The 57,671-nt window shown below is 42.6% G+C and carries 47 protein-coding genes and 1 tRNA gene (2 of these 48 only partly in view); 13 read left to right on the top strand and 35 right to left on the bottom strand.

What is annotated here, in order from left to right; translation table 11 throughout:
• Positions 1-1,373, bottom strand: the 5' portion of a protein-coding gene (locus tag LZG71_RS22065) for a glycogen synthase (protein ID WP_233824032.1). It extends 442 nt beyond the left edge of the window; 1,373 of the gene's 1,815 nt are visible here — the first part of the coding sequence; the start codon lies at positions 1,371-1,373; the stop codon falls past the left edge of the window.
• Positions 1,374-1,700: 327 nt separating this feature from the next.
• Here LZG71_RS22065 and LZG71_RS22060 point away from each other — a divergent pair, with 327 nt between their 5' ends.
• From LZG71_RS22060 to LZG71_RS22050, 3 genes are all read left to right on the top strand, one after another.
• Positions 1,701-3,269 (top strand): family 10 glycosylhydrolase, encoded by a 1,569-nt coding sequence (locus tag LZG71_RS22060; RefSeq protein ID WP_233824031.1) that lies wholly within the window; start codon positions 1,701-1,703, stop codon positions 3,267-3,269.
• A 32-nt stretch (positions 3,270-3,301) separates the two neighbouring features.
• Entirely contained in the window at positions 3,302-4,519 is a 1,218-nt protein-coding gene (locus tag LZG71_RS22055; protein ID WP_233824030.1) for an NADH-quinone oxidoreductase subunit D, read from the top strand.
• A 75-nt stretch (positions 4,520-4,594) separates the two neighbouring features.
• Positions 4,595-5,344, top strand: a complete 750-nt coding sequence (locus tag LZG71_RS22050) for a DUF4262 domain-containing protein (RefSeq protein ID WP_233824029.1) — start codon at positions 4,595-4,597, stop codon at positions 5,342-5,344.
• A gap of 200 nt (positions 5,345-5,544) precedes the next feature.
• Here the strand turns inward: LZG71_RS22050 and LZG71_RS22045 are convergent, their stop codons facing one another.
• From LZG71_RS22045 to LZG71_RS22015, 7 genes are all read right to left on the bottom strand, one after another.
• Positions 5,545-6,555 carry an aspartate-semialdehyde dehydrogenase gene (locus LZG71_RS22045; RefSeq protein WP_233824028.1) on the bottom strand — a complete coding sequence of 337 codons (1,011 nt, stop codon included), beginning with the start codon at positions 6,553-6,555 and terminating at the stop codon, positions 5,545-5,547.
• A gap of 198 nt (positions 6,556-6,753) precedes the next feature.
• Positions 6,754-7,137: a RidA family protein gene (locus LZG71_RS22040; RefSeq protein ID WP_233824027.1), complete on the bottom strand. Its 384-nt coding sequence runs from the start codon at positions 7,135-7,137 to the stop codon at positions 6,754-6,756.
• Between the two features lie 76 nt (positions 7,138-7,213).
• Positions 7,214-8,923: a GMC oxidoreductase gene (locus LZG71_RS22035; protein ID WP_233824026.1), complete on the bottom strand. Its 1,710-nt coding sequence runs from the start codon at positions 8,921-8,923 to the stop codon at positions 7,214-7,216.
• 121 nt (positions 8,924-9,044) lie between these two features.
• The gene (gene recQ / locus LZG71_RS22030) at positions 9,045-11,192 is read right to left on the bottom strand and encodes a DNA helicase RecQ (protein WP_233824025.1); all 2,148 of its coding nucleotides are present in this window, start codon (positions 11,190-11,192) and stop codon (positions 9,045-9,047) included.
• A 29-nt stretch (positions 11,193-11,221) separates the two neighbouring features.
• The gene (locus LZG71_RS22025; RefSeq protein WP_233824024.1) at positions 11,222-13,342 is read right to left on the bottom strand and encodes a helix-hairpin-helix domain-containing protein; all 2,121 of its coding nucleotides are present in this window, start codon (positions 13,340-13,342) and stop codon (positions 11,222-11,224) included.
• A gap of 23 nt (positions 13,343-13,365) precedes the next feature.
• On the bottom strand, positions 13,366-14,229 hold the full coding sequence (gene nadC / locus LZG71_RS22020; protein WP_233824023.1) for a carboxylating nicotinate-nucleotide diphosphorylase: 864 nt from the start codon (positions 14,227-14,229) through the stop codon (positions 13,366-13,368).
• 62 nt (positions 14,230-14,291) lie between these two features.
• Positions 14,292-16,043 carry a capsule assembly Wzi family protein gene (locus LZG71_RS22015; RefSeq protein WP_233824022.1) on the bottom strand — a complete coding sequence of 584 codons (1,752 nt, stop codon included), beginning with the start codon at positions 16,041-16,043 and terminating at the stop codon, positions 14,292-14,294.
• A gap of 126 nt (positions 16,044-16,169) precedes the next feature.
• Between LZG71_RS22015 and upp the strand changes: the two genes are divergently transcribed.
• Positions 16,170-16,814, top strand: coding sequence for a uracil phosphoribosyltransferase (upp, locus tag LZG71_RS22010; RefSeq protein WP_233824021.1), 645 nt, complete (start codon positions 16,170-16,172; stop codon positions 16,812-16,814).
• Between the two features lie 193 nt (positions 16,815-17,007).
• Here the strand turns inward: upp and LZG71_RS22005 are convergent, their stop codons facing one another.
• Positions 17,008-20,037: a carboxypeptidase-like regulatory domain-containing protein gene (locus tag LZG71_RS22005; RefSeq protein WP_233824020.1), complete on the bottom strand. Its 3,030-nt coding sequence runs from the start codon at positions 20,035-20,037 to the stop codon at positions 17,008-17,010.
• A 297-nt stretch (positions 20,038-20,334) separates the two neighbouring features.
• Between LZG71_RS22005 and LZG71_RS22000 the strand changes: the two genes are divergently transcribed.
• Positions 20,335-21,402, top strand: coding sequence for a mannose-1-phosphate guanylyltransferase (locus LZG71_RS22000; RefSeq protein ID WP_233824018.1), 1,068 nt, complete (start codon positions 20,335-20,337; stop codon positions 21,400-21,402).
• 106 nt (positions 21,403-21,508) lie between these two features.
• Here the strand turns inward: LZG71_RS22000 and recF are convergent, their stop codons facing one another.
• Positions 21,509-22,591 (bottom strand): DNA replication/repair protein RecF, encoded by a 1,083-nt coding sequence (recF, locus tag LZG71_RS21995; RefSeq protein ID WP_233824016.1) that lies wholly within the window; start codon positions 22,589-22,591, stop codon positions 21,509-21,511.
• Positions 22,592-22,718: 127 nt separating this feature from the next.
• On the opposite strand from recF, the gene pdhA reads away from it, so the two are divergent.
• Both pdhA and tatC read left to right on the top strand, forming a co-directional pair.
• A complete protein-coding gene (gene pdhA / locus LZG71_RS21990) occupies positions 22,719-23,750 on the top strand; it encodes a pyruvate dehydrogenase (acetyl-transferring) E1 component subunit alpha (protein ID WP_233824014.1) in 1,032 nt (343 codons plus the stop codon).
• A 217-nt stretch (positions 23,751-23,967) separates the two neighbouring features.
• Positions 23,968-24,846, top strand: a complete 879-nt coding sequence (gene tatC / locus LZG71_RS21985) for a twin-arginine translocase subunit TatC (RefSeq protein WP_233824012.1) — start codon at positions 23,968-23,970, stop codon at positions 24,844-24,846.
• Here tatC and LZG71_RS21980 read toward each other — a convergent pair.
• The 12 genes from LZG71_RS21980 to glpK all read right to left on the bottom strand — a co-directional run bounded on the left by LZG71_RS21980 (position 24,843) and on the right by glpK (position 39,147).
• The gene (locus LZG71_RS21980) at positions 24,843-25,949 is read right to left on the bottom strand and encodes an aminotransferase class I/II-fold pyridoxal phosphate-dependent enzyme (protein WP_233824011.1); all 1,107 of its coding nucleotides are present in this window, start codon (positions 25,947-25,949) and stop codon (positions 24,843-24,845) included. The two genes, tatC and LZG71_RS21980, sit on opposite strands and share 4 nt — an antisense overlap.
• A gap of 36 nt (positions 25,950-25,985) precedes the next feature.
• Positions 25,986-26,996 carry a dipeptide epimerase gene (locus LZG71_RS21975; protein WP_233824009.1) on the bottom strand — a complete coding sequence of 337 codons (1,011 nt, stop codon included), beginning with the start codon at positions 26,994-26,996 and terminating at the stop codon, positions 25,986-25,988.
• 27 nt (positions 26,997-27,023) lie between these two features.
• A complete protein-coding gene (locus LZG71_RS21970) occupies positions 27,024-27,893 on the bottom strand; it encodes an NAD kinase (protein WP_233824007.1) in 870 nt (289 codons plus the stop codon).
• Between the two features lie 89 nt (positions 27,894-27,982).
• Positions 27,983-28,654, bottom strand: a complete 672-nt coding sequence (locus LZG71_RS21965) for a CBS domain-containing protein (RefSeq protein ID WP_233824005.1) — start codon at positions 28,652-28,654, stop codon at positions 27,983-27,985.
• Between the two features lie 108 nt (positions 28,655-28,762).
• Complete coding sequence (locus LZG71_RS21960; protein ID WP_233824003.1) at positions 28,763-29,536, bottom strand: alpha/beta fold hydrolase; 774 nt, start codon at positions 29,534-29,536, stop codon at positions 28,763-28,765.
• Positions 29,537-30,025: 489 nt separating this feature from the next.
• Complete coding sequence (locus tag LZG71_RS21955; protein WP_233824001.1) at positions 30,026-31,069, bottom strand: polysaccharide biosynthesis protein; 1,044 nt, start codon at positions 31,067-31,069, stop codon at positions 30,026-30,028.
• A gap of 162 nt (positions 31,070-31,231) precedes the next feature.
• Positions 31,232-32,629: an NADH-quinone oxidoreductase subunit N gene (locus LZG71_RS21950; RefSeq protein WP_233823999.1), complete on the bottom strand. Its 1,398-nt coding sequence runs from the start codon at positions 32,627-32,629 to the stop codon at positions 31,232-31,234.
• Between the two features lie 85 nt (positions 32,630-32,714).
• Positions 32,715-34,160, bottom strand: coding sequence for a NuoM family protein (locus LZG71_RS21945; RefSeq protein ID WP_233823997.1), 1,446 nt, complete (start codon positions 34,158-34,160; stop codon positions 32,715-32,717).
• Between the two features lie 45 nt (positions 34,161-34,205).
• Positions 34,206-36,122: an NADH-quinone oxidoreductase subunit L gene (gene nuoL, locus LZG71_RS21940; RefSeq protein WP_233823995.1), complete on the bottom strand. Its 1,917-nt coding sequence runs from the start codon at positions 36,120-36,122 to the stop codon at positions 34,206-34,208.
• Positions 36,123-36,185: 63 nt separating this feature from the next.
• On the bottom strand, positions 36,186-36,524 hold the full coding sequence (gene nuoK / locus LZG71_RS21935; protein ID WP_409013651.1) for an NADH-quinone oxidoreductase subunit NuoK: 339 nt from the start codon (positions 36,522-36,524) through the stop codon (positions 36,186-36,188).
• Positions 36,525-36,628: 104 nt separating this feature from the next.
• The gene (locus tag LZG71_RS21930; RefSeq protein WP_233823993.1) at positions 36,629-37,438 is read right to left on the bottom strand and encodes a 3'-5' exonuclease; all 810 of its coding nucleotides are present in this window, start codon (positions 37,436-37,438) and stop codon (positions 36,629-36,631) included.
• Positions 37,439-37,647: 209 nt separating this feature from the next.
• The gene (glpK, locus tag LZG71_RS21925; protein WP_233823991.1) at positions 37,648-39,147 is read right to left on the bottom strand and encodes a glycerol kinase GlpK; all 1,500 of its coding nucleotides are present in this window, start codon (positions 39,145-39,147) and stop codon (positions 37,648-37,650) included.
• A gap of 193 nt (positions 39,148-39,340) precedes the next feature.
• Between glpK and pbpC the strand changes: the two genes are divergently transcribed.
• Positions 39,341-41,674, top strand: a complete 2,334-nt coding sequence (gene pbpC, locus LZG71_RS21920) for a penicillin-binding protein 1C (RefSeq protein WP_255713146.1) — start codon at positions 39,341-39,343, stop codon at positions 41,672-41,674.
• 2 nt (positions 41,675-41,676) lie between these two features.
• On the opposite strand, the gene LZG71_RS21915 is transcribed toward pbpC, so the two are convergent.
• From LZG71_RS21915 to LZG71_RS21890, 6 genes are all read right to left on the bottom strand, one after another.
• Positions 41,677-42,072 carry a hypothetical protein gene (locus LZG71_RS21915; RefSeq protein ID WP_233823990.1) on the bottom strand — a complete coding sequence of 132 codons (396 nt, stop codon included), beginning with the start codon at positions 42,070-42,072 and terminating at the stop codon, positions 41,677-41,679.
• An 83-nt stretch (positions 42,073-42,155) separates the two neighbouring features.
• Positions 42,156-42,557 carry a hypothetical protein gene (locus LZG71_RS21910; protein WP_233823989.1) on the bottom strand — a complete coding sequence of 134 codons (402 nt, stop codon included), beginning with the start codon at positions 42,555-42,557 and terminating at the stop codon, positions 42,156-42,158.
• 91 nt (positions 42,558-42,648) lie between these two features.
• The gene (locus LZG71_RS21905; RefSeq protein ID WP_233823988.1) at positions 42,649-43,674 is read right to left on the bottom strand and encodes a M28 family peptidase; all 1,026 of its coding nucleotides are present in this window, start codon (positions 43,672-43,674) and stop codon (positions 42,649-42,651) included.
• Complete coding sequence (locus LZG71_RS21900) at positions 43,658-44,176, bottom strand: DUF192 domain-containing protein (protein WP_233823987.1); 519 nt, start codon at positions 44,174-44,176, stop codon at positions 43,658-43,660. Before LZG71_RS21900 ends, LZG71_RS21905 begins: the two co-directional genes overlap by 17 nt.
• Before the next feature lie 2 nt (positions 44,177-44,178).
• Positions 44,179-45,681, bottom strand: a complete 1,503-nt coding sequence (gene cysS / locus LZG71_RS21895) for a cysteine--tRNA ligase (RefSeq protein ID WP_233823986.1) — start codon at positions 45,679-45,681, stop codon at positions 44,179-44,181.
• Between the two features lie 78 nt (positions 45,682-45,759).
• Entirely contained in the window at positions 45,760-46,146 is a 387-nt protein-coding gene (locus LZG71_RS21890) for a DUF5618 family protein (RefSeq protein ID WP_233823985.1), read from the bottom strand.
• Between the two features lie 242 nt (positions 46,147-46,388).
• On the opposite strand from LZG71_RS21890, the gene LZG71_RS21885 reads away from it, so the two are divergent.
• Positions 46,389-47,306, top strand: coding sequence for a PfkB family carbohydrate kinase (locus tag LZG71_RS21885; RefSeq protein ID WP_233823984.1), 918 nt, complete (start codon positions 46,389-46,391; stop codon positions 47,304-47,306).
• 298 nt (positions 47,307-47,604) lie between these two features.
• Positions 47,605-49,248, top strand: a complete 1,644-nt coding sequence (locus LZG71_RS21880; protein WP_233823983.1) for a glycerophosphodiester phosphodiesterase family protein — start codon at positions 47,605-47,607, stop codon at positions 49,246-49,248.
• Positions 49,249-49,275: 27 nt separating this feature from the next.
• Here the strand turns inward: LZG71_RS21880 and LZG71_RS21875 are convergent, their stop codons facing one another.
• The 4 genes from LZG71_RS21875 to kdsA all read right to left on the bottom strand — a co-directional run bounded on the left by LZG71_RS21875 (position 49,276) and on the right by kdsA (position 51,922).
• Entirely contained in the window at positions 49,276-49,806 is a 531-nt protein-coding gene (locus LZG71_RS21875; protein WP_233823982.1) for a DNA-3-methyladenine glycosylase I, read from the bottom strand.
• Between the two features lie 24 nt (positions 49,807-49,830).
• Entirely contained in the window at positions 49,831-50,289 is a 459-nt protein-coding gene (locus tag LZG71_RS21870) for a GyrI-like domain-containing protein (RefSeq protein ID WP_233823981.1), read from the bottom strand.
• Between the two features lie 92 nt (positions 50,290-50,381).
• Complete coding sequence (locus LZG71_RS21865; protein WP_233823980.1) at positions 50,382-50,939, bottom strand: phosphatase PAP2 family protein; 558 nt, start codon at positions 50,937-50,939, stop codon at positions 50,382-50,384.
• A 170-nt stretch (positions 50,940-51,109) separates the two neighbouring features.
• Positions 51,110-51,922 (bottom strand): 3-deoxy-8-phosphooctulonate synthase, encoded by an 813-nt coding sequence (gene kdsA, locus LZG71_RS21860; protein WP_233823979.1) that lies wholly within the window; start codon positions 51,920-51,922, stop codon positions 51,110-51,112.
• 230 nt (positions 51,923-52,152) lie between these two features.
• Here kdsA and LZG71_RS21855 point away from each other — a divergent pair, with 230 nt between their 5' ends.
• The 3 genes from LZG71_RS21855 to rnc are packed head-to-tail and all read left to right on the top strand — an operon-like array spanning position 52,153 to position 54,449.
• Complete coding sequence (locus LZG71_RS21855) at positions 52,153-52,389, top strand: acyl carrier protein (protein ID WP_233823978.1); 237 nt, start codon at positions 52,153-52,155, stop codon at positions 52,387-52,389.
• A gap of 45 nt (positions 52,390-52,434) precedes the next feature.
• Complete coding sequence (gene fabF / locus LZG71_RS21850; protein WP_233823977.1) at positions 52,435-53,688, top strand: beta-ketoacyl-ACP synthase II; 1,254 nt, start codon at positions 52,435-52,437, stop codon at positions 53,686-53,688.
• A gap of 14 nt (positions 53,689-53,702) precedes the next feature.
• A complete protein-coding gene (rnc, locus tag LZG71_RS21845) occupies positions 53,703-54,449 on the top strand; it encodes a ribonuclease III (RefSeq protein ID WP_233823976.1) in 747 nt (248 codons plus the stop codon).
• Positions 54,450-54,728: 279 nt separating this feature from the next.
• Here the strand turns inward: rnc and LZG71_RS21840 are convergent.
• From LZG71_RS21840 to LZG71_RS21830, 3 genes are all read right to left on the bottom strand, one after another.
• Positions 54,729-54,799: transfer RNA gene (locus LZG71_RS21840), tRNA-Gln, on the bottom strand.
• A gap of 67 nt (positions 54,800-54,866) precedes the next feature.
• On the bottom strand, positions 54,867-55,745 hold the full coding sequence (gene fabD / locus LZG71_RS21835) for an ACP S-malonyltransferase (protein WP_233823975.1): 879 nt from the start codon (positions 55,743-55,745) through the stop codon (positions 54,867-54,869).
• Positions 55,746-55,868: 123 nt separating this feature from the next.
• On the bottom strand, positions 55,869-57,671 hold the 3' portion of the coding sequence (locus LZG71_RS21830) for a gliding motility-associated C-terminal domain-containing protein (RefSeq protein ID WP_233823974.1). It continues 1,095 nt past the right edge of the window; only the last 1,803 of its 2,898 coding nucleotides appear in the window; the start codon falls outside the window, past its right edge — the gene reads right to left on this strand; it ends in the stop codon at positions 55,869-55,871.

The raw sequence follows: 57,671 nt of genomic DNA, 5'->3' as shown, positions 1-57,671 counted from the left end.
CGATCTCTTTCATTGTTTACCAGATTGGCCTTTTTGCAGAAGTCAGTGATGCCGTCCTCTTCTTTCAAATCATGTGTTACGAAGGCAGGAAGTTTATCCGTTTTCCATGTTTGAATGGTTCTGCGCAAACGCAGACGCCAATATTCATCAACAAAATTATTGAGGTCAGGCATTTTATGATCCGTACCTGAGGCGGTAGCAAGGAATAATTTCTCCCCAACTTCCTTTTCAATGGCAGTACAGGTTTCCTGCAATTCATTTAAAACAGCTCTTGACTGTAACACGTCCGGATTAATGGAATGATATGGCTGCTTCGTAACAATGAACATCACAACCGTTGTGTCCATATTGGCCTGAACCATTTTCCAATTCAGCCGGGCGAGTGCTTCCAGGGTTAAATCATAACCTTTGTTACTGTATTCATATCGTCCCGATGTGAAGAAATAAAGCGTTTTATCAAGATCGAAAGAGTAGCTTGGGAAAAAGTGTCCGAGTACAAAATCGTGAATTCGTTCTTTGTACTTTAAATGGAGGTTCTGAAACTCGTGCACGGCCTGGAAACGTACTACATTGAGGCCGTTTGGTGTAACGAGATCAGGCATTCTTCCCAAAAATACTTCACATTCTCTTGCCGTCACATCACTTACAGTTGTCAGAACGTGCGCACTCAGTGCTGCCTGGCGTTCAATAGAGCATTGTGCTACAATTCCATAATTTTTTGCCTCCTGCTCCCAATCGAAAAACGGAAGTTTGTTATAGAATCCGCTTACATTTTGTGCCAGGTATCGGCCAAGCATGGTGGCGTGGGTAGTGAAGGTTGTAGCGATCTTGACATTTTCTCTTTTCAGATCGGGTAGCCCACTGCTTGCCATCCATTCATGGAACTGAGCATAAATTTCTTCACGTTTCGCATTGTCCTCAGCATATTCTTTCAGGAAAATACGTGCCAGTTCACCAAAACACAGGGTCTGATTTACCAGATGTTCAACATTAATGGTTGGAATGCGATTGCGCTCCCACAGGTTGAATTTAATTGTATCCAGCTCATAGTTGATACTTTCCAGATCAAAAAGCACAACCCGCGGCTTACCCGTTACCAGCCAGTAACCGTAGTGAACCACGTAGCCCATCTCGCGTAGTCTTTTCACAGTACGGCCAGCTGGAGAGCTGTCCATATCTGTTATCTCTTCAAATTCTGATGAAGCTTTCTTCTCAAAATAAGGACCAAGTAACAAGTAGTTATCTTCCCACTTTTCTACCATTGCTGGTACCTTCGTTCTTATTACAGTATAAATTCCTCCTACCTGATTACAAACCTCCCAGGCTATTTCAAAAAGGACATTATTCTTAGTGGTTTTGACAAATGGTTCCAATACGGGATGTAGTTTTTAGCGTTATGCGGTAAATTTAATTCTTAACGGCTCGGTTAAGTCACAAAAAATCCTTGTAATTACACAATAAATATCAAGAAAAATTATTCATAATAACAACTATTCAGTTCGTGATTATTCAGTTTTTTATGGTTCTTCATAAAAACAAAACCTCAGAAATATAACTAAGTCAAGAATAAAAACTTTGGCGGATGTTGTGTACCCTCGAACTAAACCCGGAACATATGGATGGATTTAAGGCAGTTCTCGGCTAACTTTGTTCCAAATTACGTTACTTTGATCAGAATAACATTTTGCATACGTTTTATAGTGAAAAAAATTAAAGTAGTTACGCTTTTTCTTTTACTTGACTTTTTTTTGCTGACAGGCTGTGTGGCCCAAAGCACTGAAACGGAAATTATATTACCCCCTAAAAGAGAATTCAGAGCGGTATGGATTGCCACTGTTGATAATATAGACTGGCCAAGCAGTAAAAATCTTGTGCCCGAGGCGCAGAGACAAGAGTTTTCAAATTTGCTGGACTTTCACAAGAGGGTAGGGATGAATGCTGTTTTTGTTCAGGTTAGGGCTGCCGGAGATGCATTTTATGCCAAAAGTCCTGAACCCTGGTCAGAATGGCTCACCGGCAGGCAAGGCAGAAGACCGGAGCCTTTTTGGGATCCGATGGAGTTCATGATCAAGGAAGCGCATCAAAGAGGGCTTGAATTTCATGCCTGGCTGAATCTGAACCGGCTGGTTCATAAGTCTTCAACGAGTGTTTCTACAGACAATATAAGCTACACACATCCGGAATGGATATTGAATTATGACGGGTACAAACTTTTTGACTTTGGTATTCCGGAAGTAAGAGATTTTATCACTCAGATCACCGTAAACGTTGCCAAAAATTACAATGTTGACGGCATTCATTTCGACGACTATTTTTATCCATATATAGTTCCGGGGCAGGTTGTTCAGGATGAAGCATCTTTCAGGAAATATGGAAGGGGTTTTACTAATAAGGCTGATTGGAGAAGAAATAATATTGATCTGCTGGTGAAGCAAATACACGACGCACTGGAAGAGGTTAACCCGCGCCTTAAATTTGGGATCAGCCCTTGCGGAGTGTGGCGTAATAAAGGAACAGATCAGGAAGGGTCTAAAACCTACGGAGCTCTTGCATCCTATGATGATCTTTATGCGGACAGCAGAAAATGGATTAAAGAAGGTTGGGTTGATTACATTGCCCCGCAAGTTTATTTTTCATCCGGGTTTGGAAGAGTGCCATATAAGAATCTCGTAGACTGGTGGACCGACAATAGTTATGGACGCCATATATATGTTGGAATGGGCGCATATCGTGTTGGATACAAAGAAAAGGATACCAACTGGGCCAATCCGAAAGAGATTCCGAATCAGATCAGGTATTTGAGGGGAAATGAGACGGATGGGGCTATTTTCTTTAGTTCTCGCTCCTTAAAAAATAATAGCTTAGGGTTTGTAGATTCGCTCCGCCAGGATCTGTTTCACTATCCGGCACTGGTTCCGACTATGCCCTGGAAAGATAACATTCCGCCACTTTCTCCTAAAAGTCTGAAAGCTACGCTGCTCACCAATGCACTGGAATTATTCTGGGAGAAGCCAGATCCGGCACAAGACGGAGACGGTGCCAGTTATTATGTCATCTACCGCTTTGAACCCGACGAAAAGGCCACCGCTTATGATCCCAGACGGATTATCGGTATGTGTTACGAAGGAGAGCGTTTCGTGGATAAAACCGTTCGGCCGGGACAGCGATACGTTTATTACATTACATCCGTAGACCGGTTGCATAACGAAAGCCGTCCAATCGGACCACTTCGTGTGGAAGTGCAGGAACAAAAACTCGTTAGATTTTAGCAACGTTATCATAGATTCAGATCTCTCCCGATATGAGCAATGCCATTCAGTACGAATATAAAAAGGAATATTTAGCGGTTTCGGCCCCGACGAAATACAATTCCGAAACTCTTCGTACAGAAGAGATGGTTTTGAATATGGGACCACAGCACCCATCTACACATGGAGTTTTAAGGCTTGAAGTAGTTACTGACGGAGAGGTCGTAGTTGATGTGGTTCCGCATTTGGGTTACTTGCACAGGTGTTTTGAGAAACATGCCGAAGCATTACCTTTTAACCAGATCATTCCTTACGTGGATCGCCTGGACTATGTCGCTGCCATGAATTCGGAACATGCTTATGTAATGGGTGTGGAGCGCATGCTGGGTATTGAAAATGATATTCCAAAGCGTGTAGAATACATCCGTGTTGTGGTTGCAGAATTGAACCGTCTTGCTTCACATTTTGTCGCCCTGGGGACGTACGCAATGGATATCGGTGCATATACACCATTTCTATGGATGATGCGTGACAGAGAGCAGATATTGAGATTGCTGGAATGGGTTTGTGGAGCCAGAATGCTGTACAACTACATCTGGATTGGCGGTCTTTTTTATGATCTGCCGGTTGGGTTTGAAGAACGTTGCAGTGAGTTTATCAAATATCTGAAACCCAAACTTATTGAACTTCAGCAGCTCGTTATTGATAATAAAATTTTTGTAGAACGAACCATCAACGTGGGTGTTTTACCTTTGCCGGTTGCCATTAACTATGGCTGCACCGGACCTATGCTTCGGGCTTCCGGGTTACGGTATGATCTGAGGAGGGTTGACGGATATTCCGTATATCCTGAACTTGATTTTGATATCCCCATTGGTGAAGGTAAAATGGGAACGGTGGGCGACAGCTGGGACAGAACCTGGGTACGTGTGGCAGAATGCTGGGAATCGATTAAAATTATTGAACAAAGCCTGGAAAAGCTGACAAAGGAACATAAAAGAACGTCAGACTTTGACCCACAGGCATTGGTTCCCAAGAAGATAAGACCGAAAGCCATGGATTTTTATGTCCGTGCCGAGAATCCGAAAGGGGAACTTGGGTTTTTCTTCAGAACAGATGGTCGTTCAGATATTCCGGTTCGCTGCAAAGCCAGAGCGTGTTCTTTTAACAATTTGTCGGTGATCGGAGAAATGTCGAAAGGTGCGTTGCTGGCAGATTTAGTCGCCATTATTGGCTCAATAGATGTTGTGATGGGTGAGGTGGACCGGTAGCCCGGTCTGAACGCCCAAAAGGCGGTCTGAACGGGATTTGGTGAAGAATTGAAATGAAAAGTAAGCAGCAACCGTATGACAGACCAAGCTCATAATTGCCGACATGACGACCAAACTAAAAGTAATATTGAAAAATATGGCTTAACAGTTATTATTCTTGGCGCGACAGAATATCTGCCAGCGTTTGCATATTCAATCGGACTTTGGAAGACTTTTAAGCATCCTGAAATTATTTGTTTCGGACTTACGACAAAAAATTTACATGCACTCATCAATGACGTTGCCGAACTTGTAAAGCAAGGACAAATAATAACCACGAATAAAAACTATGACGACTTTTTCGACAACTCTGACACGAAATTTTTAAATGTTGACCCAAGTTATTTCAGTCATTATTTTGGTGCGGCAATTAATTTTTATAACTCTGACCGATTTCCAGCATTGCAATTTGTTTGGACAGACAGAAACAATAGATTTCCTTGGGATAATGACTTTGAAGAGGAATTAAAATATCGACAGCCGCTGCTTGACAGAAATATAGATTTTAAGTTTAGAGAAGCGAAAAACTTAGGCATATTTACAACCAGACAATGGTTAGAACTTGACAAACCAATTCTTCGTGTAGTTCATGACGAAGATGGAGATTGGCAATTTTTGACAGGCGATCAAATGCCAGACGACATTAAGCTTGTTGCATTAGAACAGATGACTTTAAGGGACAAAACTCTAAATGAACTTTTCGACCTTGACTATGGCGAAGAAGCAGAAAGAGAATTTATAGGTTCGGAATGGATACGGGCAACAACGCAGAACGACGACGAGTAACGGCTGCTGCTTGCAGGGGTTTGCGCAAGCAGGGCTGACGGATAAATTTTGAGCATTTGTAATTCTATCTATCTTCGGTAAGTTATTGGGCTGACGTGCTACTATTCCCTGTCTGCACCAAAAAACTAAGGCATATAAAACGAAAAAGAGCTTCTTCAACAGGAGCTCTTTTTCGTTTATTAATATTATCAATGCGCTAATTATGCTTCCTGAGCAACGCCTACGAGATCGTGCTTCAATAGGAACTCCGCTATCTGTACGGTGTTGGTTGCTGCTCCTTTACGAAGGTTGTCAGCTACAATCCATAGGTTAAGCGTTTTTGGCTGTGATTCGTCGCGGCGTATACGACCAACAAACGTTTCGTCTTTGCCATGCGCAGTAAGCGGCATTGGATAAACTGCGTTTTTAGGATCGTCCTGAAGAATAACACCCTCTGCTTCACTCAAAATCTGACGAACTTCATCCAGATCAAATTCATTCTCAAATTCGATATTTACCGCTTCTGAGTGACCGCCGATTGTAGGAATACGAACAGTGGTAGCAGTTACAGCAATACTGTCGTCACCCATGATCTTTTTCGTTTCGTTGGTCATTTTCATTTCTTCCTTCGTATAGCCGTTGTCCAGAAACACATCTATATGCGGCAACACATTCAGGTCGATCTGGTGTGGATAAACTTTTCCTTTACTGTGATCACCTGCTCTTTCAGAGAACAATTGGTCTACCGCCGCTTTTCCTGTACCTGTAACAGACTGGTATGTAGAAACAACGACGCGTTTGATCTTATATTTTTCATGCAAAGGATTCAGCACCACAACCATCTGGATCGTAGAACAGTTAGGATTTGCAATGATCTTATCTTCTTTTGTAAGTGTTTTTGCATTGATTTCAGGTACTACGAGTTTTTTCGTAGCATCCATTCTCCATGCTGAGGAGTTGTCAATAACCGTAATGCCTGCTTCTGCAAAACGAGGTGCAAGTTCAAGAGAAGTACTGCCGCCAGCAGAGAAAATCGCTATTTCTGGCTTAGCTGCTATCGCGTCTTCGAACCCGATCACCTTTATCTGTTTACCCTTGAATGTAATTTCCTTACCAACAGATCTTTCTGACGCAACTGCTAACAGTTCCGTTACCGGGAAATTACGCTCTTCGAGCACTTTAAGGATTTCGCCGCCTACCAAGCCGGTAGCGCCTACTACTGCGATTTTCATTCTTGCATTAAGATTAAATGAATGATTAAATAAGATTTTGTAACATTCCTTCCGCGGGTGAAACCCTTAAAAGAGCCGCAAATTTACGGGGAAATTTAGAAAAAGTATTGTTTTGGACGGATTAATCGCTGCTGCAACGGTGAATAAGTAAGTCGCACTCAATTATTTCTGTATATATCTTTCCGTCCTGGCGAGCCTCTAAGCAAGCACGGCAGTAAATTCTATCTCGACCAGGTAATCCGGGGATACGAGTCCACTGATCTCATATATACCTGTTGTTGGTTTTATATCTTTAAAAAATGCTCCATGCGCACGTGCTATATCATCAAAGTGCGTCATGTTGGTGGTGAAAATCCGGGTGCGAATTACGTCGTTCAAGCTTGCACCGGCATCTTCAAGCACTTTTGCAATGCGTTCAATGATGTTATGAGTTTGAGCGTAAGCATCATCTGCTTTCACTTTTTCGCCATCTACAATAGCAACTGTTCCTGCTACTTCCACAATATTGCCGATACGTACAGCACGGCAATAGCCCATTTTGTCTTCCCAGGGTGAACCGGAAAGTATGTTTTGTCTTGACATTTTAGAATTCGATGTTATAGTTTTTGTAAAGATATGGACGCTACTTTACAATTTTTACCTGACAATGGTAATATAATTACAAATTTCCCATTTTAACTTCACCAACAGCGAAGTCCACCGCACGCGCCGTGAGGGCCATGTATAAGATCGACGGACTTTGGTTTCCGGTGCTGGTCATGCAGGCACCATCTGTTACAAACACATTTTTACAAAGATGAAGCTGATTGTGTTTGTTCAAAATGGAGGTTTTAGGATCATGGCCCATTCTGGCGCCACCCATTTCATGTATATCCAGTCCGGGAGCTTGTTTGCTGTCATGTGTCTGAACATCCCTGCATCCTGCCTTCTCCAACATCTCCTTGCTCTGCGCCAGAAAATCCTTAATCATCTTTTCGTCATTGTCGTCATAATCCACATGGGTGACTAACAACGGTATTGCCCATTGATCTTTTTGATCCGGACTTAGTTTGACATAATTGGTTTCCTTTGGGATGGTTTCTCCCTGCATATACATATACACGCGCCAGCCTCCGGGCTCTGACATATTTTTTTTGAAATCAGGACCAAATGAAGCAGCCTCATCGCTCTGCTTACCTCGCATACGGTGTGCTCCCATAAAGGTTGTAAAGCCGCCGAGGTAATCGGTATCCTGTTTGTGAAGATTCCGGTAGTTGGCCAATATAGGTTCGGTAGGGTTACGACCGAAGTAATATTTATCTTCAAAACCGTCAATAACTCCACCGACAGAAGCCCGGTAATTGTGAAACGCAACGTACTTACCCAATAGTCCGCTATCATTTCCAAGACCGTTTGGAAAGCGCTTTGAGCGTGAATTGAGTAAAACCAGCGTGCTATTCAATGCTGAGGCATTGAGAAATATTATTTTGGCAAAAAAATCAACTTCTTCTTTCGTTTCTGCATCAATCACTTTCACACCAACGGCCCTGCCTTTTTCTTCATCGTAAATAATGGAATGTACAACGGAGTGAGGTCTGATGGTGAGATTTCCTGTTTTCTGAGCCCAAGGTAGTGTTGATGAAACAGAACTGAAATATCCGCCGTATGGACAACCACGCATACACATGTTCCTCGCCTGACATTGACCGCGCCCTTGCTGCAAATGGATTTCCTGAGGTTCGGTGATATGTGCCCAGCGTGCGGCAACCAAATGGCGATCTTTATAATTTTCACGAATACTTTTCTGAACAGCAGATTCAACGCAGTTCAGATCGAAAGGACGCAGGAACTCACCATCTGGCATGGCTTCGATTCCGTCTTTATTTCCACATACTCCAATGAACTTTTCAACATGCGAATACCATGGAGCCACATCGGCATAACGAATAGGCCAGTCGATGCCGTAGCCGAAACGTTGCGGCGCAGAGAATTCAAAATCGCTCCAACGCTGGCAGGCTCTTCCCCAGGTCAGCGATTTGCCTCCAACCTGATATCCCCGGATCCAATCGAATGGTTTTTCCTGAATATAAGGATGGTCTTTGTCTTTAATAAAAAAATGATCAGTTGCGTCGTCAAAGCCTGCGGCTTTACTTATGAGCGGATTTTCATCTAAAAATTCTTTTGGCATTCGTCCCCGATGGGGAAACTCCCAGGGCGCCATGTGGGTAGTAGGGTAATCCTGATTGTGAACAACATTCCGTCCTCTTTCAAGAACCAGCGTTTGCAAGCCTTTGTCGCACAGTTCTTTCGCAGCCCAGCCACCACTAATGCCGGAGCCGATTACGATGGCATCGAAGGTGTTTTTTGATTCAGTTTGTGATGATGACATAAGAATACAGCTCGCCGTGGTTTGTTTCAAAAGCAATTTGCAAAGAAAGATTTTTTTTGGTAAAATATTTCTAAAAAATTGAACTGAGCAAAGTCTTGGACGTGCCTATTCTGCCGTAATGTTACATCTCCTCCTCCATAATCGTCAGTGCCAATTTTATCTGCCCGTAATCATATACTTCATTCAAAAGCTCGAATAAAGGCTTTATTGGATCCGCTTTACGGATGCTCATTTCCTGTGCTGCTTTTATAATGGTTTGATAGGATTTGTCATCTATCAGTGCTTTCAGATCAATTTGGTGGCCGTCTTCTTTTAGCTTGATAAGATGCGAAAGTATGGTCATGGGATTAAGATCCCTCTTCTCACCAATTACCTTCACCGAATAGCCGGCTTTGTAGAGGTCAAGGGTTTCAATGTATGTCAATCCTTTCACTACACGTGTTCCGGGCTGTGTATTTTCTCTGGCGAATGCGACTATTTCGTTGATAAACGTTTCTCCATATCGCCTGAATTTTTCTGCACCTATTCCGGAAACTGTCTTCATTTGAGCTTCGGAAACCGGTTTTTTCTGCGCCATTTCCGACAATGTGGCGTCACTGAAAACAACGTAAGGTGGAACACCCAGCGAATCGGCGATCTGTTTTCGTAAAGTACGAAGTTTCTCGAAAAGGGCATCCCGGATAATTTCCTGTTTTGGCTTTTCCTTTGGAGCAAGTTCTTCCTCGCGGGCTTTACGTTCTGCCAACGGAATAAATTTGACCAGCTCTACTTTCCTTTCACCTTTCAGAATTTGCCGGCTGAAAGGATTCAGCTTAAATGAATGCGCCTCATCATATGCAATATCCATGGCTCCCGAATTGAGCAGCTGGCTTAGATATTCTGCCCATTCTTCTCCGCGCAAATCGTGTCCAACGCCAAATGTAGGCAGTCGGTCATAGCCGTGCTGAAGTATAGCCCTGTTGCGGCTTCCTCTGAGAATATCAATGAGCATTCCCATTGCAATTTTTTGGTCTGTTCTTACAATGGCCGACAGTGCTTTTTGGGCTATGATCGTCGCATCAAACCTGGTTCTTGGGTTTTGGCAAACATCGCAATTGCCACAATCCTGCTCCACAGCTTCATTAAAATAACTCAGCAGTATTCTCCTACGGCAAATGTCAGCTTCGGCATACTGCTTCATTCGGTTCAGTTTGGCGTGGAGCAATTCCTTTTGCTCTTCCGACTGCTCCGAATTATTGATCATATCTTGTCGCGTGATGATATCCATGTAGCTGTAAAAAAGCGCCGTGTCGGAAGCTGATCCGTCACGCCCGGCGCGGCCTATTTCCTGGTAAAAGCTTTCCACATTGGAAGGTAAATTGTAATGAATTACCCAGCGGACATTCGATTTGTCGATCCCCATTCCGAAGGCTATCGTAGCTACAATGATCTGAATATCATCTTTTAAAAATTGCTCCTGAACTTTTGAGCGTTTCTCGGATGGTAAACCTGCATGATAAAATTCTGCTTTAAACCCTGCTTTTTGCAAACTGGCTGCTACGGTTTCGGTCCCTTTCCGACTCAGGCAATAAATGATCCCAGCCTGATTTTCGTGCTTTTTTATAAAGCTCTGTATCTGTGGAATCCGTTTTCTGCCTGGAAGTACACTCAGGCTCAAATTTGGACGGTCAAAACTAGCTACAAAGGTTTCAGCGTGCTCAATTCCCAACTGTTTTAATATATCCCTTCGTGTTACGCGGTCAGCTGTTGCTGTGAGCGCAATCACCGGCACATTCGGAAAGCGTTGTTTTAAACTACTTAGCTGTCGATATTCGGGCCGAAAATCGTGGCCCCAGGAAGAAATACAATGTGATTCATCAATCGCAAACAAATTGACATTCCATTCACGCAGAAAATCGAAAGTGTTTCCTGAAAAAAGTCGCTCAGGTGCGATGTAGAGCAATTTTAGTTCGCCGATTTTAGCCTGCCACATCACTTGATCCTGTTCAGCTGAGGATAGTGAAGAGTTCAAAAAAGCAGCATTTACCCCATTCCCTCTCAGTGCCTCCACCTGGTCTTTCATCAATGCAATTAGTGGTGAAATAACGACGGTAAGTCCTGGGCGGAGGATTGCAGGAATTTGAAAACAAACCGATTTCCCACCTCCGGTAGGCATCAATACTAGGCAATCCTGATTATGCATGACGGTGTCAATAATCTCAGATTGCTGCGGACGGAATGAATCGTAACCGAAATATTTTTTTAAAACGTCCTCTTTTGTAATGCTCATGGGAATAAATTTACCGCAAAAGTAAGAATTCAAAACTGGTACATGACCTGCATTTTCAATTCACTCCGTTTATTTCCTTTAATTTCGTTCAAAGCTGAACTGATCGTTTCCAGCCTGGAATATCGCGTTTGTGACCATCGAAGCCATACTTTCATGTGTTTTGATAAGTTATAACGTGCCATGAGGTAATGCCGTGTTCCTCTGTCGTAATAAGCTGGTAATGAGAAAGCGTATAACATATCTTTTTCATAAACATATTGGCGGCTGTCATAGTCATCGGTTGCAAAAAAGGCAAATCTACCGCTGAATTCTATGCGCGAAAATTTCCATGTTATGTCCTGAAGAATGGTAAATCCTCTGGAAGAAGTATTTTTTTTATATCCAAAATCTCCACCTTGTAAACGGGTTCGGACAGAAAAGCGAAGCGGGACTTCATACTCTATATTGATCAGCGCACTTCTTCGCACTGATTCAGCAACAGGAGATATAGCGGAATTCGCTTCGGGCAGATTATGCGGTTTGTGTTTTTCATGAAAAAGAGCATAAGCATTAAAGCGTTTGTTGGGTTTCCACAATACATGTAAATAAATATCATATCCGCCCGAAGGTGCATTAATCTGATATTTCAGCCAGGGGAAATTGAATCTGTCGTAATAGGTACTGAACTGCCAGCGGCGATTCGGGCTATATCGCAGCCCCCAATATGTCCCGGATTCATTAATCGGGCGCGTTGCTTCACTGACCGAATTCCCGTAAAAAGTGTGAAAATTTTTATCATAATGCCTCAGCAGCATGGTGAAATCAAATGTTTTTCCCAGTCCCGCAATGAGCCCTGCAATGCCGCCTTTTCCTCCGTTGCCGGATCGTGCGCCTTCTCCAAAAAAGTGGAAATTCTGCCAGCGGTAATCGCCATGTATTCCTGTTGTGAGATTGTGCTTGCCTCTGAATTCAAACAAATTATATGGCACATCCTTTTTCAAAAGATAAGAACCGTAATTGGTATTGAGAAGGGTTATGCCAATCTGACCTTTCTGAGATGGGATTTTATATAGCCCGTGAAGACCAATATTTTGCTCCGATATGGTATTGTGCTTTTCCCGTTCGGCGGGTGTTCTGTGGTAACCGGAAATGAGCAGCGATGAGACCATGTTTTCATCAGAATTTTCATCTATGCTGGCGTCTCTTCGTGTTCGGGAATAAAAGGATGTTACCTCTACTTGTTTGGATATGGCGTAAGTAGCAGCAATACCCCTGAAAAAGTTGGCCTCCAATACGGAGGTATATGGCCTTAGTCCAAGGGTACTTCTGTATGTAGTACGAATGACCTCGGAGCCCTTTCCAAGTGAAAATCCGGCGGCCATTACCATGCCCTGTCCTGCCTGCATCTGAAAATCGCCGATAATGAGATTTTTCAGTTTTCTCCGGTTCATAATCTGAGCATGAAAAGAGCTAAAATCAGGACCGAATATCTGTCTTCCCGGTTTCCATTCCCACCACTTTTCACCCGCATCTTTTTCAATGGTTAACCCGAAGCTGTAAACGCCGGTCCTTGCGTTACGATAACGGATGTAGCCATACAATGGATTGCCTTTGTACCGTGAAGTAGATCGGGAAGTTGTATCAATTTCTGAAAAACCTTTTTGTTGTTCCAAAAGCCGACCGGAGCGTAGCATGAGAAAATGCTGTGAGGGATTTTTAAGACTTTGCTTAAGAGACATTTGTCTGGGTTCGACCGTGACAAATGGAAGGAGCCGATATATGGTAGCCAGATCAAAACCCGGTACCGATTGTAATTCGTAAAGCGAGATAAACGGTCCCAGTTTTACGCGATGGGCTAAAAGAGATTGTATTTGCTGATTGGTAAGTATAAATGTTGCAGCCAGCTCATCGCTGCTGGCTGTGTTCAGATCCAGCGGATTGGCGTAGAGCTGAAATAGGGATTCGTAGAGATCTTCGTAATTGGAGTCTTCGGATGGAACAGGAAACAAGGTCTGTATAAACTGGTTGATATCTATTTCCTGTCTGGGAGGATTTTGTGCTTTGAGTTTTCCTGCGAACAAGAAAAAAAGGGAAACCAGCAATGAATATTTCAGTGCAAGGTTTCCCTTCAAGGTATTTGAGCCGTATGCCGCTTTGTATATTTTCAGCATACGTTTTGTGTTTTAGTTAGCGGTTAAAAGGCTTTTAAACTCAAATCCAGACTTCGTGCCTGGTGCGTCAGCGCACCGCTCGATATACCATCCACCCCGGTTTCGGCTACTGCACGTAAAGTTTTTTCAGTTATGTTTCCGGAAGCTTCGGTCTCATATCGTCCTCCGATTACTTTAACAGCTTCACGCAAACCTTCAATCGAAAAGTTGTCCAGCATAATGATGTCTACATTTCCCACACGAAGTACTTCCTTCACTTCTTCCAGGTTGCGGGTTTCTATCTCTATCTTTAATTTTTTACCGGTTTCTTTCAGATAAGCATTTGCACTGTTAATCGCTTTTTCAATTCCTCCGGCATAATCAACATGATTGTCCTTCAACATAATCATGTCGTACAGCCCCATTCTATGATTTACAGCTCCGCCAATTTTTACCGCCATTTTTTCAAATACGCGGAAATTGGGTGTAGTTTTTCTGGTGTCGAGTAATTTTACCGGCAGGTCGCTGATCAGGTCTGTCATCTGATTGGCATAAGTTGCAATGCCGCTCATACGTTGCATGATGTTGAGTACCAGTCTTTCTGATTTTAAAATCAGTCTTGCGTTTCCTTCTGCGGTTAACACCACATCGCCTCTTTTGACTGCCGCTCCGTCCCGAAGTAACACTTCAATTTTAAGTGCAGGATCATTGTAAAAAAGTGCGGTTTCTTCAAAAATGATCAGGGCAACCTCTACGCCAGCAAGTATACCGTCCTGTTTTACAAGCAAATGTGCCCGCTTGGTCGCATCGGCTGGTACAGAAGAGAGAGAGGAATGGTCGCCATCGCCAATATCTTCAAGTAAAGCGAGGCGAATTAAATCACGGATTTGATGTGGGTCTGTTTCCATATTTATGAATTGGTCCGGGGCTTAATAATGGATTAAATTCAAATTTCTGATGTAGAAATGTTTTAGAATGCTTGCTGACGGTATGTCATATTGTAACGTATCGCAATGGAGAAAACGTTGGACTTTTGAGCAAAATCAGCATTATCCGATTTCAAATTACGGATTAAGTACCGGCCATCTACAAAAAGGTTGTGCGCAAGAGCGTAGCTTAACCGCAAATCGGTCGACACATTTTTGGTGGTAATACCCTGACCGATGCGGTTTCCAAAACCCTTTTCATAACCTGGTATTTGTGTTCGGTCCTCGTAACTTTTTGAAATATCTCCCCCAAAATTTTGATTGTGCGGGTCTCTTCCTTTATTAGCTAACATAAGTGTACCATACAGAGAAAGCCGCGATGTGGGCTTGTACCGGATGATTCCGATGAATTCACGGAAATTGGCGCCGAGCGGGTGTGCCAGCGATTGACCGTAATGGGCATAGTTTCTTCCTCCATCCTTATGAGAATAGGTGTAGGGTCGCACGAGATTATACTCCGCCTGTATATCGAGGTCGGGTATGCCAAAGGCATCCACGTATTTTCCACCTACCTGAAGGCTATACTTGTTTGTCCAGGATTTGCTTCCGTTAAAAAGGTATTTGGTAAGAAATTCATCCAATACAAACTGACTGTAAAGAGATGCTTTTTTGCCGACAAGCCAACGGAAGTCTAGGCCAAGAAGCGCATTATCCTCGCTCCCTATATATGATTCTACATAACGGTAAAATATAATTGGATTCAGGTAATTAAGGTCATAACCACCGCCAACAGAATCACGATTAAAAACTTCCGCCTCAAATATCCCGATATTGATCTTGTCAGTCAGGTTAACACTGAGATGGTGAACCGCAGCAAATTTTTTACCCCGGAGGCCGTTATTCCAGGCTCTCTCATCGTTGTTGAGCATGCTGGTCCACAGGTTGGTATACTTAAAACGACCTAACTGGGTATCCAGACGCAGAAACAAATAAGGACTACTGTTGTCTGACAAAATCAATGAGCGAAATCCACTACCAAAAACATTATGGTCATGCCCGAATTTAACATTGATTTGTTTTATGGGCTTGAACGTTACATAACCTCTGGCCGTAAGGAAATCAATAGTTCCTTTGCTGGCACTAGTTTTGGCAAGACCTTCTCCCGGAAAAGTATATTGTGGAGCAAAATCCATTGCATACTTAGGGAATAATCCCTGATTATCAGCCACAAAGGTGTAAAATCCAAGTTTATCACCGATCATGCCGCGAAGTTCAACACCACGTCCGGTAAACCATAGCGATTTACTAGTCTGGCTGTCTTTTCCTACAAAGTTTGTGGTAACAAAGTTAAAATGGAGGTCGAAGTCTTTGTTGTGAATGCTGTACAGATCAGCAGCATGTTCCCAGAATTTTCTTTTTTGACCCGCCGGAGGGGATTTGAACCATCCAAGCCGAGCAAGTCTATTGTAGTGGGCTGAATCTGTGGAAGCCATTTTTTGAGCCCATTCCCAACTATCCTCGCGCAAATAATCAATGGTCTCCCAATCCCTGCTGGTTAATGCAACATCCCCTTCTTTCAGAATAGAATCGGTAAGGGCAACAACGGCTTTTCTTTCAAATGGTTTTACAGCGCTATGGAAACCTTCGCTTAACTTTCCTCTTTTAATTTCGAGGCGATCTATCAGGTGGTAATAATCATCATTAAGCGGAATAAAGGAACTCTGTGCCTGTGCGTATGATACTGATATGAGAAGAATAAGTAAGAATCTGGATAATTCAGTAAATCGTTGATTCATAATGGCTAAAATTCTTTTATTCGCATAGTGTAGTCCTATAATTCTAACTTTTTGAATTAGAGGTTCAAATTACGTCAATGAATTTGTATTATCTTGCATGAAGTAGTCTAAAAAACTGTCAAATTTATGTTTTTACTTTCTCAAAAACCTTCCATTGCCGATCACTATCTGGCAGAACTTCGTGATGTAAATATTCAGAAAGACAGAATGAAGTTCAGGCGGAATATTGAAAGAATTGGAGAGTTACTGGCTTACGAAATTTCGAAAACGTTAGCCTACCGGTCTGAAAAAGTAGAAACGCAATTAGGAACTGCTCCTTCCAGATCACTTCTTCAGCCGGTGGTTCTTGCAACAATTCTACGGGCAGGCCTTCCCTTGCATCAGGGATTTCTCAATATTTTCGATCATGCTGACAATGCCTTTATTGGTGCTTATCGTGGTCATAATCTTGGTGATGATGAAGAGTTTGAAGTTGAAATGGATTATATAACAAGTCCGGATTTGACTGGTAAAACGCTGATTTTGGTAGACCCGATGCTTGCCACAGGTAGTTCTCTTGAAAAGGCATACCATGCTCTGCTTCGATTCGGAATTCCCGCTCAAACCCACATCGCTTCTGTAATTGCCTGTCCTGAGGGAGTTAATTTTTTGCAAAACCGGATTCCGCAATGCAGACTCTGGCTTGGTGTGGTTGATCAGAAATTAAATGAACAGTTTTACATTGTTCCCGGCCTGGGCGATGCAGGTGATCTTTCGTTTGGAGCAAAGTAAATGACTTTTTTTAGCCATCAGCTATTGGCATTTGGGCATTAGCTTTTCCCGAAACCAGACAAAGCCTAAAGAAAATAGGAGTTTAGTTTATTAAAATATAACAAGTAAAAATGACCGGCAGATTTATTTTCGCCGGTCATTTTTTTCTGACTATATCTTCTATGACTTCTTACTTCCCTAACTTCTTAACTCCTCAATTCAACAACTCATCAAATGTGATCGACACATAATAGGTTGAACCGATTTTCGGGCTTCCATAGGCCTGAATGTAAGATTTGCCGATCAGGTTGGTTCCTCCGAGTTTAATAATCGATTTGATCGCAGGAACTTTCATGCTAATCTGGGCATCAAGATTACTGATCGCGGGAACCTTTGTGTCTGCAAATAAAGGAACGTTATCTGAGGACGGTATGATAAAGCTTGATTCCCACAAAAATGCCTGTTGATACCTGTAAGCCAGATTGAACCCAAAGAAACTACTACTGGTAATGCGCTTTCCAAAACTAAGGTTGTAGCGATATTTAGGGGTGTTGAACTGAGAATACTGTACTTCAGGTGAAGGAGTAAAATCGGTTAGTTCGTTGTTGGCAACATTTCCTCCTATATTGAAACCCTTTGGTAACGCATAGTTTAGTCCAAGTGCAAACCCTCTAACATTGATAGTTTCTGAAGTATTTACTGTTCTGGAATAAGCGTTTCGTTTTCCAACTCCGATTCCGGATTCAATTGGCAAGCCGGGAGCTGCTGCTTCGGTTGGAACTACAATAACTGCTCCGCCAATCAAATTTTTATACTGACTTACGTAGAAGTAAGCGTCGATAAATAATTTCTTTGCGATAACAGATTTATAACCGATCTCATACGTTGCGATGCGTTCTGGTTTCAGTTTGACGGGCTGGTATTTTGGAAGTTTGGCCAATGCAAAAGCAGGGGCAAGCTGAGCAATTAAACCCGGTAATTGTGCTTGCAATGCTCCCGGCAAGGCGCCTTGCACACCAGCAGTTATAGCTCCCTGAATTACGGCAGGAACATTAGGAATTTGACCGGCAGCCACTGCTGCATTTACTTTTTCGGTCACCGCTGTTGTTACCGCCTGGGTCACTGCTGCTGTGCCATATGCTCTTGCACTTGCAACGATTGATGGATCACTGGCGATGGTCTTCTGGATATTTTCTGCTGACAGATTTTGTCTTAAAATACCGTTGGCAAGGTTGTATCGTGCGTCAAATTCTGGCAAACCTCCGATCAGTGTAGCTGATGGTGTTCTTAAATCGATATATTGGTTTTGGGTTGTGGGAATACGGAAACCAGTTTGGTACGAGAGACGGATGTTGTGTTCTCCAAATGTGGTTACTGCCGATACTCTTGGTGTGAACTGACCATCAAAGTTTTCATTTTTGTCATATCTGATGGATCCTGACAATTTCAGGTGATTGTTTAGTAAACTTTTTCCAGCCTGTACAAAGGCACCAAACTCGTTGATGCCGATCGTCCCGTCTCGGCCATCTTTGGTATCTGCAAATAATGTTCCTGCAGAACGCAACTGATACATTCTGTAATTGGCTCCTGCAAGAAGTTCGATAAACTTAATTTGATTCTTGAAATTGTAAAATCCTTCGATGTGGTATAAGTTGGTTTTATCGGTAAAGCCTCCACCTCCATCTACAATCGGCATATTTCGATATTTATCCAACAAGGCATTGTAGGAGTCTGTTCCCGGAACCGGCATGCCCTGGTCGGCTACGCCTCGTGCAGCTAAATGTGCATTTGCCTCGGTGGCGCCTTGTGCACGAGCTTGTACAAATGCACCTGTATATTGACCAAACCAGGTTGCATGAGGTTTGAAATCGTTAAGCATAGATACTGCCGCAAGTCCCGCAAGATATGAATCTCCCGAACGTTCCTGAGTGGTGTACGCCCTAACGGTAAAATTATCTCCCCGCAATTCCAGTTTTGCCTGAGTCAGGTTAAAATTACGAAGTGAGTATCTGCCGGTAGCAGTATATGCCGTAGTTCCGTAGCCATAATTTACCTGTGCTACCGCTTCAATTTTATCATTTATGCGGTAGTGAAGGGCTGCGTTTGCTTTAAAGCTTTTTGTTTTGTAGTCGATCAGGTCTTTTTCTTCAAAACCCGTTCTGCTTACAAATGCATTTGGCACTAAATCAACCGCATTTGCAGGAATGAGTCCACCAGCAGCCAATGTTTTGGCAACTGCATTGATGTTTGTTTGCACTTCATCGCCATAGCTGTTTACACCGTCGTAATCCGGGTTTGTACCAGCTCCACGTCTTGGGTCTGCATTGCCACCAGCATTCAGATTACTGTAATTTCTTGCTTCCCAGTCTTTTGCTGTTATATAAGAAAGATTTACTTTGAAGGCAACTTTGTTGTTGAAAGCTTTTGCGTAGCGAATGGTACCATCGATAAATGGTGTGGTTGCCTTTGTACGGCTGGATTCATGCATGATTCCCGATTTGACATTAGCGCTCAACCCCTGATAGAGAAACGGGCTTTTGCTATTCATCAAAATGAGCCCATTAATAGCATTTGGTCCGTATAAGGCAGATGCTGCTCCGGGTAAGATTTCAACGCTTTCTACATCGAGTTCCGACATGCCAATGATGTTATCCAGCGGGAAGTTCAGTCCGGGTGCCTGATTGTCCATACCGTCAATCATTTGTACGGTACGGGGATTTCCTGTACTACCAAAACCTCTCATGTTGATGGATTTGAACAGTACACCCTGTGTAGCCATATCTATTCCTTTAAGATTGGCAAGCGCGTCATAAAAATTGGTGGAGGGCGTTTCACGGATGCCACGTATGTCCATTTTTTCAACTGCAACCGGCGATTTTAATTCGTTTTCTTCTACCCTTGAAGCAGAAACAACAATTTCACTTCCCAGAACGACCTGCTCTGAAAGTTTGATTTTGAAGTCAGATTGCCCACCTGCAACTTCTACTTCCTGTGTTTGAAAACCAACGGAAGAGACAACCAGCGTAAAAGGCGGGGCAGTGCTTACTGTAAAGCTAAAATTACCTTTGGAGTCGGTGATGGAGCCGATTACTTTTCCTTTCACCTGAATACTTACACCAATGAGCGGTTCATTTGTTGAGGCTTCTGTAACAGTACCTCCTATTTTTGTTTGTGCGATGGACAAGGAGCTGTATAGCAGCATGAGCAGTATACAGCACCATTTTTGGTATACGATTGATTTCATGGTTTTTATTGATGACTGTTGTTAAGGCAATTTAAAAGAATAAAAAGTTACAAAATCTATAATTGTTATATTTTTTCTTTAAATATTGAAAAATTATAATTTTGAAGGTATTGATATCTGTAAAATCCAATAATCAACTAGTTTGTCGTAGTAATTTAGTGTATTAGTAAGGACATGTAGTAAGAGTCGGTTACAACTTTGTTGGGAGTGAATCCGCCGGCAGCAACCCGGGTTATTTATGTATAATGCTTAGCTTTGCGGAAGTTTATTGTAACCAATATTAGATTAGCATTCATAATGAAGGATACACACGTAATTATAATGGCTGGTGGAGTAGGAACGAGGTTTTGGCCATTTAGCCGCACTAATTTCCCCAAGCAGTTTCATGATGTTCTGGGTACAGGAAAAACGCTGTTACAACAAACTGTTGATCGGTTTGAAGGAGTTTGCCCGGTTGAAAACATCTATATTGTTACCAGTCAGGAATATAAGGACCTAATTAAGGAACAGATACCGGCCTTGAAGGATGAGCAAATTTTGCTTGAACCCAACCGCCGTAATACAGCACCGTGTATTGCTTATGCCTGTTATAAAATTGCTGCAAGGAATCCTGATGCAAATGTAATTGTGGCGCCGGCAGACCACATTATACTCAATGAAGATGTATTTCGTGACACGGTCCGGATTGCTTTGGGAGCGGCAAGAAATGAGGATATTCTGGTAACATTGGGCATTCAGCCTACACGCCCTGATACTGGCTACGGTTACATCCAATATATTCCTGACAAGCTTACTGTTAAAAAAGTTAAATCTTTTACTGAAAAGCCGCATCTGGAACTCGCTCTACAATTTCTGGATAGCGGGGATTTTCTTTGGAATGCCGGAATTTTTATCTGGAATGTGAATTCTTTTAAGGTGGCTTTAAGACAATTTCTGCCTGATATTGCAGAGATTTTCGAAGAGGGAAATCCGCATTATTATTCAGAATCGGAAGAATCGTTTATCGGGAAAGCCTATCAGCACTGCGGAAGCATTTCTATTGATAATGGGATCATGGAAAAGGCGGATAACGTTCATGTGGTTTTAAGCAGCTTCGGTTGGTCGGATTTAGGAACGTGGAAGTCTTTGTATGAAGTGTCTGACAAAGATGAAAACCGGAATGTAACGGAAGGTAATCTCATTTTACATAACACCGAAAACTCGATCATCAAAATGCCTAGCGATAAGCTTGTCGTAATCAATGGATTAGACGGTTTTATCGTGGCTGAATACGATGGAGTGCTGATGATCTGCAAAAAAGAAGATGAGCAAAAGGTAAAGGAATTTGTAGCAGAGGCTAAGGATCTGGATGCTAAGTATGTTTAATATTATGTAGTAAAGTAGCAATTTATTATCAGCACAGAGTTTGCGGGACGTTAAAATTCTGAAACTCTGTGCCTGAAACTTAATTTTACGGAGTTACATCAGAAGTTTAGCCAATTTCAAAAAAGCGAACATCTGCTTTTACCTTTTCAAGAATTTTTGCTGACCGTTCCGGTCTGGCGTCGGTGATAAAAACCTGACCGAGAAAACCAGTATCTACCAGCTCAATAAGCTTGTTGATACGCCGGTCATCCAGTTTGTCGAAAATATCATCTAAAAGTAGAATCGGTGTCTTCTCTTTCTCAATCTTGAGTAATTCAAATTGCGCTAGTTTCAGGGCAATAACAAAGGATTTTTGCTGCCCTTGCGAGCCGAATTTCTTTAATGTAATGCCATCTATTTCAAATATATAATCGTCTTTGTGGATTCCCTTTCCGGTTCTTTGCGCATGCAGGTCGCGGGTCAGGTTTTTACGGAATTCAATAGCGAAGTCATGAGCAGCGACCTCACTTTCATATATCACCTCTACATTTTCTTTTTCATTGCTTATAAACGCATAGTATTTGCGGAAAAGTGGAAGAAACCGATCCATAAAACTGCGGCGGTAGCTGTAAATTTTCAGAGCCAGGTTAATGAGCGGTTCGTTATAGGTTTCCAATAGGTCGTCGTCCATGTAATTTCGCTCAGCAAATAATTTAAGCAAACCGTTACGCTGCGTAAGCGTTTTGTTGTATTGCAAAAAATCCTGAAGATAATCGGGAGTTGCCTGCGCAAGTACCCCGTCAAAGAAACGCCTCCGCTCCTCGCTTCCGTCGCGAATTAGATCGGTATCATTTGGCGCAATAAGTACCAAGGGAAATAGACCAATATGATCGCTCAGGCGTTCATAACTTTTTTTGTCGGCCATAAACACTTTGCGCTGGCCACGCTGAAAGCTGCATGTGATCTGAATATTTCGTTCGGAATCTTTAAATATTCCATCCAAAACAAAAAAATCGTCCTCATGACGAATACTTAATGCATCCTGAGTTTGAAAGGCACTTTTTGTGAGTGTAAGGAAATAAATGGCGTCCAGCAGGTTTGTTTTACCGCTTCCATTCTCGCCAACGAGGCAATTTACATGTGCTCCAAAGACAAATGCACCTTCCTCATAATTCTTAAAGTAGGTAAGATGGAGCTTTTCTAGCCACATGAACTTCTTTGTTATATAGTTTATGCTTATTTTCGCAGATCATTGCGTGAGTACGGCAAAAAACAGACTCTGTTCAAACCACTAACTTGAAGACAAAGTTCTGTCTTTATAAACGAGAACCAAATACATGGCCACCGTTACTGAAAAAAAGAAAGCATCAGCCCCAAAAAAATTACAGCATCCGAAGGAACAATATATGTTCTGGTTCGAGAATATGCTATTGCAGCGTCGGTTTGAAGAAAAAGCCGGACAGCTTTACGGTCAGCAGAAGATACGTGGTTTTTGTCACCTTTACATAGGCCAGGAAGCTTGCTCTTCAGGAGCAGCAAGTGCTTTGACAAAAGGTGACAAGTATATCACGGCTTACCGTGACCATGGTATTCCATTGGCACTTGGAACCAGTCCTAATGCTATTATGGCTGAGCTATATGGCAAGAAGACGGGTACAACCAAGGGGAAAGGCGGATCCATGCACATTTTTGATAAAGAAGTGGGTTTTGTTGGAGGACACGGTATCGTGGGCGCCCAAATACCTCTTGGTGCAGGTATTGCTTTTGCTGAGAAATATAACAAGACAGGTAAAGTATGTATCTGTTACTTCGGTGATGGAGCAATTCGTCAGGGAGCCTTTCACGAAGCGCTTAACATGGCTATGACCTGGAAACTGCCTGTTATTTTTGTTGTTGAAAACAATGGATATGCCATGGGGACCTCGGTAGCCCGTTCATCCAATGTTACAGAGCTTTATACACTTGGTGAAGCTTACGACATTCCTTCGGAGCCAGTTGACGGGATGAGTGTTGAGGCAATCCACGAGTCAGTTGCACGTGCTGCTGAACGTGCGCGCAAAGGAGAAGGACCTACTTTCCTTGAATTCCGTACCTATCGTTACCGTGGGCATTCTATGTCGGATCCGCAGAAGTACCGTTCTAAGGAAGAAGTTGAAGAATACAAACACCGTGATCCGATCGAGCAAATCCGTGCGGTAATCCTGGAAAATAAACTTGCTTCTGAGGAAGAATTAGACGGAATTGACAAGAAAGTAAAAGAGATTGTTGCTGAGTCGGTTCAATTTGCTGAGGATTCGGATTTCCCGGATGCAAGCGAGGCATATACCGATGTTTATGTCGAAAATGACTATCCATTTGTGATGGATTAAATTCATCATTATAACAATATTAAAAAAACCCGTCGAAAGAATCCGGCGGGTTTTTTTGAGTAATTTCGACTTTTGAAAGCAGGAATGATCTTATCCGACTGTTTTCACGTATAAAGCTTAATGATCATTTAACAAATGGTGGTTGTGCCTGGCATTTATAGATTGGATGTCTGAGCAGATATTGCAGATTTAAACTACCTTATTTTTATTTTATTGTATGCCCTTAGACCAGGAATTTGATAACGAAGAAGAAGATTCAGGCGGCGAGATGTCGTTTATTGGGCACCTTGAAGAGCTAAGATGGCACGTTATTCGTGCAGTAAGTTCCATTTTGGTGTTTGCTATTATTGCTTTCGTTTATATAAAAGAGATTTATCACTACGTAATCATTGCGCCGTCTCAGCCAGACTTTTGGACGTATAAAATGCTTTGTATACTTGCCGATAAGGTGGGATATGATGAATTATGTGTAAAAGCTTTGAATTTTAAGCTTCAGGTTATTGGAATGGGAGACAATTTTACGATGAGTATGACTTCATCGTTTATTGCCGGTTTGATATTTGCTTTTCCGTATGCATTCTGGGAAATCTGGCGTTTTATAAAGCCTGGTCTGAAAGCTTCGGAAAGACGTTCAGCCAGAGGAGCGGTATTTTATGTAACGTTCCTTTTCTTCTCGGGTGTGCTGTTTGGCTATTATGTTGTAACGCCCCTGGCAATCAACTTTCTGGCAAACTATACACTGGATGAGTCCATTATCAACGAGTTTAGTTTGGCTTCTTACATTTCACTTGTAGCTACTTTAACTCTTGCCTGCGGAATTGCTTTCCAATTGCCAGTGGTAGTATTTGTTCTTTCAAAAGTAGGCGTACTTACACCTGCATTTATGAGGGAGTATAGAAAACATGCAATGATTGTGATTCTTATTCTGGCGGCGATCATCACTCCGTCTCCGGATATTTACAGTCAGATACTGGTTGCGATTCCATTATTTATGCTTTTTGAAGTAAGTATTTTTGTTTCTGCAAAGGTGGAAAGAGAGAAAATACAGGAAGAGAAAAACCTGGCAACCTCAGGAGGCAATGTGGGTAACGATTAAGATAAATTTTCTTGATTGAACTGAATACAGACCTCGGCCAATCGGTCGAGGTCTTTTTTTGTGTGAATGGCTGATATTGCGAGTCTCATCACTGGTTCATCAATAGGGGAGGGATACGGGAAATGAGATGTCATGATACGGTTGTTTAGCAGATAATCGAACATTAAAGGATTTTTACTACAAAAAACGGGATAGCTTTCAATTGATGTGAATATGCTGTTAGCTAATGTTTGATCTTGAAAATACCTGATGTTTTCTTTTAAAAGAAGATAATTCCGCTGGTAGGTTTGCGATAGAAGCAGTTGCTTAAGAGCGAAAATATATGCCGGTGCGCACGGAGACGCGCCGGAGTACCATGGCGTAGTTTTGAGATAATCTATTACCGAGGTGTCAGCAAATATAACTCCTGCGGGTATTCCCATCCCCTTGTTAAGCGATGCGCACACGACTACATTGGTTTTCTGTAAATGTTGCAGTTGTGCATATATTCCCCCTCCGTATTCACCGGTAGCTCCAATTCCATGAGAGTCGTCTACAATCAGCCAGACTTTTGGATCAGATAAGTTATTGAAGACAGAAAAATCAAAATTCTGAACCCAAGGTGAACCCACAGAATCGGTGCAGATGATGTGCACAACACTGTCGGATGCATTGCTGATATCTGTAAGTGTTTTGGCTGCCCAATCTGCCCAGCTTGTACTGCAAGCTGAATAGTGATTTCCACGAATAGCAGGATGAACGCTGGGAGCGTAGTGGTAGTGAATGTTTTCATAACCAGCGTTTGTACTGGTAATGATGTTCTCAATTTCCTTCATCAAAATCTGCCCTGCCCACATCCCCGACGACAGCGTAACAGCAGCAGGTGCTTTGCCAAAGGCAGCCAGTTCTTTTTCGGCTTCTGTATAAATATTTAGCTGAAGACTGTTGTTGCGCGAGCTACCAAAATGGGTGCCAAACTCTGAAATACCCTGGGTTAAGAATCTACGAAAGTTTTCGTTGTGGCCCATTCCAAGGTAGTCTGTTCCACTGAACCAGAGATACTCTTCTCCATTTTCAAGCTTTACAGTTCTACCTGGTAAATTTTTGGCAATGTAACTTTTCATCCAATACGTATGCAGCTAAAAAAGGAGAATTACCAGCTATAGGAGCTTGGCGCCTGTTCCGTAGGTATCAGCGTAAATCACTTTTCCGTAATCAAAGCTTACACCTTCCGCCGGATCATTTTTAATTAGCAACGATCCATCCATGTCTACGTAGTCAAGCAGGGGAAGTAAATGGGCTATGGCAGAAATTCCAACACTGCTTTCGGTCATGCAACCGACCATCGTTTTCATTCCCAGTTGTTTAGCTTCTTTTATCATGCGAAGTGCAGGAGTGAGTCCGCCACATTTTGTCAGTTTTATGTTCACTCCGTGGAATAATCCTTTGCAATTGGCAACATCTTTTTCCACAATACAGCTCTCATCTGCAAGTACTGGCAATACACTCTCTGCATATACTTTTTTCATGCCTTCTAGATCTCCGGCAGCCAACGGTTGCTCAATAAACTCTACGCCCAAGGCTTTTAATTCAGGAGCAAAACGAATGGTTTGTTCGGCTGTCCAGGCACAATTGGCATCAACCCTGAATATTGAATCTGTGTTCTTTCTCAGTTCGGCTACAATACGAAGGTCTTCGTTGGTTCCGAGTTTTATCTTGTAAATGGGCCATGGAAGTTCTTTCATCTTGGCAACCATTTTTTCCACAGAATCTATGCCAATTGTAAAATTAGTCAGCGGATTATGGTCTGTGGACAGCCCCCAATTCTCGTACAGCTTAAGATTTTTTTTCTTAGAAAAGAGATCATGTGCGGCTTCGTCTAAGGCACATTGAGCAAAAGGATTTTCTTTTAGCAAACGATGTGTTTGCGCCCATAAGTCTTCAGCCGACTCAAACTCATTGTGTTCAACAACCGAGCGGACACCTTCCAGTGCAGCACTCATATTTTCGATCGTGATGCCGTAGTAAGGATTGGATGTTGCCTCTCCGAAACCGCTGAGGTTACCATCACTTAATTCCACAATCAGCGTAGGCTGTACATCACGGGAATCGTGGGCAATGGTGAAAGTGTGTTTTAGCTGAAGGTCAAAGCGATGAAGAATAATTTGCATATCGTGTCAGTAATTATAAAAATGGCGTCAATTCCGCATGTCCAATCCCCATGACAATTTGCTGCGCAAAGTATTCAGGAAACTATCGTCGAGCATCTTAATCAGACGGGCTCTGAAATGGGCTTTTCTAATGGTGAGCAGTGTATTCTCGTCGACTACGCGTGAGCGTGCGTCCAATGAGATCAAAAAGTTATTACTTCTGCTCTTCACTTCAAGTCTCAGTACAGCGGTATCTTCAAGTACGAGCGGGCGTACATTCAGATTATGCGGACTTATTGGCGTGACTATAAAGTTTTGAGAATGCGGCACCAACACAGGGCCTCCACAACTAAGTGAATAACCGGTGGAACCCGTAGGTGTTGAGATGATAAGTCCATCGGCCCAATAAGAATTCAGAAATTCATCGTTGAGATACGTATGGACTGTAATCATGGATGAGGTATCTGTTTTGGTGATTGTAAAATCATTTAAACCAAAATTAAGGCCATCAAAGAGGTCAGCATCCAATGCTACAAGCGTACGTTCATCAATACGGAATTGCCCATTGTCGAGCGCCGTAATCATGTCAGAAATTCTTTCGGGAGAAACCGTTGCCAGAAAACCCAACCGGCCTACATTGACTCCAATTGCCGGGATTTCCCTGGCTCCAACGTGTGATATTGTTTCGAGTAAGGTGCCATCTCCGCCCATGCTCACAACCAGTCTTGCATCGTAAAGCTCTTCGGGTTTTTCGTATACCAGTGTGGTCTGATGCTGTATGCCTTGCTGATCGAGAAAGGTGCGGAATGCCTGCGATAGTTGCACATCAACCTCTCTTCTTGCCAGTTCATTGAACATACTCTCAATAAACGGACGTGCGGACTCATTAAAATTACGTCCGTGAATTGCTATTTTCATGAAAGAAAAAGTAAGTCATCTTGTTTCTTCCGAAAGATACACGACAAATGCACCGATTCAAATATGAAGCGGTATTTAGTGCAGGACTATTAGGTGGCAAGGTAGCGCAGCAGCATATCCAGGCGCTCCTGATCTACGCTTTCAATGGGATCGTTGGCATGAGCTTCGACAATGTCGTAGCCAAAGCGTTCAAGCGTGGCAATGATGGGGGTAATATGTGTTCGGTTTAGTTTAAGTGTTAATCTTGATTCCTGCAGTGGATGAGCAGCTTCGGATGAAGAATAATAACTACTTAAAACTTTTGTTCCGTTTGACTCAATAAGTCTGCTTATTTCAGCAAGCGAGTAATCTCTTTCAGCAATTTTAAGAACCAGTACGGCTCCTTTTTCCTGCACCCCGAGTTCGTTTACAAACTGCTCTACAAGATCATTTACCAGAATGCTTCCGGAAAGTATCTTTCCATCGTGTACAACTGGAATGATCAGCAATCCGAATTGATTAACAAGTCTGAGAAGTTCATAAGGATGTTGATCTTCTGAGGCAAATATATCTTCATGTTGGATAATGACCCGGGCAAGGGAATCAGAACTGTCCGGAATATCAAACAAAATGTCCTGTGAGACAATGCCTTTGTATATACCGGCGTCGGTTACAATAAGTTGACTCGTACGGAATTCATCCATCCAATCCAATGCCGTGCTTACCTGATCGGTAAGTTTCAGCACAGGGATCATCGGATTTATAAGCGTAGCTGCCAGCATATTTGAAATTCTAATTTGTCTAATGTATAAAAAAACTAAGTATGTGTCAAATGTCAAAAAAATAAAAGCTTAAAAAAGAAAAAAGAGCCCCGAAGGCTCTTTAAAATGTTATGCTGCGGAAACAGAAACATGTTTTTCTAAAAAGCTTTCTAATATAATGTTAAATTCATGAGGATGTTCCATCATGGGTGCATGGCAACATTGATCAATGAAATATAACTCAGAATCTGCTATCAGTCTGTTAAACTCGTAACCTACATGAGGTGGAGTGATCGTGTCGTTCAGTCCCCATACCAAAAGGGTTGGAACTTTTATTTCATGCAGGTCTTTGGCGAGGTTATGACGTTGAGCCGATTTCGCGATTCCTACAATACTCATACACTTTGGAATGCTGGAAGTGGTTTCAAAAACTTCGTCTACAAGATCCTTCGTAGCAACTGCCGGATCGTAGAATGTGTAAGCTACGCGTTCGCGGATGTAGTCGTAACTCCCGCGTTTTGGAAACGAGCCTCCCATCGAATTTTCAAAAAGACCGGAGCTACCGGTTAGTACCAGCTTATGAACATTATCCTGATTTTTTAAAGTGTACAATAATCCGATGTGCCCTCCTAGGGAATTTCCGATTACAGTAACGTTATTCAGATTTTTAAAGGCTACAAACTCTTCAAGAAAAGAAAGCAATGCCTCTAAACCTGCCTCTCGTGGGGGCAATTCATATATTGGAAGTAAAGGAATTATGACCCGGTAACGATTGGAGAAATAATCAATTATCCCATCCCAGTTACTTAAAGCACCGAAAAGACCATGCAAAAGCAATAACGTTTCGCCCTTTCCTTCATCGATGAATTGAAACTTGCCTTCGGAATGCACTGAATATTTCATTCTTGTGGTATTGAATTTATAATACTATGGAGCGTAAAGTAAATGTGGCCGGGCTCAATTATAACGCATCAAAGAAACTACTGCACATTTCGCCATTACACAAAACTAGTTATTTTTTTTGATTGAAAAACTTTGAAGGCCAATTTAAGTGTGTTTATTTTCTTGTAAATATTATATTTTATGATCATTAATTGGACGATTAACATAGAAAGGTGCAATTATGTTCCTTCATTTCCAACCTTAGGTTTTTGATAATTTTACCCGAGACTTTATCTATCGGACCAAATCATAATTTTACCTTATTCCGTTAAATTAGAATCTAGGAACAGCTAATTTACAAAAGCCAATTGTACCATGCTAATTACCAGAATTTGGGCAAGATATAACAGCATTTAAGTATTAGAATTCTATTAGAATCCTTTGCGCACGATGAAGTAAGAATTATTTCCGGGTCAGTTTTATTGCAAAAATAGGTTACACCGGACCTGTTTAATGTATACCGAAGATATTCCTGAGAATTTCATTGAGCTGATCAGGTTTCACAATCGTAGCAAGTTTATCGTGTAACAAACCTATCTCCTTATAAATTTTTGGCAAATGCCCATGATCTGTGCGTAACACTTTCATTTTACCTGCATGATTCCGGACCTCTTTTTCATACGAATGAGATAGTTCTTCGTGCATCTTTTCACCTGGCTGTAAGCCAATAAAACGAATTTCGATCACCTTTCCTGTTTTAGAATGATGTAGCTTACCCAGCCGGTATGCAAGATCCAGAATTAACAATGGTTGTCCCATGTCAAAAATCATGATATCACCACCGCGACCTACTGAGACGGATTCTAAAACAAGTTGTGCAGCTTCGCATGCGGTCATGAAATAGCGGGTTGCCGCCGGATGAGTTACCGGAACGGGCTCATTTAATTCAATGTGTCTATTGAATATAGGGACAACAGAACCAGATGATCCCAGCACATTTCCAAAACGTGTTATGACAAACTGTGTTGCAATTTGTTTTTCGCTTAGCGATAGCAGGTAAAGTTCTGAAATACGTTTCGACATCCCCATAATACTTATAGGGTTCACAGCTTTGTCAGTTGAGATGAAAATGAATTTTTCGATCCCATTTTCAACGGCTAGATCGGCCAATATTTTAGTGGCAATTGTATTGTTTTTAACTGCGGTGTGTGGTTGGGCTTCCAGTAGGGTGACATGTTTGTAGGCAGCTGCGTGAAATATTATCTGTGGGCGAAAGTCCTGGAATATTCTCTCCATTTCTTCTGAGTCGGTAACATCAGCGAGTAGGGGAGTTACATTGGGATGGCTTCGGTAGGTTGATTGCAGGGTGTGAATCCCTGCTTCATTTTGATCAATTGCAAGTAATTGAGCAGTATCAAAGGCAATAAGTTGTTTAAGCAATTCACTGCCTATTGATCCTGCTGCGCCTGTAATCAGTGCTTTCTTTTTAAGAATATACTTCTCAATGTTTGCTGAATCAAGAGTAATCTTTTCGCGTAAAAGTAGTTGTTCCATGATTACAGGAGGGATGTGTGTAAAAATGTGAAACAAGGTCGGTTTATAACCAACCTCATGTTCAGGCTGGTATGTATACGCAAGAATGGGAATTGGTCACAAAAAAGAGGGCTGTACGCGTGTACAACCCTCTCTTACAAAAAACGAAATTTTTTTTAACCGTTAGATAAGTCCTTCCAGGAGCCCGGGAGCAATGCCAAAAAGCAGAGTGAGAAAAGTAGCTAAAACAAGAATAACCTGGAAAAATGGCGCTACCCTTATCTTAACAACATTTCCATCTCTTAAATAAGAAGCGATAATGACACGGAAATAGTAGTAAATACCAACTGTTGACATCAGTACGGCAATCACCGTAATCCAGATAATACCTCTGTCAGCGGCGCTTGTGAAAACCATAAATTTACCCCAGAAACCGGCAGTTAATGGAATTCCCGCGAGCGATAACATGGAAACTGTAAGCACAAATGCCAGAAACGGGTTATTTTTAGCAAGACCATTGAAGGCGTCATAGCGTTCATCGGGTTGCCCTTCCAAAGTGTTCTCTTTGGAAACCAGCATCAATACTGCAAATGCACAAATCGTTGCAAGTGAATAAGCAAGAGAGTAAAACACAATTGCATTTTGTGATGGCTTTGAAAGCGCCGTAACTGCAATAAGCAGATACCCTGCATGGGATATACCCGAATAGGCAAGCATTCTTTTAAAGCTGTTCTGGCTGGTTGCTCCAATATTCCCTACCATGAGCGTAAGTACTGTTATTGCGGCAACTACGATCCACCAATAGCTGTAAATACTGGTGAACGAATGATCTAACAGACGATATATAGCTGCAAAACCAGCTGTTTTTACCACAGTTGACATAAATGCGGTGAAGATCGTTGGCGCACCTTCATATACATCCGGAGTCCAGAAGTGGAAGGGTGCGGCAGATACTTTAAACAACATTCCTATCAGCAGAAGCAATAGCCCCGCATAAAGGATGTAGGAAGGCGATGCTACATGCGATGTCAATACGAATGATTGTATCTGAGTAAGACTAAAAGAACCTGTGGCTCCATAAAGAAGAGCCATTCCAAAAAGCATAAAACCTGTCGCAAATGCACCCATCAGAAAGTACTTCAATGCAGCTTCATTGGATCTCAGGTTTCGTTTGTTGCTTCCTGTAAGTACATACATCGCAACTGAGAGTATTTCTACCCCGATAAAAAGCATGATCAGGTGTTCAAAACCAATCATCATGATAGCACCCACCAGAGAAAAGAGCATTAGTCCATAATATTCCGCAGGTTCCGAATCCGCATTGTCCTGAAAACCACCAGATATTGCGACAATCATAAAGGCAGAAACCAAAACGATCCCGTTGAATGCCATAGTTAGGTTATTGACCCGTAGCATGTCATAGAAATAAAGCAATTGGCCCTGATTCCAGTCGATAAAGTTTCCTGCCAGCGCGAGTGCCAGGAACAAAAGTACGGATGGCAAAAGGATGTTCTTAGATTTCGAGAACCCTAAAAAGAGTGATGCGATTCCAAAAACTGACAACAATACAATGGGATACATATATTACTTATTATCGTTTGTCACTGTGTTTTAGCTATTGAACTATCGACCTTAGCTATTATTAATTTTAATCCGCAAAGCAGGATTAATTTATGATCTGTAAAATCTGGTTTACCGCAGGCTCTGAAATTTTAAGGAAAGTATTTGGAAAAATTCCGATCCAGAAAACCATCACAACCAGTGGTATAAGTATCAAACTTTCACTCAGAGTTAAGTCCTTAAAGCCTTCAACCCAGTTGGATTTTTGTCCAAACATTGATTTTTGGTACAGGCGAAGCATGTAAACGGACCCCAAAATGATCGTCAATCCGGCTATTGCTCCCAGCCATGCGTTATAGTTGAAAACGCCCGAAAGCAGCAAAAATTCACCTGGGAAACCATTGGTAAGTGGCAGAGCCACGCTACCCAATAACAATATCATGAAATAGACGCTGAACTGAGGCGAAGATTGTGAAATGCCACCAAGTTGGTCAAGGTAACGCGTTTTGGTACGTGCCTGAATGAGATCAACGATATAGAACATTCCAACAACGTTGATTCCGTGTGCAAGCATTTGAACCATGGCACCTTGAAGACCATTAGCAGATACAGAGAAGACTCCCGCGGACATTAATCCAACGTGTGCAAAAGAAGAATATGCAACCAGTCTTTTCATATCACGCTGTTGAATCGCAATGATCGAACCATAAATGATCCCGATCACAGACAGAATGACTGCCAGTATCCCCCAGGTTTCAACACCCAGCGGAACGATCGGTAGTAATAAACGAATCAATCCGTAAACCCCCATTTTCAACATAATTCCTGAGAGTAACATAGTCGCCTGTGTTGGAGATTCGGTATATGTATCCGGTTGCCAGGTATGGAAAGGAAACAATGGCATTTTAATTGCAAAGGCAATAAAGAATGCCCAGAAAATGAATCCCTGTGAATGTGCGCTTAATTGAAGATTGTAAAATGCTGTAAGTTCCGAAGTGTGCGTTCCGGGTGTTTGATAATACAGATATACCAATGCCACAAGCATGAACAAACTTCCGAACATGGTGTATATAAAAAACTTGAAAGTAACTTTTGCTCTGTTTTCTCCACCCCAAACTGCTGCAAGGAAGTATACCGGAATAAGTGCTGCTTCAAAGAACAGATAGAAAAGGAAAGCATCTGTTGCAGTAAATACGCCGATCAGTGCTGCTTCCATGAAAAGAATCAGGGAATAAAATGTAGCACTGTTTTTGTAGTCATGTCCGAATGCGGAAAGGATAATGAACGGCGTCAAAAAAGCGGTTAGCAATACCAGAACCATGCTTATACCGTCGATTCCTCCGGCAAAAGATATTCCTGCGGACTGAAGCCAGTGGTATTTGAATGCAAACTGGGATCCGGCAGATGGGTCAAACTGAGACCACACAAAAACTGCAAGCCCCAATTCTGCAAGGCCTCCGATCAACGCAACCTGTTTGGCAAGGCGTGCACCGGTAGCCAATGTAAGAACAGCGGCCGCAATAGGTATTAGTATTAAAAGAAGAGTAAGCATATTTTCAAGTCAACGGTCAGCAACAGATGGTGAACGGTATAAATATCAAAGTAACAGCTTCCAGAACAAGATCACGACAATGCCCAAAACCATCGCAAATACGTAATCGCCGGTTGATCCTGTTTGCGTTTTACGAAGCAGCGAAGCGAGAAAACGAATTAAACGGGCAGCTCCATTGACAAACAGATCGACGAAAAATTCTCCGAAACTGTAAAATGCGTTGGAAAGTGTTTTTGTAGGCTTCACAAAAACATTGTCATACAATTCATCAACATAATATTTGTTGTATATCAAATTTTGTAATGCCGATTTTTCCTCAGAATCAGGAGCTGGTACCGATGCTTTCTGAACGTACATCACATAAGCAACTATGGCAGAAATTGCAGCAGCAGCTACGGAAATACCCATTAACAGGTATTCTTCGGAATGAGACAAAGTGGTTGGAAGGAACGCTGCCGGATTCACCTGACGTGCCGCATCGTACAGCGGGCTCATGAATTCAGCCAGATGATGCGAGCCATGTAATGCTTCGGGAACACCAATTGCGCCACCCACTGCGGAAAGAACTGCAAGGATAATCAGCGGTATGGTCATTGAAGCCGGAGATTCGTGCAGGTGATGTTCCTGCTCATGTGTGCCTCTGAATGTTCCGAAAAACGTAAGGAATAGCAAACGGAACATATAAAATGAGGTCATTACCGAACCAAATACACCAATTACCCAAAGCAATTTATTGTGTTCAAATACATGCGCAAGAATTTCATCTTTGGAGAAGAAACCCGAGAATGGCGGCAAACCGGAAATAGCCCAGGTTGCAATGAAAAAGGTTATGAAGGTAACCGGAAGTTTTTTTCTTAAACCACCCATCGAGCGGATATCTTGTTCGTCGGACATGGCGTGAATAACGCTACCTGCACCAAGGAACAATAATGCCTTGAAAAACGCGTGGGTAATGACATGGAACATCGATGCCGAATAGGCCATTGCGCCCAGACCCATAAACATATAGCCAAGCTGACTTACAGTAGAATAAGCCAGTACCTTTTTAATATCATTTTGCAGAAGGCCAATCGACGCAGCAAACAATGCCGTAGCGGCTCCTATTATGCCTACGATTTCCAGTGTGGATGGTGCAAGGGAATAGAGGACATTGGAGCGGATCACCATGTAAATACCAGCTGTTACCATGGTTGCAGCGTGGATCAGTGCCGATACAGGAGTTGGACCAGCCATCGCGTCAGGAAGCCAGGTATACAAAGGTATCTGTGCTGATTTTCCCATTGCTCCGATAAACAGAAATGCTGTAATGGCAATAATTACCGGGTCACCAATTGAAAACTCTGAGGCTTTGCTGAATACTTCCAGATACTCAACTGAGCCAAATGTGGTAATGATTGTAAAAATCCCTAACAAAAAGCCAAGGTCACCCACACGGTTCATAATGAATGCTTTGCGGGCGGCATTGTTGTAGTTCGTATTTTTATTCCAGAATCCGATAAGCAGATAAGAACAAAGTCCTACGCCTTCCCAACCGATAAACATGACCACATAATTAGAACCCAATACCAGTAGCAACATGAAGAAAAGGAACAGGTTGAGATAAGCAAAAAACTTACCAAATCCCGGGTCGTGGTGCATGTAGCCGATTGAATAAATATGGATCAGCGAACCTACACCGGTTATGATGAGGAGCATCAGCAGCGAAAGCTGATCAACCTGAAAAGAAAATGGAATGTTGAGGCTTCCTACGGTAATCCAGTCAAAAAGCGGAACGATAAGTGGCTGACTTCCGCTTGCAAGAAAAGCGTTGAAAGTAAGCAATGATAAAACAAAACTTCCCAACACGGCAAGTGTACCAATGATCCCAACCAAACTTTTGGGTATACGGGTAAATCCGAGTCCGTTCACCAGGAACCCGATGAGAGGTAATAACGGAATAAGGACTAGTAATGATGGAGACATGTCTTTATTTTAAACAATTGTTATTCGTGACAGTTGATGAGTTTTTGTTCCGAGGGAACTGGTTCACCATTTAAGCTTATTCAGGAATCCGACATCTGTATTTCTGGTGTTCCGGTAAATCATTACGATGATGGCCAACCCAACCGCAACCTCAGCCGCCGCTACTGCCATAATGAAGAATACAAATACCTGCCCTGCCGGATCTGACCTGTAAGAAGAAAAAGCGATCAGCAGTAAGTTAGCTGCGTTCAGCATAAGCTCTACTGACATAAATATCACGATTGCATTTCTACGGGTAAGTACTCCGATAATGCCAATTACAAAAAGTAATGTGCTGAGTACTAAGTAGTGGAGTAGCGGGATATTCTGAATAACGTCTGGTACATTAACATCCGGCAACATTGGATTTGGGATCATAGATTTATATCTTTTGTCAAAAGAACCATCGATTTTTGGCAAAAATAGGTATAAATACTTCTTCCTGCCAATTGTAATTTATACTTCCGTTACCGTTGCGTCAGCGCTCGTAACTTTATTTCTGTAAGCCTTCTTTTTGTATCAAGCGGGAATTCGGCCTTCATCATCCAATCATAGAACGACGGTTCATTTTTAAGAATGTCAGCCACCCTTTTTCCGTTATGCTTTCCAAAATTAAAAACTTCCTCGCCCTTCTCATTGAAAACCATTCTTCCTGCGAAATCAATGATCCTGGATGCTGTCAGTTCATGCAATGCATTAATATCATTTTTTACCGGTACATAGTCATTTCCCTTAGCATCCTGCATGGTTACACCATCATATTTAGCTATTTGTCCCTGCAAAACTTCAAATGTAGCCAATGTGTCGGCTTCAGCACCGTGAGCACCTATAAGTGTCTTTCCACAATAAAATTTGTAAGCAGCGGCAAGATTCCGGGGTTCCATCATGTGGAAAATACGTTGTGTATCAACACACTTTCTGTTCTTAACATCGAATTCCACACCCACTCTTAAAAACTCTTCAACCAGCATGGGGATATCGAAACGGTTACTATTAAATCCGGCCAGATCACAGCCCTCAAGAAAAACAGCAAGATTTTTGGCAAGACTTTTAAAAGTAGGGCAGTCCTTTACATCCTCGTCATATATGCCGTGAATGAGACTGCTTTCCAGTGGTATGGGCATTTCAGGATTAACCCGACGTGTACGTACTTCTGTTTCACCATTAGGCAAGGCCTTTACCACTGATAACTCCACAATACGATCGCGGGCAATGTTTACTCCAGTGGTTTCAAGATCAAAAAAAGCAAGCGGCTTTTTCAGATGAAGGGTATGCATATGGTACTCCGGGTTAAATTTAATGTGGCGAAGTTACGCTTTACATGTTTATAGCCCAAAATATGAGGTGAGTTTCAATTTTAAGCTTTCTTTTTTATATTCATTCTAAATTCGAAAAGGCAAACAAGTACTTGGATGTGCTTTTAAAGGCATTAACCCAAAGCTGTTACAATGGGTTAATGTGTCCGAATTTTAGAAAGAAGGCTCATTTAGTCCATCCATGCATAGGATTTTGTGACGGCCTTTTGCCAGCCTTTATATAATTCTTCCCTTTTCGAATCGTCCATATTCGGATCCCATGTGTGCGCAACCGCCCAGTTTTGTTTGAGTTCATCTGTATTTTTCCAGTAGCCCACTGCCAATCCGGCGGCATATGCAGCGCCAAGGGCGGTTGTTTCTGCAACAGCCGGACAAACGACCTGCGTATTGAGTATATCAGCCTGAAATTGCATTAGTAACTGATTGAGTACCATACCTCCGTCGACCCGGAGTGACGACAGCTTGATCCCGGAATCCTGTTCCATGGCATTCACTACATCCAATGTCTGGTAGGCCGTGGCTTCCAGTACTGCTCTTGCAATATGCCCTTTGTTTACATATCGGGTCAATCCGGCTATAACGCCACGCGCGTCATTGCGCCAATACGGAGCATATAGCCCGGAAAACGCTGGTACAAAATAAGCTCCACCGTTGTCTTCAACAGTCCGTGCAAGTTTTTCAATATCAGAGCTCTTTCTGATCAACCCCAGGTTGTCACGGACCCATTGTACGAGCGCTCCCGTTACAGCTACGCTTCCTTCAAGTGCATACTGCACGGGCTCATTTCCGAACCGGTAGGCGATGGTGGTGAGCAAGCCATGATCCGACATCTTTATTTCACTACCGGTATTCATGACAAGAAAACAACCTGTACCATATGTGTTTTTAGCCATGCCGGGTTCAAAGCAGGTTTGACCTACCAATGCCGCGTGCTGATCGCCCAAATCTCCGGCAACAGGCACTCCGGGAAGAACTTCGTTGGTCACAGTTCCGTATACTTCACTGCTGCTTTTGATGGCAGGAAGCATTTTTGCAGGAATATTATATGCGGTAAGCATGTCCTGATCCCATTGTAAAGTATGCAGGTTCATGAGCTGGGTACGGCTTGCATTCGTGACGTCTGTTACATGAATGCCACCATGTGCTCCACCTGTGAGATTCCAGATCAGAAATGTGTCAATGTTTCCGAAAATGGCTTCTCCCTTTTCTGCATCTGCACGAAGTCCATCTACATTTTCGAGCAGCCATTGGAGTTTCAGTCCACTGAAATAGGTGGATACCGGCAATCCGGTTTTATCCCTGAACTGATTGAGTCCACCTTCTTTTTCGTAACGTGCTACCAGATCAGTTGTACGGGTATCTTGCCAAACGAGTGCATTGTAATACGGACGGCCGGTTCTTTTATTCCATACCACCGTTGTTTCGCGTTGGTTGGTTATACCAATAGCAGCAATATCCGCCGATGTTGCCGATACGTTGATTCGCGCAATGGCAATTACCTCCAAGGTATTTTTCCAAATTTCCTCCGGATTGTGTTCCACCCAGCCAGGTTGTGGGTAAATCTGTTCATGTTCCTTTTGTCCGACAGAAACAATATTTCCCTGATGATTGAATAGTATACAGCGCGTGCTGGTCGTTCCCTGGTCAATGGCAGCAATATATTTTGACATAATGGTATTATGGTTGGCTTATTTTGGAATAAAGTAAGTAAATAATAAAATATAATTGTGACGGACAAATTTGCTCCGGTCTGCATGCGGGGTAGACTGAACGGTTTGATGTGCGCGTGTACAATAATGAATTCTTACATTTGATTCTTTCTGGTTAAATTTCGTTTAGCATCTTAATAATAAGTTTGCCTACTTGTTAAAAACCAAATTGATTATCAAAAGCTACATCAATAGAACTTCCCTCAAAAAAACAGCCCTCTTCATCGGCTGTACTTTATTGATTTTCCTGCTTTTAGATGTCATATTCCCTTTTAAACCCAATGTCCAATACTCCACCCAAATTACTGCAAAGGATGGTATGGTGCTTCATGCGTTTTTGAGTAAGGATGACAAATGGCGATTATATACCAATAACAGTGAAATTACGCCGCTTCTGCGCAAAACGTTGATATACAAGGAGGATCAATATTTTTACTATCACCCGGGGATCAATCCGTTTGCAATAGCAAGAGCTGCGTCGCGTAATATCTTCACCGGACGCAGAACTTCCGGGGCTTCCACCATCACCATGCAGGTGGTGCGGTTGCTTCAACCACGGAGGCGGACTTATTATAATAAAGTGTTGGAGGCGTTTCGGGCTTTTCAATTGGAGCTGCATTATTCAAAGGAGGAAATTGTACAGCTGTATTTCAATCTGGTTCCGTATGGCGGTAATATTGAAGGTATTAAAGCGGCCTCTATTCTGTATTTTGGTAAACCTCCCCAACTGCTAAGTCTGGCCGAGATCACCGCTCTCACCATTGTTCCCAACCGTCCGTCCAGTTTGCGGCCTGGTACGAAGAATGAAGCATTACTGACTGCAAGAAATGAATGGCTGAGAAGGTTCGGAAAAGAGAAGCTTTTTGAAGAAAATGTTATCAATGATGCACTCGCGGAGCCTTTGGATATAAAAAGGCGAAGTTCTCCCAAATTGGCTCCGCATCTTTCTCTGCGGCTGCAAAATGATTTTCCGAACCAGCCGATTATTGAAACCAATTTGAAACTTCAACTGCAAAGACAGATTGAAGAACAGGTTAAAAATTATCTGAACAGGCTTCAAGGACAGAATATCCACAATGCGGCTGTGTTGGTTGTGGATAACGAGACTATGGCTGTGGAAGCTTATGTTGGTTCAGGCGATTTCAACAATCCTTTTGATGGCGGGCAAGTGGATGGCATTCGGGCTGTGCGCTCACCGGGTAGTACTTTGAAACCGCTATTATATGCAACAGCTTTCGATAAAGGATTGATTATTCCCAAAACCGTTGTGAATGATGTGCCGGGCAACTTCGCCGGTTATGAGCCTGAAAATTTTGATCTGCATTTCAATGGTCCGGTTACGACGGAATTTGCTTTGGCCAATTCACTTAATATTCCGGCCGTGCGCATTTTGAAAGATTTAGGAACGACGGTTTTTGTGAATCAATTGAAAAAGGCGGGGTTTCAAACGATCAGAAAGCAGGAAAAAGACCTTGGGCTTTCAATGATCTTGGGAGGGTGCGGGGTGACGTTGGAAGAAGTTACCCGCCTTTTTGCCTCTTTTGCCAATGAAGGTAAATTTCAATCTCTGAATTATGTAGTTGAGAAATCGACAGCAGGTAAGTCAACTAACATTGTTTCAGGAGAAGCTTCTTTCCTGATAACCGACATTCTGACCCAGATCTCCCGTCCGGATTTGCCCAGCAATTTTGACAACACGTACCATTTGCCTCGTATTGCATGGAAAACGGGGACTTCGTATGGCAAGCGGGATGCATGGAGTATTGGTTATAACAAAAGGTATACAGTGGGCGTGTGGGTTGGCAATTTTTCTGGAGAAGGAGTACCGGAGCTAAGCGGAGCAAATACGGCAACGCCTTTGTTATTCTCCATTTTCAACGCATTGGATTACAACTCCCCCAAAGGCTGGTATACCGCACCAGCGAATGTTCAGCTGAGAAAAGTTTGCGCGGCCAGCGGCGATATCCCGGAGGAATTTTGCGAGCATCAGATTATTGGCAAGTATATCGCTGGTGTATCGGCCTACCGGAAATGCCGTCACAAACGGTACGTTTTCACAGATCCTCAGGCAAAAATGTCTTACTGTACTTATTGTTTACCGGAAAATGGTTTTGAAAAACGAACATATCCAAATCTGGCGCCGGAGCTGATTGCTTATTACGAACAACAAAAAATTCCCTATCAGAAATTGCCTCCGCACAATCCGAAATGTGAGCGTGTATTTCACGATGGCGCACCGCTTATTGTGAGTCCTAACGAAGGAAGCGAATACTATATCAGAAAAGACGAACCGCAGCAGATTCAGTTGGCTTGCCAGGCGGCAAACGATGTAGAGGAGGTTTTTTGGTATGTAAATGACAAGTTATTCCAAAAATCCAATCCCAATGAAGCCGTATTTATTAACCCACCTTTGGGAAAAGTAAAGATATCTTGTAGCGATGACAAGGGACGAAATTCGGATATTTGGATTGTGGTAAAGAGGATGTGATTTTATTCTATTTTTCTATACAAGTACGACGGGGCATCGTAGGCATCAATGGACAAAATTAACTTATCGTTATGAATGCTAACGAAAGTAAACCCGTTTCCCTGTTCTAAATCAAGCCTATCACCTTCCTCATTAAGTACGCTATGATGAGCCCTTACAATTTTGTAAGAGCCACTTCGAAGAAGTGTATCACCATTTAATTCCTGGTAAGTTTTCTTCTGAAAAATAAGTACAGGGCCGGTACCAGGTGAATATTCGTCACCAGTCCATGCTCCACGGAAAGATTCCAACTGCCATTTTCCCTGAATGTTAAGATTAGAGGGTTTCGGATCATTACCGGTGCAGGAACTTAGAATAATCGGGATCGAAACCAATAGGAAAATAATGAATTTTTTCATAGGGAGGGGGTAAGTTTAATATTACATGGCGATTATAAAGGGACGAAATTCGGATGTATGGATTTTCATATGATCTCCAATCACTACTTAGAAATTCGCCCGTAGGTTGTGGAGCCAGCATCATAAGCATCGAACGCAAATGTTAATTTTCCGTCGTTCATTTCTATAAAGGAGTGTATCGTATCAAGGTTACCGTCAAAAATAATTTGATTACCAACAGTCTTTGTCATAGCACTGGTCGCACGAGTGATTTGGTATGTGCCGTTCTTTACAAGTTTTCCTTGCGAATAATTTTCGTAGTTATTTTTTCTAAAAATTATAATTGATCCATTACCGGGAGGATATTTTTTTAACCCAGACCAGCCACCGAATGAAGATTCTAGCTCCCATTTTCCTTCAATATTTAATGGATGGATATCTTTATCCTTGCAGGTAATAAAAGAGAAGGAAATGCAGACGAGGAAAAGTGAGACATAGATTTTCATAATATCTGTTTTTAATTGTCTCTAAACAAGATACTGATACCTCTCAAATGGTTGGAATAGTGGGGAAATTAATTCCAAAGCAGTTGCAACATTACATCACCTCCGGCTGGGCTTCCTGAAATAATACCTGCACCAAAGTTTGCCCGACAGCTTTTAACGTTTTTGGATCAATATTTTCCATTGTATCATTCGTGGTATGCCAGTCTTCGAAAAACGTCTTGGCGATGTTATCTTGTTGGGTATGAATGATGTCGATCATTGGAATTTTGGCCACTTCATTCACAGGCAGGTGATCGTCGGTGATGGAAGATCCACGTTGATCAATGAAAAAGCTGCTGTATCCAAGCTGATTAGCCAGATCCCAAACGGTTTTGACTACTCCTTCGGCCAGTTGTACCGAATAGCCTTCTTTCAGGAATGTAGCACCTTTTGCCCCAACCATATCAAGCAAAACTCCAAAATAAGCTGTGTAACCGGGAATGTGTTTGTTGGCTGCCCAATGTTGTGAACCAAGACAATAGCCACTGAATTTATCTTTGGCTACGTCGGAATTTCCCCAGTCTTCGGCATCAAAAAAGATAATATCGACCCCAATATCAGGTTTGTTGGATGCCGTTGCCAGTGTGCGTGCAATTTCCAGTAAGACGCCTACGCCACTTGCTCCGTCGTTGGCAGCAGGGACAGGTTTTGTTTTGTTCAGAGAATCCTGATCGGCGAATGGACGCGAATCCCAGTGTGAGGCCAGTAGAATACGTTTGGACGCTTTTGGATTAAAGCTTCCGATAATATTGCGGGCGTTCAGTTTCTTGTTGTCGTAGGTAGTAGCAATGAAATTCTGCTCTGTTACCTGCAAACCATATTTTTTCAGAGTTGTAACCAGATAGTCACCACATTGACGGTGCGCCGCGCTATTAGGAACACGCGGACCAAAGTCAACCTGTTTTTGAACGAATTGATAAGCAGAATCGGCATTGAATGCAGGACTGGAAACAAGTTTGATGGATTGCTCCGCCGTTTGCTCAGACTGTGTTTTGGTTTTGCAACCGTACACAATCAGTACAGCGATCAACAGCAGAGGTAATTTATTGAAAAACAACAATTTAGAATGAAATAACATCACCTGTTTTAATATCATTACGATCGCTGAATCCGGCATTTACTTCCACCACATACTGGGCTACGCCGTTGGATGGAAGGCTTTCTTCGGAAAAAGGTTTCGTGTGTTTTTGAATAGAAATGATTTTCTTGTTCGCGTCTACATACATGATGTCGAGCGGGATCTGCGTGTTTTTCATCCAAAAACCGAGTTCTCTTGGTTCCGGAAAAATAAAAAGCATCCCGGTAGAGTCCGGGATGTAAGGTCTGTACATGAGTCCTTTATTGCGTTCTGCGTCATTTTCTGCGATCTCCACATCAATTTTCCGGATCTTTTTACCATCCCGGAAAAACACAACCTCGCCTTCCTTGGTGATAGGCTCAGCGGCAGGCGTTTCAATAGCATTCGATGATGGTTCGGGAGCAGACTTTTTTGCTAACCACGGAGCAAGCAGAAATGCAGCGCCGCCCAGCAGGAAAACAGCCAATAAAATATATGCAAAAATGGACTGACGGTTTCTCATAATTACTCTTCGTAAGCCCAGTCTATCCTGACTTTGGTATCATGAATGGCGAGCCCCTGCTTTTTGAAATAAGAACGTATCTCGTCTACTTTTTCGTAATTACGTGTCATTTTATATTCGCGGTAAAGATTCAGCATTCCGTCTAAAACCGCACTTCCTTCCGTCAGCTCTTCTTTCAGCCCCAATACATCTTCAAAGAAAGTGATGAATTTGTTTTTCAGTTCATTGAAAACGTCTTCACCCAAAGCAGCCGGATTCAACTGACCGAGGTTAAGCATGTTCACGTATTTTACCATGTTAAACAAATTTGCAAATGCAACTGCCGTATTCAAATCGTCATTCATGGCACCGTAGAAACCAGCGATTGATTTCTCAATATCAGTGATCTTCTTCGTATCCAATTCCGCATCCTGCTCAACAGCAAAAGTCATTCGTTTAATGATCCGGATTGCATTGGCTAATTTTTTATAACCTTTTTGTGCCGCTTTCAGCGCATCGTTGGAAAAATCCAGCGTGCTTCTGTACTGGCTTTGCAGCATAAAGAAACGAACTGTCATCGGGCTGTATGCCTGTTCCAGCAAATCGTGATTTCCTGAAAATAGCTCCGCAGGTAAAAAAGAGTTGTTGAGTGATTTAGACATTTTCTGTCCGTTCACTGTAAGCATATTGGTATGCATCCAGTATCTGACCGGCTCCACATTGGTAAGCGCTTTCCCCTGAGCAATTTCACATTCGTGGTGAGGGAATTTTAAGTCCATTCCACCGCCGTGAATATCAAACTGTTTGCCCAAATATTTTGCACTCATGCAGGTACATTCCAAATGCCAGCCAGGGAAACCCATTCCCCATGGAGAATCCCACTGCATAATGTGCTCAGGGCTTGCTTTTTTCCAGAGTGCAAAATCAAGAGGGTTCAGCTTCTCTGCCTGCCCGTCCAGTTCGCGGGTTTCGTTAAGCAAATCTTCGATAACACGCCCGGAAAGTTTTCCGTAATCGTTGCCGCTTGCCTGATATTTATTGATGTCGAAATACACGGAACCGTTTGATTCATAAGCCATTCCTTTGTCAATAAGTGTTTGCACAGCTTCGATCTGTTCAATCAAATGACCCGTTGCAGTAGGTTCTATACTTGGAGGCAACAGATTAAAAATGGCAGAAACGTCATGAAAATCGTTGGTGTAACGCTGTACAATTTCCATAGGCTCAAGTTTTTGCAGCTTGGCCATTTTCCCAATTTTATCTTCACCCACTTCGCCATCACCTACAAGGTGGCCCACATCGGTGATGTTCCGCACATAGCGCACTTTGTAGCCAATGTGAGTAAGGTAGCGGAACAGAATATCAAATGACAAAAAGGTGCGGATGTTACCCAAGTGGACATTGTTGTAAACCGTTGGTCCACATACATACATGCCCACGTATGGCGGAGCAATGGGTTCAAATAAATCTTTATTGCGGGTAAGCGTATTAAAAATCCGGAGCGGCTGGTAAGTTCTTTCGGCCATGTAATTGTTACTTTCTTTGAATATCTGATTTCGGGTACTTATTTATTATTCAAATGCCCGAACAACAACTTTGTTTTTTCATTTCGTATGAGGTGTTAGTCTGTTTTCTACCCAGCTTATTATTTTTTCGGCTGTTTCCATTCCTAGTTTCGCAATTTTAGCGCTTCTTGTTCCATCATAACTCATAGATAAATGGAGCACTTCATATGCAGTTGCAAAATCAGAGGTGATTTTTTTATCAATAACTGATAGTTCTTTCTGATACCATTCAGCACTTTTTCTTGTCTTTTGCTTTTTCTCTCCTAACAACTCATCAAGTGCAAGTAAAATGCCTGTATACGCCGTGTGTCCGGCAATTTTCACATATTTTTTATCCTGATACAAACCATCCTGTTTCTTAGCATTGTTGCTCAGAAAACCTTTGGCGTTGTCAATGTGTCGTCTTGCTTCTGAAATGGCTTCCATAATTAGGCACAAAGTTAAAGTTTGATGAAGTATATGCGATTTACTCGTAAATCATTAACAGGATCTTTCTCTTAAATACCAGGCTTCCTGCAAAAATAGCAAATACCCATGATTGATTGCCAACTGTTTAGCATAATACAAATCGGGCGGATACGCAATTCAGGTGTTTTCTTTATCTTCGCAGCGTTTTTTGATTAGAATAAACTTTTGAAACATACTTAAAATCAATACAATACTACTTTATGAGTTTACTAACAGTTGGATCTGTCGCATTTGATGCTCTTGAAACCCCATTCGGAAAAACAGATAAAATCATAGGAGGCGCGGCAACGTACATCACATTATCTGCTTCATATTTCACAAAAGAAAATAATCTGGTAGCGGTTGTAGGCGGCGATTTCCCGCAAAGCATGATCAGTCTTCTTGAAGAACACGGTGTGAATACAGAAGGTTTGGAGATCATTCCTGATGGCAAAACTTTTTTCTGGTCGGGGAAATATCATGAGGATATGAACACACGTGATACGCTGGAAACGCAGCTGAACGTGATGGAACATTTCGATCCGATCATTCCTGACTCATACCAGTCTACTCAGTTTCTGATGTTGGGAAACACAGTTCCGGCTACGCAGAAACTGGTAATTGAGCGTATGACAAATCGTCCTAAGCTGATCATGCTGGATACGATGAACCTGTGGATGAACATTGCTCTGGAAGATCTGAAAGAAGTGATCAGCATGGTGGATGTTGTGACGATCAACGACGAAGAGGCGCGTCAGCTTTCAGGAGAATATTCATTGCGTAAGGCGGCTGTTAAAATAATGGCAATGGGACCTAAAACACTGATCATCAAAAAAGGCGAACACGGTGCATTGTTGTTCCAGGGCGATCGCATTTTTTATGCTCCTGCTCTTCCGCTTGAAGAAGTTTTCGATCCAACAGGGGCTGGAGATACATTTGCTGGTGGTTTTATCGGTTATCTGGCTAGCACGGGAGATATTTCTTTTGACAATATGAAACGTGCGATTATTTACGGTTCTGCAATGGCTTCTTTCTGTGTTGAAAAATTTGGAACAGAGCGATTGGTTAATCTTACTCAGGAAGAAATCAACGAACGTGTTCAGCAATTTGTTAATTTGTCTAGTTTCGAGATTCAATAGTTGAGATGTTTTTGAATGCTGAGAGGTCTGCTAAAATTTTACGTTGTTGAGGTTTTAATGGGACGTTTCAGTAAAACGACCCATTAGGGACGTCTGGTTGGTAGAAATAATTACAAACACAGTCAGACGTCGTTCCATAGGAACGTCTTGTGTTCATCTGACAATATGAAATGGTTTGGCTCTTTTATGCAAAACCTAAAATTAATAATTAAAGGCTATCGGGTGTTTTTCTCCTGATAGCCTTTCTTCTTTTTAGCACAGTATACTTTCTGATTTGCCCACAAAATCCAAATTAGAAATGACTAATTTCTTTCATAAAACATACAGACTGTTCTGCCTGTTAATGTGCCTTGCCGTCCATGCGGTGGGACAGTCGCAGATTGCTTTACCCGAATCCAAAAACAAACTTGTGGTGATTGCCCACAGAGGTAATCATGTGGATGTTCCCGAAAACACAATCGCCTCTTTTAAGGAAGCCATAAAAGCTGGTGCGGATTATGTAGAGGTAGATCTGCGAAGTAGTAAAGATGGACATTTGGTGGTGGTGCATGACGCAACTGTAGACAGGACTACCAATGGAAAAGGAAAAGTGGCCGATATGTCGCTGGTTGAGTTAAAAGCGCTTAAAGTGCTGAATGGAAGCAAGAAACCGCACAAAATTCCGGAGTTTTCTGAAGTGCTGAAAGTCTGCAAAGGGAAGATTAACATATACCTGGATTTTAAAGAAGCTGACGTTGCCGAGACCTTTCGACAGATTCGTGAAGCCGGCATGGAAAGACAGGTTGTAGTATACATCAATAAAATCCCGCAGTACAAGCAATGGAGGAGTATTGCACCGGAGGTTCCACTCATGACCAGCCTATTCGGCGAGGTAAAAAATAAGGAACAACTGGGCATGTTCCTCGGGCAGGTTAAAATCGAAGTGCTTGATAATATTGCTGATCCGGAAATGGTGCGTGTCGCCAGAGAAAACGGAGTGGCTGTATGGCTTGATGTACAAAGTGCCTCAGAAGGGCCTGATTCATGGAATGAAGCATTACAAAAAGGAGTACAGGGACTCCAAACGGACAAACCTGCTGAGCTGGTAAAGTATCTTAAAAAGAATGGATGGCGGGATGGGATGCCGGTTTCTGCCAGTGCGGAAGTAGTAAAAAAGAAGCCTTCTTATATTGAACTGAAAGACGTGAAATACGGAGATGCGCCAGGAAATGAAAATTTGCTGGATGCATTTGTTCCACGAAATCACACGGATTCGACTAAGCTGATTGTATATATGCACGGCGGTTCTTGGAGCAGGGGAGATAAAAGTGAATTTCCGAAAGTCCTTATTGATGAGTTGGTTGAGAACCGAGGTTATGCAGTTGTGTCAATAAACTATCGTTTGGTGAAAGATGGTAAAGATCTTTTTCCGGCGCAGATCCAGGATGTTAAAAAGGCATTGCAGTTTTTGGCGGATAAATCAAAAAAGCATCAATACAACGGAAGTCAATTCGCTCTGATGGGTGGGAGCGCAGGAGCTCACCTGGCCATGTTATATGCTTATGGGCACGATCCTGAAAAGAAAGTGAAAGCAGTAATTGATTTGTGGGGGCCAACAGACCTGACCGACAAGATGGTGCGGGCAGATGGCAGCGATGCTGACAACACGGTCATCCGGTTTTTGGGCGAAAAAGATCCGCAGGCACAAATCGCCAAAGACGCTAGTCCGTCCTACCATCTCACAAAAGAAACCGGCGTGCCAACCATTCTTTTTCACGGAGGGGAAGATCCGCTGGTGCATGTGAGCCAGGCCGAAAACCTTTATAAAAAATTGATTTCGCTCGACATTCCTGCTCAATATGAATTGTATCCTAACGACAAACATGGTGTGAGCGCAGCTTCAATGGTGGATGTAATGAGCAAGTTGCTAGTTTGGCTTGAAAAAACATATCCTGCCAAATGAGTCAATTGACAATATTTTTAACGCTTGCTACTGATTGATTTGATGATAAATCGGACAGTCTTCGCTGTGAGCACCTGGTAGATAGCCGGTGCTCATCAGAAATTCATTTACGATTTCACCACCCGTGAATTTGAAAGTCTTTTTAAAAAGCCTGGTCCATTCGGATTTGTCTAAAGGCCGGTGTGCATCCAGCCAGCCCTTAAACGTTCCGAATTCCTTTCTCAGCTCCAATATCTTTTGTGCATTCACAATTGCCGCGTTTATTTTCAGTTTGTTGCGAATCACGCCAGCGTCCTGCATCAGCCTTTCACGGTCTGCTTCGTCATAAGCAGCAATTTTCTCAATTGAAAAGTTATCGTAAGCCAGTCGGAAACTGGCTTGTTTTCTTAGCATCAAGGTCCAGCTAAGTCCGGCCTGGTTTATTTCAAGAATGAAACGCCCAAGGAGTTCGTCGTCATCTTCAATGGGAAAACCATACTGATGATCGTGATAATGTTTGTTGAGGAGAAAGTCGGGGTTTTCCGAGCTATTGTGATTTACGTAATTGCAATATGACATGGCTGATAAATGCAGATGTTGGTTTTAAACGAGGCCGATCTGTACCTCGGTGATATTTCCTTCGGAATTGGCAAAATCCATATTGAGATAAATTTCCCTGTTTTCACCACTCAAAGCGGGTTCTTTCACCAGTATTTCGGAGAATATGCTACCGTAAGTTTCACCCAGTTTTGCCCAATCTCCTGAATGTGTACGCGAAACGCAACGGAAAGTATCCAGTGTTTTAAGTTTAAATTCAGAATTTGTTATTGTTGCCGTATTCTGAAAAACTGGTAGCGCAATTGTGAGTTCAAACTTTGTGTCAGGCTGGCCGTCGGCGCCTTTGTATATCCAGTAAACAGGTCCTGTAATTTCCAGATTATTTTTTATGGCGTCTATATAAAGGCGCTGAGCGATTACACGCACATATTGCGGTATGTCACGAAGGCTTGTTTGGGTTTCGTAACAAAATACGTTGATGGTCTGGATTGTCCTGATTTGCATAAATGAAAAGATTAATGATCACGACAAATTAAAAGAAGGCGAGTGACAGCAGTATGTCAGCAGTGTTTCTGGTAGGTGAAACTTTAAAATGCTTAGTGTTTCATGCGGCGGACCGTGCGTTGCATCCACGGATAGCTGATGTAAAGAGCCTTGGTTGCTCCAATTCCGATACCTGCGCCCATCAATACATCTGCAAGCCAGTGTTTGTTATTTAAAATGCGCATGGTGCCCACAGCCGTTGCAGTAGAATAGCCTCCAATGCTATACAGAACGCTTGTTTGTCCATATTCTTCGTGTAAAAGCGTTGCGTTGGTAAAGGCAGTGGTTGTATGCCCGGAGGGAAATGAATGATTGTCTTCTCCGTTTGGACGGGGATAAGCTACAATACGTTTCAAACTTTGTGTCACACCCTGAGCGATTACATTCGATAAAAGCGCCAGAATCACCTGATCTCCAAGTTTGTGTTTTCCTTTTACGCCCGAAGCAGCAAGCCCCAGACTTACAACGCCAGGTGCGTAAGGCAGGTAATCATCAATATTGGTGTGGAAGTCTGGATGGTTCTTTACGACATTGCTTTGTAAATGGCGACTTATTTTACCCTGCGTAACCAATCCCGCCAAAGCCAGCGAAACAGGTGGAATGACATCCATTGGTTTGATAACCCACAATTTGGTTGAGTCAGTGGATTGAGCAAAGGTGGGTGACGCGACGAAATTTTGGGTTAAAAAGAAAAATAGTAAAAGACAGGAAACGCTGCCAGACCTAATTCTGGCAGCGTTTCTGTATTTTAGACAATCATATATTTTTTTTAAACCGTTGCTCATAAAATAGCTTCTCTAACACGTACGAGTCTTTCCAGTAATCCTTCCAGCTGATCAAGCGGCAACATATTTGCGCCATCCGATTTCGCTTCTGCCGGATTGAAGTGGGTTTCAATAAAAAGTCCGTCGGCACCTACGGCAATAGCGGCTTTGGCAATGGTTTCGATCAATTTTGGTTTTCCACCGGTAACGCCTGAGCTTTGGTTAGGCTGCTGCAATGAATGTGTACAGTCCATAATCACAGGTACACCAAATGCCTGCATTTCGGGCAGGTTGCGGTAATCGACGATCAGGTCTCCGTATCCGAAACTGTTGCCCCTGTCGGTGAGTAAAACCTGGCAATCAGGGTTAACCTCATTTATTTTTTCGGCTGCGAATTTCATCGACGCACCAGAAAGAAATTGACCCTTTTTAACATTCACAGCTTTACCTGTACGGGCAGCAGCAGCGAGCAATTCCGTTTGGCGGCACAAGAAGGCCGGGATTTGTAAAACATCAACGTATTCCGCAGCAAAAGCAGCTTCGTGAGACTCATGAATATCTGTTACGGTCGGCACTCCGAATGTTTCACTGATCTCCTGCAAAATTTTAAGCGCTTTTTCGTCACCAATTCCTGTGAAGGAATCAATTTTGGTGCGGTTGGCCTTTCTGTATGAACCTTTGAAGATGTAAGGTATTTTTAGCTTGTCTGTTAAGCCTACGATGTGTTCAGCGATTCGGAGCGCCATATCTCTTCCTTCAATAGCGCAAGGGCCGGCCATCAGGAAGAATTGTGGAGAATCTGTATTTTTTAATTTGGGTATCGAGATCATATATTTTTAGAATCAGACGTTGTCAAAAGTTTTGCGAATGTACAGTTATCCATAATGTTCTCTATGTAATTAATAGATTTATTGGAACGTATAGACATAATCAGCTGATTTCCTGTTTTTTTAAATTTCCCTTCAAACAGGGCAATAAATTTAAAGGGTTAAAAAAATTTTGACAAAGTGAACTAGAATATCTTTCTTTGTTGCGATTTTAACCAAAAAGTGTTTATAAAATGTCAGCAATTGCAGAAAGAGTTAAGCAAATTATCGTCGAAAAACTCGGCGTAGAAGAGTCGGAGGTTACGCAAGATGCAAACTTCCAGAACGACTTGGGAGCAGACTCTCTAGATACCGTTGAATTGATCATGGAATTCGAGAAAGAATTTAACCTTTCTATCCCGGACGATCAAGCAGAAAACATTGGTACAGTTGGTCAGGCTGTTGCATACCTTGAAGAAAACGTGAAGTAATTCATTTTTCTTTTACAGTATCATCTTCTTTCTGTCCCTTATTTTATGAGTTTTAAGCGAGTTGTAATCACAGGAATGGGCGCATTAACGCCTGTTGGTAATGATGTTCCTACTTTTTGGAAAAATTTGGTTGCTGGTGTCAGCGGTGCTGCACCCATTACCAGATTTGATGCAGAGAAGTTTCGTACCCGTTTTGCCTGTGAGGTAAAAGGGTTGGACATCAATGATTACATTCCTCGGCAGGAAGCCCGTAAAATGGACCCATTCACCCAGTATGCCGTTATTGCGACTGACGAAGCAATGAAGGACGCCGGCTTTGACACAGATAAGCTTGATCTTGACAAAGCCGGTGTAATTTGGGGATCGGGGATTGGCGGATTGAAGACCTTTGAAGATGAAGTTCTAAATTTTGCGGAAGGTGGAAAAAATCCACGTTTCAATCCTTTCTTTATCCCTAAGATGATTGCGGACAGTGCGTCCGGAGTTATTTCTATCCGTTACGGATTCAGGGGGCCAACTTTTATTACCGTTTCCGCTTGTGCGTCTGCTACGAATGCGCTCATTGATGCATTTAATTATATCCGGTTGGGTATGATGAATGTGTGTATATCGGGTGGATCCGAAGCAGCAGTTACAAATGCAGGAATGGGTGGATTTAATGCATTAAAAGCATTGTCGGAACGTAACGATTCTCCGGAGACCGCTTCACGTCCCTATGACAAAGACCGTGACGGTTTTGTTTTAGGAGAAGGTGGCGCTGCACTCATTCTGGAAGAATACGAACATGCGAAAGCGCGCGGAGCTAAAATCTATGCCGAAATGATCGGCGGAGGAATGTCTTCCGATGCTTATCACATTACAGCTCCGCATCCTGATGGAAGAGGTGCTTACATGGTGATGAAGAACACTGTGGAAAATGCAGGAATAAGGCCTGAGGAAATTGATTATATCAATACACACGGCACTTCTACACCGATTGGAGATCCTCAGGAAATAAAAGCAATTGAGAAGTTCTTTGGCGAGCATGCTTATAACATGAACATCAGCTCAACGAAGTCCATGACGGGTCATTTGCTTGGCGGTGCAGGCGCAATTGAAGCAGCAGCTTGCATCCTGGCGATTCGTGATCAGATTATTCCACCTACGATCAATCACTTTACAGATGATCCGGAAATTAATCCCCGATTGAATCTTACCTTCAACAAAGCCCAAGAGCGCAAGGTCAATATTGCCCTAAGTAACACTTTCGGTTTTGGCGGTCATAATGCTTCCGTCATTTTTAAAAAGTATGAGGGCTGATTAAAAATTTAACCTTGGCAAAGCGAATTCTTATACCGATACTCTCTCTTTTCAGAACCGGAAGTGCGGAGGATAAAAAATTTAAAGAATCGATTGCCCATGTAATTGGCGACCGCCCGTCCAATCTGGGAGTTTATCAACTGGCATTCAGACATACGTCTGCATCGCGCGAAACCGCTATCAAAGGATTTCGAGAATCCAATGAGAGGCTGGAATATCTGGGCGATGCCGTGCTGGGAATGGTAGTCGCAGAGTTCCTCTTTACAAAGTATCCCTACAAAGACGAAGGTTTTCTTACAGAAATCCGCTCGCGCATAGTTAATCGCGAATCACTAAATCAAATTTCCCGTAAGTTAGGCCTCGATAATCTGATCGAGTACGATGGCAATCGCAGGGGAATGTCTCCGCGCTCTTCCATGTATGGCGATGCTCTGGAAGCATTCGTTGGTGCTATTTACCTTGATAAAGGATTTCGATTTACACGAACGTTTATCATCAGTAAACTCATCACCCATTACGATCTGGATAGCATCATTCAGAACAACGCCAATTTCAAAAGTCTGATTATAGAATGGGCGCAGCGTGAAGGAAAGGAAATTCGTTTTGAAATTCTCGAAGAACGTGGCACTCGTCACCACAGAGAGTTCATTTCGCAAATTCTGGTGAATGATGAGCCTTTTGCTACCGGAAATGGTTTCACCAAGAAAAAAGCTGAGCAATCGGCTTCTGAACAGGCTTGTGCGCTGTTGGAATTGAAGTAGCAATATCTCCGAATTCCCTCTCAACAAAGTTTATATTTTTTGGATGGCTAATTGGCCTGGTGTTCCTGCATATACAATATCCTGACTCAGGGTATTAGTGTGATGGAAGGATAGGCTCAATGATAGCAGTTAAAGCCTATTTCTGTTGCGTTTTGAATGTCTGAGACGGTTGTTTTATAATTCGTTCATGAATGCACCACTTGAAGATTTCTGATTCGGAAAGAGCCTTAAATCGAAAAAGCCCTTCGTAAAAATACGAAGAGCTTTTCTTAACTATTGTTGGCCGACAAGGACTCGAACCTTGAACGAGACAACCAAAATGTCCTGTGTTACCATTACACCATCAGCCATAACTGTTAATAGTGGTGCAAAAATAATACGGATAATCTATCTTGTCAAGTTTTTGGCGAAAAAAATTTATATACTTTTTAATTCTACCTGATTTGCAATCTTTTTGACAAGACCTTGAAGTACCTTTCCTGGGCCACATTCGATGAATAAGCCAGCTCCATCCTGAACCATTGCTTCCACAGACTGTGTCCAGCGAACTGGTGCAGTTAGCTGAGATATCAGGTTTTCACGGATTATATTGATATCCGTAGAAGGTTTCGCATTTACGTTTTGATAAATGGGGCAAACGGGCGATTTGAATTCGGCTGCATGAATAGCGGCTGCAAGTTCTTCTCGTGCCGGTTCCATCAACGGAGAGTGGAATGCTCCACCAACCTGAAGTAGGAGCGCGCGTTTTGCTCCGGCAGCTTTCAATAATTCACAAGCCCTTTCTACACCTTCAATGCTTCCGGAGATCACAACCTGGCCCGGACAGTTATAGTTTGCAGGAACAACCACTTCGTCTGTGATACTTGCACAAATGTCTTCTATTGTTTTATCATCCAGTCCGAGTATTGCAGCCATGGTGGATGGGCGGATTTCACATGCTTTTTGCATCGCATCGGCGCGTTTCGCTACCAGTTTTAAACCTTGTTCAAAAGATAATCCGCCAGCTGCTACAAGTGCTGAAAATTCGCCAAGAGAGTGTCCTGCGACCATGTCAGGAGTGAAATCACTACTGTTTTGTGCAAGAGCGACCGAATGAATGAAAATGGCAGGCTGAGTTACGTTGGTTTGTTTGAGTTCTTCGTCAGTTCCTTCAAACATTACCTTGGTTATTTCAAACCCAAGAATTTCGTTGGCTTTGTCGAATAAACTTTTGGCCAAATCAGATGATTGATACAGATCCAATCCCATTCCTTTAAACTGAGATCCCTGACCAGGGAAGATATATGCCTTTTTCATAATTAATGATTTTGAAATGTTCGTGGTGAAATAAAAAAAGCCCCGCAACTGGGTGCGGGGCTACAAAGGAAATACTTGTGAATGAAAGAAAAAAGAATTCTGACAGGTTCGCTATCGCGCTTACTACCTAAGGAGTTGCACCCATCCTTTAAGAACAGTAGGTTTAGGGTTTCTGCTTGTGGATTCGAAGAAGACGGAAACTTCGTAGTAGTACTGACCTGCTGCAAGGTTTTTGCCATCTTTTGTTTTTCCGTCCCAGTTGATGTTAACATCTTTGGTATCGTATACCTGCGCGCCCCATCTGTTAAATATTCTGCATTCAAGCGACTGCACAAAAGCCGGGCAGTCGTATGGTTTGAAAGTGTCATTTTTGTTGTCACCGTTTGGCGTGAAGACATTGGGCAGCACATACATGGGGCAATTGTCTTTGCAGACAATGTTGCTTGGTGCGCTTTCAGCCCCAAACCCATTCACAGATGTGACATAATAACAGCCGGCAAAGGAGGTAAGGCCATTATGTTCAAATGTTGTTGCCAGCGGGATCGGAGGTGGTATTACCGTACCAACAAGCGCAGGCGTGTCGCCTTCATATCTTGCATAGTAAATTCTGTAAGCCGACAAATTCTGGTCGCAATCCTGGGGGAAAGTCCAGGAGAGGTTGTTTGTGAAGCTGGTCTGGTTACAGAATGTTTCGGGGTTGTCAATCAGCTCCGAACAATCCAGGGGATCAATTTCGAGCACCGGCGGACATGGTTTGGTGGTATCCGAAGCGGCAACGCAAATGATCTGTGAGAAGTTAAGCAGCGTATCCGGTTTGATCTGTCTGTTGTTGTAAGACCCGAAAGTTTCGACCTTATAGCAATAGGAAACATCTTTTGAAATGGTCACATTGACAGTTCCGTCACCGGGGAATTTATCATTACCGTCATCGATGTAAGTGAATGGCTGGTTTCCCTGTGTTTTTACATCATCAATTCTGTTGAATGTGCCTGGTTTGGCTTTGTCTTCCCGGTATACCCTGTGAATTGTTCCGTTGTTGTTCCAGGGTACAATGGCCGACCAGTTCAGGCGAATACTTGTAGGAATTGCTGCGCCCTGTTCAAGTCTTACACTGCTTGCTGGTTCGGTGATGTCCTGCACAACGAGTGTTCCGCCTTGTGTAAGGGAATATTCGAGCTGATATCTGTAAGCGTTGTCTGTGGTATTAAGGCCTTTGTCGACGAATTGTGTATCAGCGACATTGGGATCCAGGTTAGTGGTTACCTTAAATACTTCTGTAAACACCGTTCCGTTTTGTCCTACTGCCCTAAGGAGTCTGTATTGGGCAGGAAGCCCGGCTTTAGACATTGGTCTGGTCCATCTGACAGTGATTTCCCCTGTTGTCTGGTTTGTCTGATCCACGGTAACATGTGTGATTACGGGCATGATGGTTGGCAGATTGAGACAGAATTCATCGGAAGCAATACTTTCTCCACCACCTACCAGACTACCCGGTTCGTTGAGGTTTGCTCCCGGACGCGGGAATTTTACCACAATCCTGTAACTGTATGAAACCCCTGCTTTGAGCCCTTCCTGATTATCCAGATATGTTGTTTCATTTACGCCAACGCGGCCGATTTCGGTATACCCCGAACCGGCGGGAATACCTGAGATACAAACATCTTCGGGAATATCTTTACATCCTTCACTTCTGTAAATGACGATACGGGCGCCAGGCACCTGACATTTGTATGCATCCCATGTGACCCTGTAAGCGACGCCAACGGGATCGGTAGCAGCAACGGCTTTTACATTGACAGGTTTTGGTCCGTAAACACGGATATTAAGGGTTGTCATGTCGACGAGTTTTCGAAACAAAGCCGGACTGGGTGTATTTGGTCCTGGCCCGTCCTCTACTTTGAAGAGCACATCATAAGGTTCGAGCCT

The organism is Dyadobacter sp. CY312, from assembly GCF_021390535.1.
In the GTDB taxonomy this organism is placed as follows: domain Bacteria; phylum Bacteroidota; class Bacteroidia; order Cytophagales; family Spirosomataceae; genus Dyadobacter.
The sequence above is the reverse complement of the archived record's forward strand: the minus strand, read 5'-3'. Positions and strand labels throughout refer to the sequence as shown.

What these genes read in the sequence shown, in the direction of transcription:
- LZG71_RS21885 (WP_233823984.1), top strand. Translation starts at nt 46,389, where the DNA reads ATGAGTTTACTAACAGTTGGATCTGTCGCATTTGATGCTCTTGAAACC.
- LZG71_RS22000 (WP_233824018.1), top strand. Translation starts at nt 20,335, where the DNA reads ATGAAGGATACACACGTAATTATAATGGCTGGTGGAGTAGGAACGAGG.
- nuoL (WP_233823995.1), bottom strand. Translation starts at nt 36,122, where the DNA reads ATGTCTCCATCATTACTAGTCCTTATTCCGTTATTACCTCTCATCGGG.
- LZG71_RS21875 (WP_233823982.1), bottom strand. Translation starts at nt 49,806, where the DNA reads ATGTCATATTGCAATTACGTAAATCACAATAGCTCGGAAAACCCCGAC.
- LZG71_RS21855 (WP_233823978.1), top strand. Translation starts at nt 52,153, where the DNA reads ATGTCAGCAATTGCAGAAAGAGTTAAGCAAATTATCGTCGAAAAACTC.
- LZG71_RS21975 (WP_233824009.1), bottom strand. Translation starts at nt 26,996, where the DNA reads ATGCAAATTATTCTTCATCGCTTTGACCTTCAGCTAAAACACACTTTC.
- LZG71_RS21870 (WP_233823981.1), bottom strand. Translation starts at nt 50,289, where the DNA reads ATGCAAATCAGGACAATCCAGACCATCAACGTATTTTGTTACGAAACC.
- LZG71_RS22025 (WP_233824024.1), bottom strand. Translation starts at nt 13,342, where the DNA reads ATGCTGAAAATATACAAAGCGGCATACGGCTCAAATACCTTGAAGGGA.
- LZG71_RS21970 (WP_233824007.1), bottom strand. Translation starts at nt 27,893, where the DNA reads ATGAAAATAGCAATTCACGGACGTAATTTTAATGAGTCCGCACGTCCG.
- LZG71_RS21960 (WP_233824003.1), bottom strand. Translation starts at nt 29,536, where the DNA reads ATGAAATATTCAGTGCATTCCGAAGGCAAGTTTCAATTCATCGATGAA.
- pdhA (WP_233824014.1), top strand. Translation starts at nt 22,719, where the DNA reads ATGGCCACCGTTACTGAAAAAAAGAAAGCATCAGCCCCAAAAAAATTA.
- cysS (WP_233823986.1), bottom strand. Translation starts at nt 45,681, where the DNA reads ATGGCCGAAAGAACTTACCAGCCGCTCCGGATTTTTAATACGCTTACC.
- fabF (WP_233823977.1), top strand. Translation starts at nt 52,435, where the DNA reads ATGAGTTTTAAGCGAGTTGTAATCACAGGAATGGGCGCATTAACGCCT.
- recF (WP_233824016.1), bottom strand. Translation starts at nt 22,591, where the DNA reads ATGTGGCTAGAAAAGCTCCATCTTACCTACTTTAAGAATTATGAGGAA.
- nuoK (WP_409013651.1), bottom strand. Translation starts at nt 36,524, where the DNA reads ATGTTGCCGGATGTTAATGTACCAGACGTTATTCAGAATATCCCGCTA.
- LZG71_RS21955 (WP_233824001.1), bottom strand. Translation starts at nt 31,069, where the DNA reads ATGGAACAACTACTTTTACGCGAAAAGATTACTCTTGATTCAGCAAAC.
- LZG71_RS21945 (WP_233823997.1), bottom strand. Translation starts at nt 34,160, where the DNA reads ATGCTTACTCTTCTTTTAATACTAATACCTATTGCGGCCGCTGTTCTT.
- LZG71_RS21880 (WP_233823983.1), top strand. Translation starts at nt 47,605, where the DNA reads ATGACTAATTTCTTTCATAAAACATACAGACTGTTCTGCCTGTTAATG.
- kdsA (WP_233823979.1), bottom strand. Translation starts at nt 51,922, where the DNA reads ATGATCTCGATACCCAAATTAAAAAATACAGATTCTCCACAATTCTTC.
- LZG71_RS22045 (WP_233824028.1), bottom strand. Translation starts at nt 6,555, where the DNA reads ATGAAAATCGCAGTAGTAGGCGCTACCGGCTTGGTAGGCGGCGAAATC.
- LZG71_RS22050 (WP_233824029.1), top strand. Translation starts at nt 4,595, where the DNA reads ATGACAGACCAAGCTCATAATTGCCGACATGACGACCAAACTAAAAGT.
- LZG71_RS21910 (WP_233823989.1), bottom strand. Translation starts at nt 42,557, where the DNA reads ATGAAAATCTATGTCTCACTTTTCCTCGTCTGCATTTCCTTCTCTTTT.
- LZG71_RS21950 (WP_233823999.1), bottom strand. Translation starts at nt 32,629, where the DNA reads ATGTATCCCATTGTATTGTTGTCAGTTTTTGGAATCGCATCACTCTTT.
- LZG71_RS21915 (WP_233823990.1), bottom strand. Translation starts at nt 42,072, where the DNA reads ATGAAAAAATTCATTATTTTCCTATTGGTTTCGATCCCGATTATTCTA.
- upp (WP_233824021.1), top strand. Translation starts at nt 16,170, where the DNA reads ATGTTTTTACTTTCTCAAAAACCTTCCATTGCCGATCACTATCTGGCA.
- nadC (WP_233824023.1), bottom strand. Translation starts at nt 14,229, where the DNA reads ATGGAAACAGACCCACATCAAATCCGTGATTTAATTCGCCTCGCTTTA.
- LZG71_RS21900 (WP_233823987.1), bottom strand. Translation starts at nt 44,176, where the DNA reads ATGAGAAACCGTCAGTCCATTTTTGCATATATTTTATTGGCTGTTTTC.
- LZG71_RS22055 (WP_233824030.1), top strand. Translation starts at nt 3,302, where the DNA reads ATGAGCAATGCCATTCAGTACGAATATAAAAAGGAATATTTAGCGGTT.
- LZG71_RS21905 (WP_233823988.1), bottom strand. Translation starts at nt 43,674, where the DNA reads ATGTTATTTCATTCTAAATTGTTGTTTTTCAATAAATTACCTCTGCTG.
- LZG71_RS21980 (WP_233824011.1), bottom strand. Translation starts at nt 25,949, where the DNA reads ATGAAAAGTTACATTGCCAAAAATTTACCAGGTAGAACTGTAAAGCTT.
- LZG71_RS21890 (WP_233823985.1), bottom strand. Translation starts at nt 46,146, where the DNA reads ATGGAAGCCATTTCAGAAGCAAGACGACACATTGACAACGCCAAAGGT.
- recQ (WP_233824025.1), bottom strand. Translation starts at nt 11,192, where the DNA reads ATGAGCATTACAAAAGAGGACGTTTTAAAAAAATATTTCGGTTACGAT.
- LZG71_RS22005 (WP_233824020.1), bottom strand. Translation starts at nt 20,037, where the DNA reads ATGAAATCAATCGTATACCAAAAATGGTGCTGTATACTGCTCATGCTG.
- LZG71_RS22035 (WP_233824026.1), bottom strand. Translation starts at nt 8,923, where the DNA reads ATGTCATCATCACAAACTGAATCAAAAAACACCTTCGATGCCATCGTA.
- LZG71_RS22015 (WP_233824022.1), bottom strand. Translation starts at nt 16,043, where the DNA reads ATGAATCAACGATTTACTGAATTATCCAGATTCTTACTTATTCTTCTC.
- LZG71_RS21865 (WP_233823980.1), bottom strand. Translation starts at nt 50,939, where the DNA reads ATGGATGTCATTCCACCTGTTTCGCTGGCTTTGGCGGGATTGGTTACG.
- glpK (WP_233823991.1), bottom strand. Translation starts at nt 39,147, where the DNA reads ATGTCAAAATATATTGCTGCCATTGACCAGGGAACGACCAGCACGCGC.
- LZG71_RS21930 (WP_233823993.1), bottom strand. Translation starts at nt 37,438, where the DNA reads ATGCATACCCTTCATCTGAAAAAGCCGCTTGCTTTTTTTGATCTTGAA.
- LZG71_RS21965 (WP_233824005.1), bottom strand. Translation starts at nt 28,654, where the DNA reads ATGCTGGCAGCTACGCTTATAAATCCGATGATCCCTGTGCTGAAACTT.
- fabD (WP_233823975.1), bottom strand. Translation starts at nt 55,745, where the DNA reads ATGAAAAAGGCATATATCTTCCCTGGTCAGGGATCTCAGTTTAAAGGA.
- LZG71_RS22040 (WP_233824027.1), bottom strand. Translation starts at nt 7,137, where the DNA reads ATGTCAAGACAAAACATACTTTCCGGTTCACCCTGGGAAGACAAAATG.
- tatC (WP_233824012.1), top strand. Translation starts at nt 23,968, where the DNA reads ATGCCCTTAGACCAGGAATTTGATAACGAAGAAGAAGATTCAGGCGGC.